The sequence below is a fragment of the Pseudomonas sp. GW821-FHT07G10 genome, assembly GCF_059418545.1.
The window spans coordinates 21,305-76,884 of sequence record NZ_JBWKQB010000020.1 but is presented as its reverse complement, the minus strand read 5'-3'; the positions used below and the strand labels follow the sequence as shown (position 1 = coordinate 76,884).

General features: G+C 58.1%; 57 protein-coding genes, 1 tRNA gene and 5 pseudogenes (1 of these 63 cut by a window edge). 26 read left to right on the top strand and 37 right to left on the bottom strand.

The genetic code is table 11. From position 1 onward, the window contains the following. The 6 genes from atzF to AC07O1_RS20825 all read left to right on the top strand — a co-directional run. Nucleotides 1-1,394 carry the 3' portion of an allophanate hydrolase gene (atzF, locus tag AC07O1_RS20850; protein WP_495089965.1) on the top strand. Its footprint begins 385 nt before the window's first position, so only the last 1,394 of its 1,779 coding nucleotides appear in the window; its start codon lies beyond the left edge, outside the window; the stop codon is at nt 1,392-1,394. 139 nt (nt 1,395-1,533) lie between these two features. Continuing rightward, the gene (locus AC07O1_RS20845) at nt 1,534-3,021 is read left to right on the top strand and encodes a sensor domain-containing diguanylate cyclase (RefSeq protein WP_495089964.1); all 1,488 of its coding nucleotides are present in this window, start codon (nt 1,534-1,536) and stop codon (nt 3,019-3,021) included. Beyond that, on the top strand, nt 3,014-3,232 hold the full coding sequence (locus AC07O1_RS20840) for a cysteine-rich CWC family protein (protein WP_494994515.1): 219 nt from the start codon (nt 3,014-3,016) through the stop codon (nt 3,230-3,232). Before AC07O1_RS20845 ends, AC07O1_RS20840 begins: the two co-directional genes overlap by 8 nt. 33 nt (nt 3,233-3,265) lie before the next feature. Beyond that, a complete protein-coding gene (locus tag AC07O1_RS20835; RefSeq protein ID WP_495089963.1) occupies nt 3,266-3,958 on the top strand; it encodes a pseudouridine synthase in 693 nt (230 codons plus the stop codon). 323 nt (nt 3,959-4,281) lie between these two features. Beyond that, nucleotides 4,282-5,166, top strand: coding sequence for an alpha/beta fold hydrolase (locus tag AC07O1_RS20830; protein WP_495011575.1), 885 nt, complete (start codon nt 4,282-4,284; stop codon nt 5,164-5,166). A gap of 248 nt (nt 5,167-5,414) precedes the next feature. Next, nucleotides 5,415-5,488: transfer RNA gene (locus AC07O1_RS20825), tRNA-Gly, on the top strand. A gap of 164 nt (nt 5,489-5,652) precedes the next feature. On the opposite strand, the pseudogene AC07O1_RS20820 reads toward AC07O1_RS20825, so the two are convergent. Then, nucleotides 5,653-5,736, bottom strand: a pseudogene (locus AC07O1_RS20820) (trans-aconitate 2-methyltransferase); the annotation flags it as partial. A 431-nt stretch (nt 5,737-6,167) separates the two neighbouring features. On the opposite strand from AC07O1_RS20820, the gene AC07O1_RS20815 reads away from it, so the two are divergent. Continuing rightward, on the top strand, nt 6,168-6,722 hold the full coding sequence (locus AC07O1_RS20815; RefSeq protein ID WP_495089962.1) for a magnesium transporter: 555 nt from the start codon (nt 6,168-6,170) through the stop codon (nt 6,720-6,722). Nucleotides 6,723-6,792: 70 nt separating this feature from the next. On the opposite strand, the gene AC07O1_RS20810 is transcribed toward AC07O1_RS20815, so the two are convergent. The 5 genes from AC07O1_RS20810 to AC07O1_RS20790 all read right to left on the bottom strand — a co-directional run bounded on the left by AC07O1_RS20810 (nt 6,793) and on the right by AC07O1_RS20790 (nt 11,877). After that, nucleotides 6,793-7,110 carry a cytochrome C oxidase subunit IV family protein gene (locus tag AC07O1_RS20810; protein ID WP_495089987.1) on the bottom strand — a complete coding sequence of 106 codons (318 nt, stop codon included), beginning with the start codon at nt 7,108-7,110 and terminating at the stop codon, nt 6,793-6,795. A 61-nt stretch (nt 7,111-7,171) separates the two neighbouring features. After that, nucleotides 7,172-7,885, bottom strand: a complete 714-nt coding sequence (locus tag AC07O1_RS20805; RefSeq protein WP_495089961.1) for a heme-copper oxidase subunit III family protein — start codon at nt 7,883-7,885, stop codon at nt 7,172-7,174. 6 nt (nt 7,886-7,891) lie between these two features. Continuing rightward, a complete protein-coding gene (locus AC07O1_RS20800; RefSeq protein ID WP_495089960.1) occupies nt 7,892-8,584 on the bottom strand; it encodes a cytochrome c oxidase subunit 3 in 693 nt (230 codons plus the stop codon). After that, a complete protein-coding gene (ctaD, locus tag AC07O1_RS20795) occupies nt 8,581-10,356 on the bottom strand; it encodes a cytochrome c oxidase subunit I (RefSeq protein WP_495089986.1) in 1,776 nt (591 codons plus the stop codon). The genes AC07O1_RS20800 and ctaD overlap by 4 nt, the downstream gene beginning before the upstream one ends. 42 nt (nt 10,357-10,398) lie before the next feature. Continuing rightward, nucleotides 10,399-11,877 (bottom strand): c-type cytochrome, encoded by a 1,479-nt coding sequence (locus AC07O1_RS20790; protein WP_495089959.1) that lies wholly within the window; start codon nt 11,875-11,877, stop codon nt 10,399-10,401. A gap of 385 nt (nt 11,878-12,262) precedes the next feature. Between AC07O1_RS20790 and AC07O1_RS20785 the strand changes: the two are divergent. Continuing rightward, nucleotides 12,263-12,400, top strand: a pseudogene (locus tag AC07O1_RS20785) (IS5/IS1182 family transposase); the annotation flags it as partial. A 166-nt stretch (nt 12,401-12,566) separates the two neighbouring features. After that, entirely contained in the window at nt 12,567-12,902 is a 336-nt protein-coding gene (locus tag AC07O1_RS20780) for a hypothetical protein (protein ID WP_494994507.1), read from the top strand. A gap of 48 nt (nt 12,903-12,950) precedes the next feature. Here AC07O1_RS20780 and tam read toward each other — a convergent pair whose 3' ends face one another. After that, complete coding sequence (tam, locus tag AC07O1_RS20775) at nt 12,951-13,721, bottom strand: trans-aconitate 2-methyltransferase (protein WP_495089958.1); 771 nt, start codon at nt 13,719-13,721, stop codon at nt 12,951-12,953. 316 nt (nt 13,722-14,037) lie between these two features. Between tam and AC07O1_RS20770 the strand changes: the two genes are divergently transcribed. The 4 genes from AC07O1_RS20770 to AC07O1_RS20755 all read left to right on the top strand — a co-directional run bounded on the left by AC07O1_RS20770 (nt 14,038) and on the right by AC07O1_RS20755 (nt 16,282). Beyond that, nucleotides 14,038-14,217, top strand: a complete 180-nt coding sequence (locus AC07O1_RS20770; protein WP_495089957.1) for a type II toxin-antitoxin system HicA family toxin — start codon at nt 14,038-14,040, stop codon at nt 14,215-14,217. A gap of 36 nt (nt 14,218-14,253) precedes the next feature. Continuing rightward, nucleotides 14,254-14,661 (top strand): type II toxin-antitoxin system HicB family antitoxin, encoded by a 408-nt coding sequence (locus tag AC07O1_RS20765; protein ID WP_494994504.1) that lies wholly within the window; start codon nt 14,254-14,256, stop codon nt 14,659-14,661. Nucleotides 14,662-15,115: 454 nt separating this feature from the next. After that, a complete protein-coding gene (locus tag AC07O1_RS20760) occupies nt 15,116-15,619 on the top strand; it encodes an inclusion body family protein (RefSeq protein ID WP_494994503.1) in 504 nt (167 codons plus the stop codon). 123 nt (nt 15,620-15,742) lie between these two features. Continuing rightward, on the top strand, nt 15,743-16,282 hold the full coding sequence (locus AC07O1_RS20755) for an AidA/PixA family protein (protein WP_495089956.1): 540 nt from the start codon (nt 15,743-15,745) through the stop codon (nt 16,280-16,282). A 227-nt stretch (nt 16,283-16,509) separates the two neighbouring features. Here the strand turns inward: AC07O1_RS20755 and AC07O1_RS20750 are convergent, their stop codons facing one another. From AC07O1_RS20750 to AC07O1_RS20710, 9 genes and pseudogenes are all read right to left on the bottom strand, one after another. Beyond that, complete coding sequence (locus AC07O1_RS20750) at nt 16,510-17,001, bottom strand: DUF4142 domain-containing protein (RefSeq protein ID WP_495089955.1); 492 nt, start codon at nt 16,999-17,001, stop codon at nt 16,510-16,512. Nucleotides 17,002-17,081: 80 nt separating this feature from the next. Next, nucleotides 17,082-17,240: a con-10 family general stress protein gene (locus AC07O1_RS20745; RefSeq protein WP_494994500.1), complete on the bottom strand. Its 159-nt coding sequence runs from the start codon at nt 17,238-17,240 to the stop codon at nt 17,082-17,084. Between the two features lie 175 nt (nt 17,241-17,415). Then, nucleotides 17,416-18,759 (bottom strand): sensor domain-containing protein, encoded by a 1,344-nt coding sequence (locus tag AC07O1_RS20740; protein WP_495089954.1) that lies wholly within the window; start codon nt 18,757-18,759, stop codon nt 17,416-17,418. A 109-nt stretch (nt 18,760-18,868) separates the two neighbouring features. Further along, nucleotides 18,869-19,217: pseudogene (locus AC07O1_RS20735) on the bottom strand (LysE family transporter); the annotation flags it as partial. 181 nt (nt 19,218-19,398) lie between these two features. Beyond that, a pseudogene (locus AC07O1_RS20730) lies at nt 19,399-19,500 on the bottom strand (LysR family transcriptional regulator); the annotation flags it as partial. Nucleotides 19,501-19,515: 15 nt separating this feature from the next. Continuing rightward, entirely contained in the window at nt 19,516-20,856 is a 1,341-nt protein-coding gene (locus AC07O1_RS20725; RefSeq protein ID WP_495089953.1) for an MFS transporter, read from the bottom strand. Between the two features lie 61 nt (nt 20,857-20,917). Next, nucleotides 20,918-21,859, bottom strand: coding sequence for a hydroxymethylglutaryl-CoA lyase (locus tag AC07O1_RS20720; RefSeq protein ID WP_495089952.1), 942 nt, complete (start codon nt 21,857-21,859; stop codon nt 20,918-20,920). Beyond that, entirely contained in the window at nt 21,856-23,049 is a 1,194-nt protein-coding gene (locus tag AC07O1_RS20715) for a CaiB/BaiF CoA transferase family protein (RefSeq protein WP_494994496.1), read from the bottom strand. The genes AC07O1_RS20720 and AC07O1_RS20715 overlap by 4 nt, the downstream gene beginning before the upstream one ends. Nucleotides 23,050-23,205: 156 nt before the next feature. Continuing rightward, nucleotides 23,206-24,117 (bottom strand): LysR family transcriptional regulator, encoded by a 912-nt coding sequence (locus tag AC07O1_RS20710; protein WP_495089951.1) that lies wholly within the window; start codon nt 24,115-24,117, stop codon nt 23,206-23,208. Between the two features lie 156 nt (nt 24,118-24,273). Between AC07O1_RS20710 and AC07O1_RS20705 the strand changes: the two genes are divergently transcribed. Together AC07O1_RS20705 and AC07O1_RS20700 are read left to right on the top strand one after the other, a co-directional pair. Then, nucleotides 24,274-25,455: an MFS transporter gene (locus tag AC07O1_RS20705; RefSeq protein ID WP_495089950.1), complete on the top strand. Its 1,182-nt coding sequence runs from the start codon at nt 24,274-24,276 to the stop codon at nt 25,453-25,455. A gap of 151 nt (nt 25,456-25,606) precedes the next feature. Next, nucleotides 25,607-26,626 carry a DUF4917 family protein gene (locus AC07O1_RS20700; protein ID WP_495011558.1) on the top strand — a complete coding sequence of 340 codons (1,020 nt, stop codon included), beginning with the start codon at nt 25,607-25,609 and terminating at the stop codon, nt 26,624-26,626. A 47-nt stretch (nt 26,627-26,673) separates the two neighbouring features. Here the strand turns inward: AC07O1_RS20700 and AC07O1_RS20695 are convergent, their stop codons facing one another. The 3 genes from AC07O1_RS20695 to AC07O1_RS20685 form a co-directional block, all read right to left on the bottom strand. Then, entirely contained in the window at nt 26,674-27,018 is a 345-nt protein-coding gene (locus AC07O1_RS20695) for a YegP family protein (protein WP_494994493.1), read from the bottom strand. A 168-nt stretch (nt 27,019-27,186) separates the two neighbouring features. Then, entirely contained in the window at nt 27,187-27,492 is a 306-nt protein-coding gene (locus tag AC07O1_RS20690; RefSeq protein ID WP_495011557.1) for a ribbon-helix-helix domain-containing protein, read from the bottom strand. A gap of 12 nt (nt 27,493-27,504) precedes the next feature. Next, a complete protein-coding gene (locus AC07O1_RS20685; RefSeq protein WP_494994491.1) occupies nt 27,505-28,086 on the bottom strand; it encodes a DJ-1/PfpI family protein in 582 nt (193 codons plus the stop codon). Between the two features lie 245 nt (nt 28,087-28,331). Here AC07O1_RS20685 and AC07O1_RS20680 point away from each other — a divergent pair, with 245 nt between their 5' ends. Then, nucleotides 28,332-29,252, top strand: a complete 921-nt coding sequence (locus tag AC07O1_RS20680) for a DMT family transporter (protein ID WP_494994490.1) — start codon at nt 28,332-28,334, stop codon at nt 29,250-29,252. On the opposite strand, the gene AC07O1_RS20675 is transcribed toward AC07O1_RS20680, so the two are convergent. From AC07O1_RS20675 to AC07O1_RS20665, 3 genes are all read right to left on the bottom strand, one after another. Then, nucleotides 29,245-30,462: a class I SAM-dependent methyltransferase gene (locus AC07O1_RS20675; RefSeq protein WP_494994489.1), complete on the bottom strand. Its 1,218-nt coding sequence runs from the start codon at nt 30,460-30,462 to the stop codon at nt 29,245-29,247. The genes AC07O1_RS20680 and AC07O1_RS20675 overlap by 8 nt on opposite strands. Before the next feature lie 129 nt (nt 30,463-30,591). After that, nucleotides 30,592-30,954 carry a hypothetical protein gene (locus AC07O1_RS20670; RefSeq protein ID WP_495024428.1) on the bottom strand — a complete coding sequence of 121 codons (363 nt, stop codon included), beginning with the start codon at nt 30,952-30,954 and terminating at the stop codon, nt 30,592-30,594. Beyond that, a complete protein-coding gene (locus AC07O1_RS20665) occupies nt 30,951-31,235 on the bottom strand; it encodes an Ogr/Delta-like zinc finger protein (protein ID WP_495089949.1) in 285 nt (94 codons plus the stop codon). The genes AC07O1_RS20670 and AC07O1_RS20665 overlap by 4 nt, the downstream gene beginning before the upstream one ends. Before the next feature lie 298 nt (nt 31,236-31,533). On the opposite strand from AC07O1_RS20665, the gene AC07O1_RS20660 reads away from it, so the two are divergent. Then, on the top strand, nt 31,534-31,968 hold the full coding sequence (locus tag AC07O1_RS20660; RefSeq protein WP_495089948.1) for a helix-turn-helix domain-containing protein: 435 nt from the start codon (nt 31,534-31,536) through the stop codon (nt 31,966-31,968). 4 nt (nt 31,969-31,972) lie between these two features. On the opposite strand, the gene AC07O1_RS20655 is transcribed toward AC07O1_RS20660, so the two are convergent. The 4 genes and pseudogenes from AC07O1_RS20655 to AC07O1_RS20640 form a co-directional block, all read right to left on the bottom strand. Then, nucleotides 31,973-32,332, bottom strand: coding sequence for a putative holin (locus AC07O1_RS20655; protein WP_494992763.1), 360 nt, complete (start codon nt 32,330-32,332; stop codon nt 31,973-31,975). Continuing rightward, complete coding sequence (locus AC07O1_RS20650; RefSeq protein ID WP_495089947.1) at nt 32,319-32,621, bottom strand: LuxR C-terminal-related transcriptional regulator; 303 nt, start codon at nt 32,619-32,621, stop codon at nt 32,319-32,321. The genes AC07O1_RS20655 and AC07O1_RS20650 overlap by 14 nt, the downstream gene beginning before the upstream one ends. A gap of 135 nt (nt 32,622-32,756) precedes the next feature. After that, nucleotides 32,757-33,374, bottom strand: coding sequence for a TPM domain-containing protein (locus tag AC07O1_RS20645; RefSeq protein WP_495089946.1), 618 nt, complete (start codon nt 33,372-33,374; stop codon nt 32,757-32,759). 45 nt (nt 33,375-33,419) lie between these two features. Next, nucleotides 33,420-33,633 (bottom strand): annotated as a pseudogene (locus AC07O1_RS20640) (LemA family protein); the annotation flags it as partial. A gap of 225 nt (nt 33,634-33,858) precedes the next feature. On the opposite strand from AC07O1_RS20640, the gene bglX reads away from it, so the two are divergent. Beyond that, a complete protein-coding gene (gene bglX, locus AC07O1_RS20635) occupies nt 33,859-36,150 on the top strand; it encodes a beta-glucosidase BglX (RefSeq protein ID WP_495024696.1) in 2,292 nt (763 codons plus the stop codon). 54 nt (nt 36,151-36,204) lie between these two features. Here bglX and AC07O1_RS20630 read toward each other — a convergent pair whose 3' ends face one another. The 5 genes from AC07O1_RS20630 to AC07O1_RS20610 form a co-directional block, all read right to left on the bottom strand. Then, nucleotides 36,205-37,362: a phospholipase D-like domain-containing protein gene (locus AC07O1_RS20630; protein WP_494992759.1), complete on the bottom strand. Its 1,158-nt coding sequence runs from the start codon at nt 37,360-37,362 to the stop codon at nt 36,205-36,207. Nucleotide 37,363: 1 nt separating this feature from the next. Then, entirely contained in the window at nt 37,364-37,954 is a 591-nt protein-coding gene (locus AC07O1_RS20625) for a YceI family protein (protein ID WP_494992758.1), read from the bottom strand. Between the two features lie 63 nt (nt 37,955-38,017). Then, nucleotides 38,018-38,371 (bottom strand): amidase, encoded by a 354-nt coding sequence (locus tag AC07O1_RS20620; protein WP_494992757.1) that lies wholly within the window; start codon nt 38,369-38,371, stop codon nt 38,018-38,020. Next, nucleotides 38,368-39,465: a serine hydrolase domain-containing protein gene (locus AC07O1_RS20615; protein ID WP_495089945.1), complete on the bottom strand. Its 1,098-nt coding sequence runs from the start codon at nt 39,463-39,465 to the stop codon at nt 38,368-38,370. Before AC07O1_RS20615 ends, AC07O1_RS20620 begins: the two co-directional genes overlap by 4 nt. Before the next feature lie 137 nt (nt 39,466-39,602). Then, nucleotides 39,603-40,478, bottom strand: a complete 876-nt coding sequence (locus tag AC07O1_RS20610; RefSeq protein WP_495089944.1) for an acyl-CoA dehydrogenase middle domain-containing protein — start codon at nt 40,476-40,478, stop codon at nt 39,603-39,605. Between the two features lie 141 nt (nt 40,479-40,619). On the opposite strand from AC07O1_RS20610, the gene olsB reads away from it, so the two are divergent. Together olsB and AC07O1_RS20600 are read left to right on the top strand one after the other, a co-directional pair. Then, on the top strand, nt 40,620-41,375 hold the full coding sequence (gene olsB, locus AC07O1_RS20605) for an L-ornithine N(alpha)-acyltransferase (RefSeq protein ID WP_494992754.1): 756 nt from the start codon (nt 40,620-40,622) through the stop codon (nt 41,373-41,375). Beyond that, on the top strand, nt 41,375-42,169 hold the full coding sequence (locus AC07O1_RS20600) for a lysophospholipid acyltransferase family protein (protein ID WP_495011546.1): 795 nt from the start codon (nt 41,375-41,377) through the stop codon (nt 42,167-42,169). The genes olsB and AC07O1_RS20600 overlap by 1 nt, the downstream gene beginning before the upstream one ends. A gap of 128 nt (nt 42,170-42,297) precedes the next feature. Here the strand turns inward: AC07O1_RS20600 and AC07O1_RS20595 are convergent, their stop codons facing one another. Continuing rightward, entirely contained in the window at nt 42,298-42,882 is a 585-nt protein-coding gene (locus AC07O1_RS20595; RefSeq protein WP_495089943.1) for an acyl carrier protein phosphodiesterase, read from the bottom strand. Between the two features lie 153 nt (nt 42,883-43,035). Between AC07O1_RS20595 and AC07O1_RS20590 the strand changes: the two genes are divergently transcribed. Genes AC07O1_RS20590 through AC07O1_RS20580 form a run of 3 tightly spaced genes read left to right on the top strand, consistent with a single transcriptional unit; the run spans nt 43,036 to nt 45,600 of the window. Further along, a complete protein-coding gene (locus tag AC07O1_RS20590) occupies nt 43,036-43,338 on the top strand; it encodes an ArsR/SmtB family transcription factor (RefSeq protein WP_494992751.1) in 303 nt (100 codons plus the stop codon). 25 nt (nt 43,339-43,363) lie between these two features. Continuing rightward, entirely contained in the window at nt 43,364-44,530 is a 1,167-nt protein-coding gene (locus tag AC07O1_RS20585; protein WP_495089942.1) for an MFS transporter, read from the top strand. Between the two features lie 20 nt (nt 44,531-44,550). After that, complete coding sequence (locus AC07O1_RS20580; RefSeq protein WP_494992749.1) at nt 44,551-45,600, top strand: alkene reductase; 1,050 nt, start codon at nt 44,551-44,553, stop codon at nt 45,598-45,600. A 373-nt stretch (nt 45,601-45,973) separates the two neighbouring features. Here AC07O1_RS20580 and AC07O1_RS20575 read toward each other — a convergent pair whose 3' ends face one another. From AC07O1_RS20575 to emhR, 4 genes are all read right to left on the bottom strand, one after another. Beyond that, entirely contained in the window at nt 45,974-46,603 is a 630-nt protein-coding gene (locus AC07O1_RS20575; protein ID WP_494992748.1) for a CoA transferase subunit B, read from the bottom strand. A 2-nt stretch (nt 46,604-46,605) separates the two neighbouring features. Beyond that, entirely contained in the window at nt 46,606-47,304 is a 699-nt protein-coding gene (locus AC07O1_RS20570) for a CoA transferase subunit A (RefSeq protein WP_495011543.1), read from the bottom strand. Nucleotides 47,305-47,423: 119 nt separating this feature from the next. Next, nucleotides 47,424-48,308 (bottom strand): DMT family transporter, encoded by an 885-nt coding sequence (locus AC07O1_RS20565; protein ID WP_495089941.1) that lies wholly within the window; start codon nt 48,306-48,308, stop codon nt 47,424-47,426. Nucleotides 48,309-48,469: 161 nt separating this feature from the next. After that, nucleotides 48,470-49,102 carry an efflux system transcriptional repressor EmhR gene (emhR, locus tag AC07O1_RS20560; RefSeq protein WP_495089940.1) on the bottom strand — a complete coding sequence of 211 codons (633 nt, stop codon included), beginning with the start codon at nt 49,100-49,102 and terminating at the stop codon, nt 48,470-48,472. 252 nt (nt 49,103-49,354) lie between these two features. Between emhR and emhA the strand changes: the two genes are divergently transcribed. The 3 genes from emhA to AC07O1_RS20545 are packed head-to-tail and all read left to right on the top strand — an operon-like array spanning nt 49,355 to nt 55,137. Next, nucleotides 49,355-50,512, top strand: coding sequence for an efflux RND transporter periplasmic adaptor subunit EmhA (gene emhA / locus AC07O1_RS20555; RefSeq protein WP_495089939.1), 1,158 nt, complete (start codon nt 49,355-49,357; stop codon nt 50,510-50,512). Between the two features lie 3 nt (nt 50,513-50,515). Beyond that, nucleotides 50,516-53,680 carry an efflux RND transporter permease subunit EmhB gene (gene emhB, locus AC07O1_RS20550; RefSeq protein ID WP_494992743.1) on the top strand — a complete coding sequence of 1,055 codons (3,165 nt, stop codon included), beginning with the start codon at nt 50,516-50,518 and terminating at the stop codon, nt 53,678-53,680. Beyond that, nucleotides 53,677-55,137 carry an AdeC/AdeK/OprM family multidrug efflux complex outer membrane factor gene (locus tag AC07O1_RS20545; protein WP_495089938.1) on the top strand — a complete coding sequence of 487 codons (1,461 nt, stop codon included), beginning with the start codon at nt 53,677-53,679 and terminating at the stop codon, nt 55,135-55,137. Before emhB ends, AC07O1_RS20545 begins: the two co-directional genes overlap by 4 nt. 177 nt (nt 55,138-55,314) lie before the next feature. Here the strand turns inward: AC07O1_RS20545 and AC07O1_RS20540 are convergent. Beyond that, nucleotides 55,315-55,580 (bottom strand): hypothetical protein (locus AC07O1_RS20540; RefSeq protein WP_494992741.1); only part of this gene is annotated, 266 nt, incomplete at its 5' end.

Genomic DNA, 55,580 nt, shown 5'->3' with positions numbered 1-55,580 from the left:
GCAGCCGCTCGCCCTACGGCGCTTGCCCCAACAGCGTGTTGCCGGAATACCCGTCGGGAGGTTCCAGCGCCGGCTCTTCATTGGCGGTGGCGCTGGGTGTGGCGAGTTTTGCACTAGGTACCGACACGGCGGGTTCCGGTCGAGTACCCGCTGCTTTGAACAACCTGCTTGGGTTGAAAGCCACCAAAGGCTTGATCTCCACTGCTGGTGTAGTCCCGGCCTGCCGCACTCTGGACTGCGTGACGACCTTTACCGCGACGGCTCGTGAAGCCAGCCGGTTGCTGGCCCTGACCGCGCGGCTCGATCCGCGTGACGAGTACAGCCGCTGCAACCCATTGTGGAACGATGGCTCAGCCTTTGGCACTCCGCGACCGTTGCGCTTCGGCGTGCCGCGAGTTGAAGATCTGCAATTCTTCGGCTGCGAGGAAGGTCCCGCGCTGTTCGAAGACGCCATTGATCGACTCAAAAAACTTGGCGGCGAAGCGGTGCAACTCGACTTGTCACCGTTCCTGGAGGCCGCCCGTTTGCTTTATGAAGGGCCCTGGGTGGCCGAGCGTTACAGCGTGGCCGGCGAGTTGCTGGAACAAAATCCGGAGGCCGTACTGCCGGTGATTCGCGCTGTGCTGGCCAAGGCACCGACAGTCGACGGCGTGCAAACCTTCCGCGCCCAGTATCGCCTGCAGGCCTTGAAAGCCCTGTGCGACAAGGCACTGGAAGACCTCGACTGCGTGCTCACGCCAACCATCGGCCGCCCGGTGACCCTGGCGCAGCTTGCAGCAGAACCGGTACTGCGCAACTCAGAACTCGGTTACTACACCAATTTCATGAACCTGCTGGACTACGCCGCCGTCGCCGTGCCCAGCGGTTTCATGAACAACGGCCTGCCGTGGGGCGTGACGCTGTTCGGTCGGGCATTTACCGACCAGTACTTGCTAAGCGTGGCTGATGCGCTGCAACGTCAGCAAGGCTCGACATCCCCGGCCCCTCCCCATCCTGCCCGTAATGACCGCGCCCGGCTGGTGGTTTGCGGCGCACATCTGGATGGGCTGGCGCTGAACTGGCAACTCAAGCAACGGGGTGGCCGTCTGGTTGAAACCACTCAAAGCGCGCCGCATTACCAACTCCACGCACTGGCCGGCGGCCCACCGTTTCGCCCCGCAATGGTCCGCGTTGCGGAAGGCGGCGTGGCGATTGCGGTAGAAGTCTGGGAATTGCCGAGTAGTGAACTGGGCTCGTTTCTGACCGGGATTCCCGCGCCGCTCGGGTTGGGCAAAGTACAGCTTGCGGATGGACGTTGGGAGAGCGGGTTTATTTGTGAACCGTACGGGTTGGAAGGTGCTACGGATATTAGCCACTCAGGGGGTTGGCGGGCGTATCTGCAAAGCCGCAATTGACCCGATCATGAGCCCCCCACCCTGTAGCAGCTGGCGCAGCCTGCTGCTACAGGGGTTTCAAAAAACCCTACAAATTAAGCAGTTATTTCCGCACAGCGCCATTAGAATGCCCCACCCGGTCTCTGCCAACGGAACTGCCATGCCGCTTCGCTCTGCGCTGTTTTCGCAACGCTCGTTGGTACTCACACTCATCGCGCTACTGGGCTGTGGTTTCCTCGCCACCTCATTGCTCAGCTACTACGCCTCACGGGCGTCGATTCGCGACAATATCGTCAATACCGAGCTACCGCTGACATCCGATACGGTCTACTCGGAAATCCAGAAAGACCTGGTCCGGCCGATCCTGATTTCCTCGATGATGGCCCGCGACACCTTCATGCGTGACTGGGTAGTGGCTGGCGAACGCGAGCCTGAGCAAATGACCCGCTACCTCAACGAAGTCATGACTCACTACGACGCCTACACCGCGTTCTTCGTCTCTGACAGCAGCCTGACCTACTACCACGCCAAAGGTGTGCTGAAAAAAATCAGCACCCAAGAGCCCCGTGATGCCTGGTACTTCCGCGTGCGCGACATGGCCGAACCGTATGAGATCAACGTCGATCCTGACTTGGCCAACCACGACAGCCTGACCTTCTTCATCAACTACAAAGTCTACGATTACAAAGACCAGTTCATCGGCGCTGCCGGCGTTGGTCTGACCGTCGACGCGGTGGTCAAGCTGATCGACAAATACCAGCAGCGTTACCAGCGCAGCGTGTACTTCGTCGACACCTATGGCCGTCTGGTGCTCACCGGTGCCGAGGGTGGGCCCCAAGGTGCGCGGGTCGGGCAGACCCTCAGCGAACTCGACAGCATGAAAGACCTGCTGACCAGACTGCCCAAACCCCACAGCGGCAGTTATGAGTATTCGGCCCAGGGCCAGGGACATTTCCTCAACGTGCGCTTCATCCCGGAGCTGAACTGGTACCTGTTCGTCGATAAACGCGAAGACAGTGCCCTCGGTGAAATCCGCCAGTCGCTGTACCTCAACCTGCTGATCTGCCTGATCATCACGCTGATTATCCTGGCCTTGCTCAACCGCCTGCTGAACCGCTACCAGCGCAAGATCCAAGCCCAGGCTACCCTCGACAGCCTCACCAGCCTGCCGAACCGTCGCGGCTTCGATCTGCTGGCTGTCCAGGCCATGCATGAAGCCCAGCGTGAACCGAAACCGCTGACAGCCTTGCTGCTGGACCTGGACCACTTCAAGCGCTTGAACGACACTTACGGCCACCTCGCCGGTGACCAGGTGCTGAGCGGTTTCGCCCGTGATCTGGTGAGCTGCCTGCGCCAGTCAGACATCGTCTGCCGTTGGGGCGGTGAAGAATTCATCGTGCTGCTCAAAGATACCGACAGCGGCAACGGTCAGATGATCGCCGAGAAAATCCGTCAACAGATCAAGCAACAACGCTATGCCTATGAAGGCCAAGCGCTGCGGATCACCGTCAGCATCGGTCTCTCCACCCTCCAACCCGACGACACGCTGCACAACCTGTTGTCGCGTGCCGACCATGCAATGTACCGTGCGAAACAGACTGGCCGTAATCGAACCTGTGTGGAAAAACCTCTCTCAAGCTATGAATAAACCCAATCTCTGCCCGGCCTGCGGTGCTGGCAACGACTGCACCCTGGCCGATCCGCGCACCGCCGCCCAAGCCTGCTGGTGCTATGGCGTCAGCATCGATCCGGCAGTGCTCCGGGCCCTGCCCGTCGAACTGCGCGACCTATCCTGCCTGTGCCCGCGCTGCGCGCAGGTCGAGGCGCAGCTGCAGGCGGCCACCGGGAAGATCACGTAAGATGCGCGGCCCTTTTCTGATCAGCCGATAGCCATGCGCGTTGACCGTTTCCTCAGCAACCTGCCCCGTTTCAACCGCAAACAAGTGCGCTTGCTACTGGTCGGGCGCAGGATCAAGGTCGACGGGCAAATAGTCAGCGACCCTCACTTTGATGTGCGCGAGTTCAGCCGCGTGGAGTGCGACGATGAAGTGCTGCAAGCCGGTAAACCGCCGCGCTACTTCATGCTGCACAAACCGCCGGGCTGCGTCAGCGCCACCAGCGACCCTGAGCACCCGACCGTGCTCGACCTCATCGATGAGCCGGACAAACACGAGCTGCACATCGCCGGGCGACTGGACTTCAACACCACCGGCCTGATGCTGATCACCAACGACGGCAGCTGGTCGCGACGCCTGACCCAGCCGCAGACCAAACTGGGGAAAATCTATTACGTCGAGACCGAACAAGACATCGGCCCCGAGTATGCGCAGACCTTCGCCCGGGGCCTGTACTTCGCCTTCGAAGATCTCACCACCCAACCGGCCAAACTGGTCGTGCTCGGGCCAAAGAGCGCGCGGCTGAGCATCGTCGAAGGCCGTTACCACCAGGTGAAACGGATGTTCGGCCACTTCAACAATAAAGTCCTGCGCCTGCATCGCGAATGCATGGGGCCACTGGTACTCGACGACGCTCTCGCACCCGGCGAGTATCGCCCGCTGACCGCTGAAGAAATCCAACAAATCTAAAACCCGCCGCCAAGTCACGACCATTCAGCAGAAAGTTGTCGATCAATTTACAAACGGCACTTGCGGGATGGGGATCTCCCTGCTTGAATCAAACCGTCGGCCGAAATGTGACCGATGAGTCACCAACGCATTCTAAGAAACCTTTTGCCGGCAGTGAGCCTTCAGGCTCCGCATTCCCCCGGCAGATCGCCCGCCTATAACAATACCCGTCGACCAGATTTCACCGGATCGACATGGGCAAAAAATTCCAGGCGTATGCCTACCTGTCACAAAGCTCGTGCAATCTCATTGCGCGCATACCCGCTTGCCAGGAGTCTTATGACATGAGGCCAGAAATCGCTGTGCTGGATATACAGGGTCAGTTTCGGGTCTACACGGAGTTCTATCGCGCAGATGCCGCAGAAAAGACCATCATTCTGGTCAACGGCTCAATGGCCACCACTGCGTCCTTTGCCCAGACCGTGAAGAACCTTCATCCGCAATTCAACGTCGTGCTCTACGACCAACCCTACGCGGGCAAGTCCAAAGCCCACAACCTGCACGAGAAAATGCTCACCAAGGAAGTCGAAGGGCTGATCCTCCTGGAGCTGATCGACCACTTCGCCGCCGAACATGTGTTGTCGTTTTCCTGGGGCGGCGCCGCGGCGTTGGTCGCCTTGGCCCATCGTCCACGGCGCATTGAAAGGGCCGTGATCAGTTCGTTCTCCCCAGTGGTCAACGAACCGATGCTTGACTACCTCGAACGTGGTGTCGACTACCTCGGCAGCCTGGACCGCGACCGTGTCGGCAACCTGGTGAACAGCACCATCGGCAAACACCTGCCGTCGTTGTTCAAGCGTTTCAACTACCGGCACGTCAGCAGCCTCGCCGAACACGAATACGGGCAGATGCACTTCCACATCAGTGAAGTGCTCAACAGCGATCGCCTGTGCTATCTCAACGCGGCCAAAAAAATCAACGTACCGATGCTGTTCATGAACGGCGAATGGGACGAATACACCTCCCCCGACGACGCCAAACTGTTCGCCAACCATGTGCAACACAGCACCTTCAGCACCATCCAGGCCGCCGGACACTTTCTCGACATAGAGCATAAAGCCGCCTGCCGAGACAGTCGCCAAGCCCTGATCGACTTTTTGAAACCGGCCCGACACGAAAGCCGACCGCGTTACCACTACGTTCGGGACCATCATGCATTGGCAATGTGAAACTGCGTCAACGCAGGCAACCTCGCTCCCCTAAGAACTCCACATTCTTGTAGGAGCGAGGCCTGCCCGCGAAAGACCGCAAAACGGTCTCTCACTTCATCTGTGCCCCGATCGTCAGCGCTGCCTCCGCCGCCGTCGACGATTGAATGTTGCCCACTGCGTCCCGAAAAAAAACACATAAACGCAGATCCCCCCAAAGAAAAACTTCAAATCCCCGCCCACATCTGGTACAAAGTCAGCCGCTCTGAGCGGGTGTCGTATAATGGCATTACTCCAGCTTCCCAAGCTGATAACGAGGGTTCGATTCCCTTCACCCGCTCCACTTGATTGAGTCCAACGTCAGGCAGCTTTGACGGGGGATGTAGAGACAACAAAAAACCGGCTCAGTCAGCCGGTTTTTTTGTGGGTGCGGTTTAAGTGCTGCTTTCAAGACCCACGTACAGCCCGTGTCGAAAGCGTATGGAAGGACGAGCGCTTCGACCGTTTTTACTGCATCGCCACAATAAACAACCGTGGAAATGGCAACTGCACCCCGCCATCAGCCAACACGGGGTACGCCTGCTCGATCGCCCCGCCAACGAACGTCGACGCTCCGAAAATACGAGTCCCATGAGCGCCAGCTTGAAGCGCTGCGCCAGCAGCTCGGCAAACAGCCCTTGGGCGCGCATCCACGCGCCTGAAGGCTGTCATGCAGCTCGCTGAGGTCACCCCGTCTTTCGACAGTTCTAAACCAGCGTCTGGCCGATTTCAGGACCTGTTTCCGGTCTTGTTGGGCGAACTTTCTGGTGGCGCTGCGAGGCAGAATTCGTCGGGGTGCGCCAGGCCTTATGCTGTTTTTAGATTTTGACACTTACCAGCATGTATGCCATGGAATGCTATACTTCGTTCGAATTGCATGAAGTGTGCAACGTTCCCCACGGGTACAGATACCGACTGCAAATTTCAGTTAACGGCTGCAGGACAGAGGAGGTCTACGGCAAACCCGAGATGGGAGGTGTGGAGTGAATCGATACTATTATATCAGTGACAATTTCGACGATCTAGAAACCGTTGAAAATGAATTGGAAGCCAACGGCATCAATACCGAACAAATTCATGTGCTCAGTGAAAAAGCTTCTGATGTTGAACAACATCACCTCCACGAGGTTAACTCGTTAATGAAACAAGATGCTGTTCACTCTGGCGAGATTGGTGCGGTGGTCGGTGTGCCACTCGCGGCGCTGGTCCTTGGCGGTGCCTATTGGCTGGGTTGGACCGAATCCCCCGCAGGCTGGGTGCCTTTTATCTTCCTTGCCATTGTTGTATTGGGCTTCTGTATCTGGGAAGGTGGTTTTTTTGGTATCCAGGTGCCAAATACTCACTTCCGCAGTTTTAAACAGGTGGTAGAAGAGGGCAAACATATCTTCTTCGTGGATGTTGAGCCGGATCAGGAATCGGTATTGAACCGGGTAATCGAACATTATCCAAGGCTGAAGATCGCCGGCACGGGAGCGGCAGCCCCCCACTGGACAGTAGCCTGGCTGCACAGATGGCATCAGTTCAAGCGAACGATATAACGATATAACGCATAAAGCCATTTATTGCGGATTAGCACCAGGAGGCTTCTTAAGGCCATCCGGAAGTTACTTATTGGCCGAAGAAAATTATCCGGCTGAGGAAAACATAGTCCGCCTCGGTGGCCATCAGTCCGACGAGCACCAGCAAACATAAAGGTGGCACCAATATGGCGTAGACCATGGCCAACCGTTCCCAGGCCATATGCATGAAGACGGAGACAATTAAACCTGCCTTCAACAACATGAGAGTGATAATCAGGGACCACCTAAGGTAGCCCTGGAAGTGAAAATAGTCGACAAGGTACGATAGCGTGCTGAGGACGAATAACAGCCCCCATATTTTAAGGTACAAACTAATTGGATGTTGCTGACCCTGAGCATGCGCCATCATCAGTGCTCCTCTTCAGAACCTGTTCATGATTGTCACGATCATGAACAGTCTCTTAGACCTACCATAAATAGAAGAAAGCAAAAATAAACACCCACACCAAGTCCACGAAGTGCCAGTAAAGCCCGGCTATCTCGACGATCTGATAGTTTCCGGAGCGCTCATAATCTCCCCGCAATACTTTCAGCGCCACAATGCTGAGGTAGATGACGCCGACTGACACATGCAGTCCGTGGAAACCGGTAATCATGAAAAAGCTGGCACCAAATTGCGCCGCCCCCATGGGGTTCCCCCAGGGACGAACCCCTTCTGCGATGAGCTTGCTCCATTCAAATGCCTGCATGCTGACGAAGGTCGCACCCAAGGCTGCGGTCGCCAGCATCAAGGCAGTGGTTTTCGCGCGATCACGGCGATAGGCGAAATTAACTGCCATGGCCATGGTGCCGCTGCTACTGATCAGCACAAAGGTCATGATGGCGATCAGAATAAGCGGGATTTCTCTACCGCCGATCGTCAATGCGAACACTTCACTAGGGTTCGGCCAGGCGCTGGTGATGGTCATGCGTACCGACATGTAGCCGGTTAAAAAACAGGTGAATACAAAAGTATCGCTGAGCAGGAATATCCACATCATCGCCTTGCCCCAGGGGACCTGCCTGAAAGCCTCTCTATCCGAGGACCAGTCGCTGGCGATGCCCTGCCATCCCGGTGCAGGCGGCGAGCCTGGTGGATTGGATGAACTGGACTCGACTGGGGCTGGTGGGTGCGATGCCATGGCTTTTCACCTCAGGCCGCAGAATCTGGCGATGGCTTCATAGGTTGCCGGCGTGCTGGTCAGCAAAGCGAATAGCACGAACCAAAGACCCAGTAAGTAATGCCAATAGATGGCACAGAGCTCTACGCTGGCGCTGAGTTGCGACAACGGTACGTGATGCAGGAATTTAGCGACGGTTCTACTCCAGGCTATCAGCCCGCCCAGCAGGTGGAACCCATGCAGGCCGGTCAACAGGTAGAAGAAACTGTTGGCCGGATTGCTGGCGACAAAGTAGCCCCAGGCGACAAACTGCTGCCAGACCCAGACTTGTCCCGTCAGAAAGGCAACTGCAAATACGCCCCCCAATGCAAAGCCAATGACCGTTGCGTCCAGTCGAGCCTGTCGGGCGGCCATACGCGACCACTGCAGTGCGATGCAACTGAATACCAGAAAAGCCGAATTCAGCCATATCTGCCATAGATTGGCTAACGGCGCCAAGGGCTCCGTCAAGGGTTGCCAGTCGGCCACCTGTGAGCGCTCGATAAAGGCGACCAGGAAGAGAAAGAATAACGAGCTCACCACGGCCAGAAACAAGCGCAGGCCTATTCTTGCGTTTTGGATTCTATCGGCACCCTCGACGGCCTGAATATCCTCAGGATCGCGACTCCAACTGCCGCCGGGATCAGCGCTGTCGGCGTTTTTCAATAGCAGTCTGTTCATGTTTTAACGTCCGCTATCCTGGTTCCGGCACTGAGTTGCCGCATCTGCTCCAGCTCCTCGGCGGAGACTGTTTGCGGAACGAAATCCTGCTCTATCCCCGGCACACTGTAGTCATAGGCCCAGCGATGCACGACCGGCAGCTTCGCTCCCCAGTTACCGTGTATCGGCGGGGTGTTCGGCGTTTGCCATTCCAGACTGGCCGCGCCCCAGGGATTACTGCCTGCAGGCTTGCCTTTAAATACACTCCAGGCCAGGTTGAACAGGAACAGCAGTTGGGAAACGCCGACGGTCAATGCGACCACCGTAATGAAGGCATTCAAATCTTGCGCAGACTGCGGGATGAACGCGTAGTTGTCATAGGCATAGTAGCGGCGTGGCATGCCCTGGAAACCCAGGTAGTGCATGGGGAAGAAGATCGCGTAGGTGCCCAGAAATGTAATCCAGAAATGCAGCTTGCCCAGGGTGTCGTTGGTCATGCGCCCGGTTACTTTCGGGAACCAATGATAAATGCCGCCGAACACCACCAGTACCGGTGCGACACCCATGACCATATGAAAGTGGGCTACGACGAAATAGGTGTCCGAGAGCGGAATGTCCACGATCACATTGCCGAGAAACAACCCGGTCAGACCGCCGACCAGGAAGGTGACGATAAAGGCCAGGGCAAACAGCATCGGCACGGTCAGATGGATGTCGCCCCGCCACAGGGTCAGAATCCAATTGTAGACTTTCAGTGCGGTCGGCACCGCGATGATCAAGGTGGTGGTGGCAAAGAAAAAGCCAAAGTAGGGGTTCATTCCACTGACATACATATGGTGCGCCCAGACCACAAAGCTGAGTACGCCAATCGCGATAATGGCCCACACCATCATTCGGTAGCCGAAGATACTCTTACGCGCATGCGTGCTGATCAAGTCGGAGACCAGACCAAACGCGGGGAGAGCAACGATGTAGACTTCCGGGTGGCCGAAGAACCAGAATAGATGCTGGAATAATATTGGGCTGCCACCTTGGTGATTGAGCTGCTGCCCCAGCGAGATGATCGCCGGTATAAAGAAGCTGGTGCCCAACAGTTTGTCAAACAGCGTCATGACCGCACTCACAAACAACGCCGGGAAGGCTAGCAAGGCCATAATCGAGGCCATGAAGATTCCCCATACGGAGAGCGGCATGCGAAACAATGTCATGCCGTGCGTGCGCGCCTGCAACACAGTGGTTACGTAGTTCAACCCGCCCATGGTGGTTGCGACAATAAAAATCGTCAGTGAGACGAGCATCAGTACGATGCCCCACTCGGTCCCCGGTGTCCCCTTGGTAATGGACTGTGGCGGATAGAGCGTCCAGCCCGCACCAGTGGGGCCGCCAGGGACAAAGAAACTGGCGAGCAACACCAGTACCGCCAGCAGGTAGGTCCAGTAACTCAGCATGTTGACGTAGGGGAAGACCATGTCGCGGGCCCCCACCATCAGCGGGATCAGATAGTTGCCGAAGCCACCCAGAAACAAGGCCGTCAGCAAGTAAATGACCATGATCATGCCGTGCATGGTCATCGCCTGATAGTAAGTACTGGCGTCCATGAACCCCAAACTACCGGGGAAGCCTATCTGCAAGCGCATCAAATCGGACAACACCACGGCGATGAGCCCCACGAATATAGCCGTCAAGGAATACTGAATGGCGATGACCTTGTGGTCCTGACTCCAGATATATTTGGTCAGGAAACTTTTGGGTTCGTGCAGTGCTTCTGTTTCGGCTTGCTCCGCATAGGCCATCACGTCATCCTCCTGCTGAAGTTTCGGTGTATTGCTGGCTGCTTACGGCGACTTTCCTGGCTGCGCCTTGCTCGCATCAGCGTCGGCATTCGCTTTGGATTTGATAAAAGCGATCAGTGCGCTCAACTCCTTATCACTCGGCGTAAAGGTAGGCATGATGGGTGCGTAGCCCTTGACGATTTTGGCGTTAGGCTTAAGAACCGATTCTTTTATATAGTCCTCATCGACCTTTATCCTCGTATCGTCGTCAAGGGTTTCTGTCTTGCCATACAGGCCCTGCCAGCTGGGGCCGACGCCCTTACTGCCATCGACGCTGTGGCAGGCCAGACAGCCGAGCGACTCGGCCAGCCGCTGTCCCTGCGCCGCCAGGTCGTCACCTGGGCCCGACGCTTCGCTGGCAGAAAGTTCATCGCCCTGGCGCGCAGTACCCAGTGATTTGATCAGGGCGACGAGAGCACCCAGTTCATCGTCACTGAGAGTATAGGCCACCATGACTGGCGGGTAGCCCTGTACCCGTCGGGCCTTCGGATCGAGGATCGCCGCTTTCAGGTAGGCCTCATCGACCAGCACACTGGTGCCATCGGCAAGCTGCTCAGTGCGGCCGTACAGCCCCTTCCATCCCGGGCCGAGACTGGCACTGCCATCCTGGCTATGGCAGGCACTGCAGCCGTGCTTTTCGACCAACAGGCGGCCTTTTTCCAGCACGCTGTCCCGACTGGGCTTGGCAGCTGTCGCTAATGTCTGCGCAAAAGTCGGTTGGCTGCTCAGCCATTGATCGAAGGCGTCCTGTTCATCGACGATCATATGGCCGCGCATGTTGTAATGCCCTACGCCACAATATTCAGCGCAAAGGATTTCATATTTCCCGGTTTTAGTCGGCGTAAACCAAAAGTACGACACCATCCCTGGCACCATATCCATCTTGCTGCGCATTTGCGGTACATCGAAATCGTGCAGCACATCTTTAGAGCGCAGTAAAACTTTTACCGGCTTATTGAGCGGAAGGTGAACTTCATTGCTTCTTATAAGCACATCGTCCTGCCCGGCAGGATCCATGGGATCAAGGCCGAAGGGGTTGGTGGAATCAACAAACTTGATATCCGATTTGCCCAGCTTCCCGTCCTGGCCGGGAAAACGAAAGGACCACTGCCACTGCTGGGCGACCACTTCAAGTTCATAAGCTTTTTTCGGCACCCGGACGAAATCACTGTAAACAACCAGCCCTGGCGCCAACATCACGGCAATACCTACCGAGGTAACGATAATTAACCATAACTCCACCTTTTTATTTCCTGGCTGGTAGGCCGCCTTGGCACCCTCCTTGTGACGATAACGCATCAAGGCTACCGCCATAAATACCGTGATGGCGATGAAAAATATTCCGCTCATGACCAGGGTGATGAACTGGGTGGTGTCTATTGACCCCCAGTTGGAAGCTGCTGGTGTCGCCTGCCAAGGCGCTAGTATGTTGAACAGCACTGATGCAACAACGATTAGAATCAAGATAATTGCTATTGCCATTTTCTCTTCATCCTATTCCTGTTACTCGCTGGTTATGCAAAAGCATCGCCACTCAACAGCATCGTCAAATTAATATCAATCTGACGCCCAAGCAGGATAGACAAGCACCACCCATCCTGGCGGCAAAGTCAGCAAGAAGTATAGTGCATGAACGGAACAAGCGCTTTTTCTGAAAAACCCGACGCCCAGACATTCCAATTCCAACATTAAGTTAATCATTTAAACCTATTCGCTACCTATAACTGTAGATACTCGGCATCACGTCTCCCGAGACTAATTTTGGCGTAGCGACTTGTTTCCGATCAGTCAAAATGATTAGGGAAACGCTGAAAAAGACTTTCCAAACTTGATGAAATACGCCTATCCCGTCACACGAGCTTTTCCGATGAAGCAAATAACCTTCGCCGACCCCGAGTATGCCGGTAAGCGTAAGCAGACCCGCAAAGAACGGTTCCTGATCGAGATGGATCGGGTAGTGCCGTGCAAAGGCTTGACCGCCCTGATCGAGCCTCACTACCCCAAGCGAGACCCGGTTGCCAGCTATACTCAATTTCTGATTACGGACGGCAGAGATCGGCCAGAAGCGGCCCAAAAAACCAACCCTGTCCATGCGTAGTGATCGGCTAAGTGATGGCATTGAGAAGAAGCAAGAGCTACAGAGTCCAGCAGTCCATAACGGAGGTTTCGTCATGAGTACCTTGACGATCGAAGGCTGGTGCAAAATCAGCGGCGACCAAAAGTCCACCCCGGTGGGGGACATTCATTTTTACGTCGATGGCCCTCTCCACGTGCGTCTGGAGCAGGCCGAAGAACACCTGCAGAAGACCCATGAGCCTGAAGCCATGGTCGATGTCGATATGAACTCGCTGGACTTGATCATGCCGGAGGGATACGGCCCCTTGTCCGATTGCCAAATGCGTGTCTATTTGCACCACGAACGTGGTCAGTTCCATTTGGTCGGGCATCGAGCGAGCGATGGCAGCTTGATCTATTCCAACGCGGTTTTGGTTGATCAGCTGCTTTAGAAGCTACTACGTGCTTCTCAGCATCGGTTTTTCTCTGTGGGGGTGTTTTTACCGCGTTGCCACAATAAACAATCGTGGAAACGGCAACAGCACCCCGCCATCGGCCAACAGGGGGTACGCCTGTTCGATCGCCGCGGTATAGCGCCGCAGGTACTCCTCCCGCTCCGCCTCGTCGAGCGGATCAAGAAAGGGTCGCAAGCCACTGCCCTTGAACCACTCCACCACCGCAGCGGCGCCGCCTGCAAGAGGGTGATGGTAGGTGGTGCGCCACACATCCACCCGGGCACAGCTTGAACTCAACAAATCGTAGTAGCCGTTTGCATCAGCCATCGCCGTTCGTTGGCCAGCAGCCCCGGCGAGTTTGTCGGCCCACGGGCCTTGGGCAGCCGTTTCGCGCATCAGCCGGTGGGCGGGTTCATTGAGATTATCTGGCATCTGAATGGCCAGACTGCCGCCCGGAGCGAGCCGCGCTACAAGAGACGGCAGCAGGGTCGTATGGTCAGGCACCCATTGAAGGACAGCGTTGGCCAGAATCACATCAAATGGGCCGGGCTCATCCCACCCTTCGATGGCCACCGTGTCGAACTGAACATCCGGTAAACGCTTGCGGGCGGCTTCGATCATGTCGAGCGAACTGTCCAGCCCTCGGACCGCAGCGTTCGGAAAGCGCGCCGCCAGCAGTTCTGTCGAATTACCGGGGCCGCACCCGATATCGATGACGGAACGGGCTTGCGTCGTGGGTACGGCGGCCAGCAGATCATGTACCGGACGCGTGCGTTCATCTTCAAAGACAACATATTGCCTGGCAGACCAGCTCATTGCGCGCTCCTGTCGGTTCGGTTCTTTGTCTTGATGGGTAGACCACTCTTCAGCTTAAAGCACGATACATCGACAAGCGTGCTTTGCTCCTGTGCTCGCCAAGGTATGCCGTGGCTGACATTCGGGCAATCACTGCCAAGCCCCCGAAAAGATTCAGAAACACATCAAGCTCAGGCAATCCGCACTCTCGCGCCTCACCTTTCTACACTTCAGCCCTTGACGCTTATCGGCACCCATCAGTTTTTTCGGTGGTTATAGTGTTGATAAGAAAATCTCAGTAGGTATAGTAACCACCTACACACCACAGGGAGGTGTTGTGAATAGCCTGTTTTTGATAAGCCAAATCGTCGCTGACGGTTGGTATCTGGTAAGGGTCAGAGGTAGTCATCACCACTTCAAGCATCCGACGAAGCCCGGCCTGGTAACGATCCCTCATCCAAAAAAAGATTTACTGAAAAAGACGGCCACCAGCATTTTGAAGCAGGCTCTGCTCTGATGAACCGGTACACACCGTCCGTGGAGAACAACGAACATGCTTTACCCAATTGCGATTTCAATGGGCGATGAAGAACACGCCTGGGGTGTAGAAGTGCCGGATATTCCTGGCTGCTTTTCGGCCGGTGATGATCTGGACGATGCCATGGCCATGGCTCGGGAAGCCATCGAAGGCCACTTCGAAATTCTAGCAGAGGACGGCGCCCCGATCCCTCCCGCCAACAAAGTCACCGTTCATGCCGCCAATCCGCAATACGCGGGTTGCACTTGGGCTGTGGTTGATATCGATGTGACCAAGTACCTTGGCAAAGCCCAAAAACTCAACATCACCCTGCCCGGCTATCTGCTGACCCGTATCGACGAATACGTGCTCCATCACCCGGAAGAGAAAAGCCGCTCGGGGTTTCTGGCCTCGGCAGCGCTGAAGGTGTTGCAGCAGGGTTGAACGTCTCGGAAAGAAGGTGCGGCCCGAACTTTTGCAAGAGCAGTAGCGGCCGATGATGATGTTGGCGGGGGTGCAGCGGTAAGAACTGCTCAATCGCCCGCGTCACCAGCTCCTGTGTTGATCGTGGGTGGACGCGAGGTTGAGGCGCTCGCGCATATTTCAACAAAACAAAACTGGCCTGGATCGCCGGTTTTTTATCGCCAATCGTTCACAACAACTACCGTTCGTCGACCTTATAGCCGGCTGTTTTGACAGCTCGACTTTCGGATCTATCATCCAATCGCGGCCTGCTGGAAGGAACCCGGACCGTTACATTCAAGGCAAGGAGCCAGGCCAGCTCGTACCCTGTGACAGGTGGGTTCCGCTAGTAGTGTGAAGTTACAACAGCCGTAGGACAGTCACTGTTGTCGTGTCTGGCAGATGCCAGGCAACCACTATGAAAAAGAGCTTTACGATGTCTAGAGTCACGGATGTGTTGGTCTCCATCGATACTGAAACCATTCTGAAAAACTACCCGAACATCAGTAAAAACCCCGACGCCCCTACAATGATCGACGTCAACCATGTGTACATGGTGACCAACCAGAACAATGTGGTCAGTGGTCAGGCTGGCGGCGAGCTCAATTTGAAAGCCCAGGTCGGTGACCTGATTCGCTGGCGCGAAACCAGCCTGTCGCAGAGCTTTGAAACCGCGGTGATTTTCTACAAGTTCATCGGCAACGTGGGCAATGAGCTGATCTCGACGCCCACGCCGCGCAAGGCTACCGCCTGTGTTGCAGTTCCCAATACCAGCAATCCATCCGTGCCCAGCTGCCAGAAAGTCGATAACCATTACTGGTCTTCGGAAACCCTGTCCACCGGCAGCGTGACGTACCACTTCAATTTCCTGATCGTGGATCGCGACTGCAGGATCGTTGGCTGCTGCTCATGGGATCCGTTCATTACCATCCGTAACTGACGTGGCCGGCCCCTTGGCGACAAGGGGCTTTCCGATTTCGTTACCGCCCCCACTGGAACTGGATGTCGTGCTTGAGCCGGGGGCGGCTGTCACAACCCGTCTACATCATGAAAGGAATCCGTGATGTCCACAGACAACCTCGTCTCTACTTCAGAAAAAACCGAACTCGCCAACAATGTGTTGCTCATCGTCGACACTGAAACCTTGCTGTCACGTTATCCGCAACCCAGTCTTGAGCCGGATACTCCAACGCTGATTGACGACGGATTCATCTTTTTCGCGGGTAGCACTCAAGTAGAAAAAACCGTCAAAAATGACAGCCTTATTACTCTGACTGCGACCAACGGCAATACCTTCCGCATTCGCGGCCGCACCGTAAGTCTGCGGGCTGAACACAGCGTGGTGTTTTACGACATTGCGGTGGGTGACGCAGGTGTCCTTTCGCCCCCGCAGCTAATCGTCCACAGTGGCCTGACCTTGCCCGCGCCCAACCCTGCAGACCCGATTCAGCCGGTCAGCCAAGAGGCTGATGACCATTACTGGCAATGCAAACAACTGGCCTGCGGTGTGGAGAAGTGCGAGTTGAGTTTTATGGTGGTGAACCCGAGTTGCGAAGCGGTGGGTTATTTCAGCTGGATGGTTGAGTTGAAGGTGATCAGTTGAAAGCTCTCAAATAAAAAAACCGGCTCAGAGGCCAATGCCAGTCATTTAAGCACTGGATGCTCAAAACGATCGTCCGAACGCGGCCCGAACCTGAGGCAGCTCCTAGACCGCCCAGGTATACGCAAAACCTGTAGGAGCAACTGTCTCGATTGGCTCGCTTGGCATCGACAACAGAACGCACAACGGCGCTTCAATCAGCCGTCCGTTCGGGCGGGCTGAAGGCTGGATTACAGCGCCTTGGCCATTTTCAGGTGATTTTCCAGTTTGGGCAGGGTTTCTTCGGCGAAGGCTTTTAGCTCTGGCACCTCAGAAGTCTGAGCTACCAGTTGAAGCTGCTCGATGGCCGCTTCAGTGGTTTTCACCTGGCTGGCGGCATAGGCCGCGTCGAAGGTGGCGCCGTCCTGTATGTCGGGCATCAGAGTCTTGGCCTTGCTCGCTACCTCTTCTCTGTCTGCGACGGGCAACTCGAGCTTCCTGGCGATTTTGGCCAGATACTGGTTGGCGGTGGTGCGGTCGTCGATGACCTGAATCGTGTAGTCCTTGATCACTTGGGAGGTGGTTTTCTGGTGGGCCAAGCGGCTGACTTCAATGTCGGCGATGCCTTTGGCCGAGACGTCGTTGACGAATTCGACAGGCGATTGTGCAAAGACACTACTGGCGCCAAGCCCCAGCAGCACGGCGAAACTGGCGGTGCGTAATCGGGTAGTCATCCGGCTCATGTGCCGCTCCCTCGTTAAAATGAAAACTCAAGCGGGAGCTTGCGCCCCCGCCTCTCAATCGTTGACTGGATGCGGCCGCTTCAATGGCTTTGCTGCCCGCCTCTACGACCGGCTTTGGCTTTTCCAGGGTCTTTATCGACGCTCATGGTGGTGGTTTTCCCACCTTTACGGCCGGCTTCGGAGGCCTTGGTGCGATCGTTGGCGGTGGTCCCCGAGTTCGGGTTTCTTGAGGTAGGCATGATTCTCTTCCTCTTGGTGAATGATTGCGGCGAGCGATGCCCGCATAGGATCTGAATTTTTATGGCCACAAAGGTTTAGAAAAGTTGTGTCTTTACCGACGAACGGTGCCGGGGAAAAATGCGAAAGCCCGATCAGTGATCGGGCTTTCGCGTTAAAGAATTCCAGTCCTGGGTGCTAGGCGAGTACTCGCTGCGCTCGCTTGACCGCATACATCGCCTCATCGGCATGTTTGAACAGCTGCGTTTCTTCACTGCCGTGTTCGGGATACAGCGCGATGCCGATGCTCGGCAGGATGCTCAGGCTGTGGCCGTCCAGGCGTAACGGCTGGTTAAGGACGTAACGGATTTTATCGGACACGGTGCCGGCATCTTCCGGTTCCTGAATGCTGTCGAGCAGAACTACGAACTCATCACCGCCAATGCGCGCCACGGAGTCGGTTTCACGCACACAGCCTTTGAGCCGATTGGCGACGGCTTGCAGCAGCAGGTCGCCGACAGCGTGGCCGTAGGTGTCGTTGACCTGTTTGAAGTGGTCCAGATCGACATACAGCAGCGCCATTCGTCCCGTCTCTTTTCTGGCCCGCGCCAGCGCCGCTTTCACCCGTTCGCGGAGCAATTCCCGGTTGGGTAGCTGGGTCAACTGGTCGTACTGCGCCATGTACTGCAGCCGGGCATGCAGTTGCTTGCGCTCGATGGCCGCCGCCACTTGTGCGCACACGTATTGCAGCAGCTCTTTGTCTTGCTCGGTGTAGCGCTCGCCACCGGGTGTGCTTTTTACGATCAGCGCGCCGATGGTGCCCTTCTGTGAGCTGAGCGGCACCCCGAGCCAGCAAGGGGAATCCTGCCCCCTGCTGAGGTCGCGAAACTCGGGCAGCGGGCCATAATCGTCGGGAGTCAACAGGATCGGCTGACCGCTGCGAATCACCTCGGCGCACAGACTGCCGGTCGCCGTTCCTGTCTGCTCCGGGCACTTTTCGTGGTCGTCGACATGGTAGGGAAAACTGATTTGCCCGCACTGTTCGTCGTACAGCGCCACGGAGAAGTTCAGCGCTGGCAGCCATTCGCCGATGATCCGGTGGATACGCTCGAACAGTGCCAGCAAATCCTCGGCAGCATGAGCAGCCTCAGAGATCGCATAAAGCGCCGCCTGTTTGGATTCAGCCTGTTTACGCTCGGTGATGTCATGGGCCACGGCAATACGCAGTTGATCGACTTCGGACCAGCGCGCCGACCACATGATGTGCGCTATTTGCCCGTCCTTGCGCAAATAGCGGTTCTCGAAGTTGGGCTTGGGCTGGCCGTTCATGATTTCCCGGGCAGCTTGCAAGGTCCGGGCACGGTCGGCGGGATGAACCATGTCGATCATCGGCTGGCCGATCAGTTCATCAGGCGTATAGCCAAAAATACGCTCACAGGCGGCGCTGACGAACACGAAGCGACCCTGGGCATCGACCGCACATACGGCGTCCAACAACAGGTCAATGTAGCTCGCCAGCGGCGCGGAGTTCTGGGTGGTCATCAGTAATCGATACTGTCCTGAAATTTAAAGCACTGAGTACCAATCCCTCGATCCGATCAACGGCTGTCGCCGATGAACTCTTTTTGCTGCCGCAGCCCTGCGATCAGCCTCAAGCCTTGTTCGCCAACAATCCTGGCACTGCATGCAGCAAGGCATTGACGGCAAAGCCGATGAACATCACCCCGCAAATCCGGGTGATCGCCAGCTCATGCCGTTGGTACACCGTACGCACCTGCCGCGCGCCGACAACTGCGATGAGAATAGCGTATGCAGCGATCCCGCCAACGAAACTCAAGAAGATTAGCCAGGGCAGCATCGACCAGTTCAACAACTCGGGGTGTCGCAACAGCCGCCGGATAGGCTTTGGGGTTGGTCAGACCAGACATGATGCCGTGCCGGAACGGTTGCCGCGCAGGCCCTTGAGGCGTTTGGGCGCCACTGCGACGGGCGCGAATGGCCCCGGGGTGATGCCGTAGATGAAACCGCAAGCAAGTACGGCCAAGAGCAACGAGGATGTCATCAAGGGTTTCTCATCAAGGGCAATCCCCCCCAATCGGCGGGCGAACGGGCCGAAGTTTATCGCAGCAAGATGGACTGCGGGATACCGTCCGGCAAGCGCTCATAAATCCGCAAAAAAATTCAGCCCCGCCCTACCACTTTCTCAATCTGCCCATTCAACCAGTTCAATGCCTGATCACCGCCGCGGCGATTATGCCAGGCGCGGACGAAGGTGAATGAGGGGGTCTTTCAGGGTCTTCAATCCTCCTGAAGCTTGTCCAGCGTGCGCAGTTTCTGCGGCAATCCCCACAACAGCAGTGCAGCAGCGATGAGCGCGGCAACGCCGATGACGTACAGCGCGGGTGTGGTGCTGCCGGTCAGGTCCTTGATCCGCCCGACCATGACCGGGCTGACGATACCGCCGAACTGTCCGAGGGTGTTGATCACCGCGATCCCGCCCGCCGCACCGGCGCCTGCACCGGCCAGCAGTTTCGGCGGCAGGGTCCAGAAGGTCGGGATCGAGGCGATGATGCCCGCGCCCAACAAGCTCAGAGCGACAATCAGGAACGTGGTGTGGTCGGCAAAGATTCCCGCACAGAAGAACCCCACCGCGCCGAGCGCTACCAACCCGCTGACGAACTTGCGCCGCTCGCCGGTGGCATCGGACAAGCGCCCGATCACTACCATGCTGATGGCGCCACACACATAAGGGATGGCCGTCAGCAAACCGATTATCACCGGGCTCTGGGTGCCGGCGCTGCGGATCAATTGCGGCGCCCAGAAGTTCAGGCCATAGGACGCGATCTGGATCAGGAAGTAGATCAGGCCCAAGGTCAGAAAGCCCGGAATACGCAACGCCGCCAGCAATGAACTGCCGCCCTTGTGCGGCTCATGTTGGGCAACGCGGCTCGAGAGCAGGGTTTTCTCTGCCGGGGTCAGCCAGTGAGCGTCTTCGATGCGATCCTTGAGCAGGGTCAGCACCATGCAACCAAGTCCGATGCACGGCAAACCACCCAGCAGGAACAACCAGTGCCAGCCCCGCATGTGCATGACACCGTCCAGATGCTCCAGTACCAGGCCGGAGAACGGCGCCCCCACCAACCCGGCAAAAGCCGAGGCCAGAAACAGCATCGAGGTGATGCGCCCGCGGTAGTGTTGCGGGAACCACAGCGTCAGGTAATACAGCACGCCAGGTGCGAAACCGGCTTCCATCGCACCGATGACGAAGCGCAAGGCATAGAACTGCCATTCGCTGCTGACGAAGACCATGGCGGCAGTGGCCAGCCCCCAGGACATCATTATCCGCGCAATCCAGCGGCGGGCACCGACCTTGTAGAGCATCATGTTGCTCGGCACTTCGAAGATCACGTAACCGACCACAAACAGCCCGGCACCCAAGCCATAGGCGGTGTCGCTCAGGCTCAAATCAGCCTGCAACTGGAACTTGGCGAAGCTGATGTTGATGCGGTCGAAAAACGCAAACAGGTAGCAGACCATGATCAACGGCATCAGTCGCCAGGCGACTTTGCTGACCAGGTTTTTTTCGGCATCGTGTGTAGCGGCCGGGCTCGCGCCCGCCTCCAGGACATTAAGGCTCATCGTGTTTCTCCAGGCGGACTTCCCTTGGGTGTCCGATTGTTTTTGTTGTCTGGTTCAGGTGCTAAAGCGTTGCCAGGTAATCCGGCGCCGGATGCAGGTCACAGTTGCGTCCGGCTTTGGCCACCTGGCCCGGCAATTCATGGCCAAGCAGCGCCGGCAAGCGTCGGGACATCTGTAACAGGTGCGGTAGATCGATACCGGTATGGATACCCATTTCATCGCACAGGTTGACCAGGTCTTCGGTGCAAATATTCCCCGATGCACCCGGCGCAAATGGACAACCGCCGAGCCCGCCCAGCGCCGCATCAAAACGGCGAGCGCCGGCCTCATAGGCGGCCAGCACGTTGCACAAGCCAAGACCGCGGGTGTTGTGGAAATGCAGGGTCAGATCGGCCGCCGGCAGGCGCTGCAATACCCGCTGCAGCAACCGCTCGACCTGTCGCGGATTGGCCATGCCGGTAGTGTCGGCCAGGGTGATGCCTTGCATGCCCAGTTCCAGATACGCGTCGACGATCTGCAGCACACGGTCTTCATCGACCTTGCCTTCGAACGGGCAACCGAAGGTGGTGGCGATACTCGCGTTGAGCCTCACCGATGAACCGCTGACGAACTCGATCACCTCGCCGAACGCTGCCAACGAGCGCTCGCAACTCATGCGCATGTTCGCCAGGTTGTGGGTCTGGCTGGCGGACATCACCAGGTTCAGCTCATCGGCCGCAGACTCCAGCGCCCGTTGCGCGCCTTTGAGGTTGGGGATCAGCGCGACGTAGATCACACCCGGCTGCCGGGTAATGCCCTGGAATACTTGCTCACCGTCGCGCAGGGCTGGAATGGCTTTGGGCGAAACGAATGAACCGGCTTCGATCCGGCTGAAACCAGCCAGTGACAGCTGATTGATCAGCGCTATTTTGTCGGCAGTTTCGACCCAGGTCGGCTCGATCTGCAAGCCGTCTCGGGGGGAGACCTCCTGAACGATCAAGGTCTCGCAGAGGTCGCGAATCATTGCACCACCCCTTCGGCTTTCAGTCGTTCTATGTCCAGACCCGAGAGGCCCAGCTCAGCCAGAATCCCGTCGGTATGCTGACCCAGACTCGGCCCCGACCAGTTCACACTGCCCGGCGTCTCGGACAACTTGGGTACGATACCGGGCATCTTCACCGTGGCGCCGCCGGGCAGTTGTGCACTGAGCAGCATGTCCCGCGCCTGATAGTGCGGGTCGGCAACGATGTCGGCCACCGAGTAGATGCGTCCGGCGGGAACTTCGGCCTCCTGCAATATGGCCAGCACTTGCTCGATCGGCAGGCTGCTGGTCCAGTGTGTGATCGCAGCATCGAGCAATCCACTCTTGGCGGCGCGCCCATCGTTATGGGCAAACTCCGGTGCTTCGGCCAGGTCGATACGGCCAATAACTTCCATCAAACGCTTGTAGATCGGGTCGCTATTGCCGGCGATCACCACGTAGGCGCCGTCGGCGGTCAAGTAGGTGTTCGACGGTGCAATACCCGGCAAGGCACCGCCGCTACGCTCGCGGACGTGGCCGAGCATGTCGTATTCCGGCACCAGGCTTTCCATCAGATTGAACACGCTTTCGGCCAGGGACACATCGACCACCTGCCCTTCGCCCTGCCCGGTCTTGACCCGCAACAACGACATCAAAGCACCGATTACGGCATGCAGCGACGCCAGCGAATCACCGAGACTGACACCGACCCGCGCCGGCGGCGAACCCGGGGTGCCGGTGGTGTAGCGAATGCCGCCCATGGCCTCGCCGATGGCGCCAAAACCGGGGCGGTCGCGATACGGGCCGGTCTGGCCATAACCGGAAATGCGTACCAGCGTCAGGTTCGGATTGAGGGCATGCAGCACGTCCCAGCCCAGCCCGAGTTTTTCCAGGGCACCGGGGCGCAGGTTTTCGATCAATACGTCGGCGCTGCTGGCGAGTTGCTTGACCAGTTCAATGCCTTCGGGGGATTTCAGATTCAGGGCCAGGGATTTTTTGTTCCGCGATTGCAGGTACCACCACAGGGACGTGCCTTCGTGCAGCTTTCGCCACTTGCGAAGCGGGTCGCCCTGGCCGATGGATTCGATCTTGATCACCTCGGCACCGAACTCGGCCAGCACGCGTGCGGCGAACGGCGCGGCAATCAGTGTGCCGATCTCGATTACCTTGATGCCACTCAGAGGGGCAGTCATGGGGGTACCTCTTATTCTTGGAATGTGTGCCAAGGCTAGAGGAGCGATGCCACTGGAATCCAACCTTCAGTTGGCAACGAGCGTTCGCGAAACGCGAAGGGTTGATCGGAAGAGGTCAGAAAGATCGTTCCCACGCTCTGCGTGGGAACGATCAACTCAGCCTTGCTCCCCGCGCAAACACTCAAACAACAACTGGCTCACCGGCGAAAGCGCCGCTTCATCGCGCACCACCAGAATCAGCATGCGTTCGGACCACTCGTCACTGAGCGGTACCGCGTGCAAGCCCAGTGCCCGACCAAACAGTTCATAGGCACGCAGCGGCAAAATGCCGATACCCATGTTGGCCTGGACCATACGGCACATGGCATCAAACCCGGGCACATGAATCCGCAGGCGCAGCACTTTGCCCGCCTTGCGCGCTGCCGCATGAGTGCGCATGTTGATCGAACTGGCGGCGTGCAGACCGACATAATCGCTGTCCAGCGTGTCGGCAAATGCCAATTCGTGCTCAATGGCCAACGGATGATCCGGGCGCATCAGCACCACCAGTTTGTCACGCCGGTAAGGCGCGCTGTGCAGGCCTTTGATATCGCTGTCACTGGAACAGATGCCGAGGTCCGCCACGCCATCCAGCACCCCCTGAATCACCCCGTTACTGGGGCGTTCTTCGAGATCGGTTTTGACTTGCGGATGACGTTCGGAAAAATCCCGCAGGTCTTCGGGCAAGAACTCGATGATCGCCGAGAGATTGGCCAGCATCCGCACATAACCGCGCACGCCATGGCTGTGCTCACCGAGTTCGAGGCCCATTTTCTCAAGGTTGAACAGCATCTGCCGCGCATGGTGCAGCAGGGTTTCACCGGCCGCCGTCAGGCTCATGCCCTTGGCCTGGCGCACGAACAAACTGATACCCAGCGCCTCCTCCAGTTCCATCAAGCGCTTGCTCGCCGCCGACACCGCAATCGCCTCACGAGCGGCGGCACGGGTCAACGTACCCTCTTCGTGGACGGCAACGAACAATTGCAGTGTGACCAGATCCACACGACGTATCAGGCTTTTTTGCAGCATCGAAGGCTCGGCAATATCGGCTCAGGCGGAGACCGCAGCATATCGCTCTTTTTGATCCCCAAGGGACTGACAATGTTCAAAGCACTCTGTGAACTGCAGGTGGTTTGCTACAGAATCACGGCCGGGATCTCCGCTACTGAATAGACAAGGAATTCAATGAAAAGCAGAACCACCTTACTGATCACCTGCTGCACGGTGTTTATGGCTCAGTTGGGCATGAGTATTTACTTACCAGCTCTGCCTGAGATTGCCCGGGAGCTGTCCGCCGGCGCCTCACAGGTTTCATGGGGTATGGCGGCGTATCTGATCGGTATGGCGATGCCCATGTTGTTCTGGGGTAGCCTTGGTGAGCGTGTTGGCCGTAAGCCCGTGTTGCTCGCGGCGCTGGGCATTTATGCGGTGGGTAATATCTTCCTGCCTGTGGGCACGACCATCGAGTCGTTTCTTGCGTTGCGTCTGGTCCAGGGTATTGGCGCCAGCGGCATTTCGGTCATGGCACGGGTACTGATACGCGACAGTTTCAGCGGTAACCTGTTGGCCAAGGCACTCTCCTGGATATCGATTTCCTTTGTCATTGCCTTGGGCATCGGCCAATACCTGGGTTCGGTATTGCAAGCAGTTTTCGGCTGGCAGGCCATCTCCCATGTGCTGGGCGGCGCGAGTCTGTTGATGGGATGGGTTGTGTCGCGAATTGCTTTTCCTGCGTTACCCAAGCGAGAACACAAGTACTCAAGCTGGCAAAGCTATTCGCGCATTCTCTACCATCGGGCTTTTCTGCTTCCGGCGCTCGCCGGTGGCCTCGGTTATGGGGTGATCATCGCCTTCAACACTGGAGCGCCACTGATACTGCAAGGTCCATTCAACTGGTCAGCCATTGAATACGGGCTCTTGGGATGGCCGATCAGCGCCGCCTATTTTCTCGGCGCAGTGGCGGTCAATAAGTTCGTGCTGCGCACAGGTCAGTGGAGATTGATGAGTTGGGGAGTGGCGCTGATAGTGGCGGGCAGTGCGACCATGCTTTTCGGCAGTCTGCCCGGGACCACGCTGGCCGTATTGTTCTGGCTGCCCTACTGTTTCGCGGCGTTCGGCCAATCTCTGAATTACCCCATCAGCCTGTCCCTGGCCAACGACGGCTCGCCCGTCAGTGGTGCCTATGCCATGGCCTTGAGCGGCTTTATCCACCAACTCATGGCGGCCCTTGTCGGTGCAATTGCCAGCCTGCTGGTGAGCCAACAGGCCTGGCCATTGGCGCTGTTGTGCACGCTGCTGGCCCTGGGCGCGATGTTCTGCGTGCGGCTCATTCCCCGCCCGCAACTCAACGAACAAAGCGTCGTATGACGCACCGCGTTTACTGCTGAACCGCTAATACCGATTCAATGGGCGCCTACAGGATCGACGGATCTGTCGAGCGGTATGTTGAGCTGGCTCAACACCCGGTCGTGATAAAGTCTGCGCCCTGCACACCTTCAGCCTTGAGACGACGAACGCGATGATGGATTTCCAGGAATTTGATGCCGAACTTGAAGACTGGAATGCGTTGCGCGCAACCACCTCGTTCACCGGCCTGCTGGTAGGTAACGGCGCAAGCCGCGCGGTGTGGGACGACTTCGGCTATGACTCGTTGTTCGAGAACGCCCGAACCGTCGAAGAAAAACCCCTGAGCCAGTCCGAGCTGAGTGTCTTCGAGGCCATGGGCACGCGCATTTTCGAGCAGGTACTGAGCGCCTTGAAGACCACCAGTCGGGTCAACAAGGCACTGGCCATCAGCTCGGCGTCGCCGCGCAATCGCTATTACGCGATCAAGGAAGCACTGATCAACACCGTGCATGCGGTGCACATTCCCTGGCGCCTGATGCAGGCCTCGAGCCTGGCGAAGATCAATCAAGAGCTGGGCAGCTACCCAACGGTATTCACCACCAATTACGACCTGCTCAACTATTGGGCGATCATGCATGATTCACCGGTCATCACGGACCTGTTTCAAGGCGCTGACTCAAGCTTCGATTTGAGCAATTCCCGGACTGATTCGGCGCGCATTCTCTACCTGCATGGAGGCCTGCATCTGGTGAGAAATTCGGACGGCACCGCACGCAAGCTGACCTCGACTGCAGGCACCCTGCTGGGCAGTTTCGCCATCAACAACACCATCAAGACCCTGGATGATGTGCCGCTGTTCATCAGCGAAGGCACCACCCAGGACAAGCTCAAGACCATCCGCAGTTCGGACTACCTGTCCTTCTGCTACGAACAGTTGCTGACCCATGAGGGCGCCCTGTGCATCTTCGGCCACAGCCTCGGCGAACAAGACAGCCATATCGTCCACGCCTTGCGCCAGGCGAAACTCAAGACCATCGCCGTCTCGATCTACCCGCGCAGTAAGGCGTTCATCCAGCATCAGAAGCGCCATTACACAACGTTGTTCGAGGGCATGGATGTGACGCTGCGGTTTTTTGATTCCAAGAGCCATGGGCTGGGCAGTCCACAGCTGTCGGTGCCGGTCGAACGCTAAAAACGCCGATTGTTCCCACGCCCGCGTGGGAACAATCGGCGATCAGGTCAAAGCACTGGCAGGGTTTTGTCCTTCACCACTGTGCTCGGCCCGTTGGCCTTGACGCTGGCAATGCCTTTGTCGCGCGCTGCATCGGAGGAGTAGGCCTCACCGCTACCGATGATCTGGTGGTTGGCGGCCGTGAGATTGAAATACGGATGACCATCCTTGGTGGCTTTTTTCTCGTAGCGTTCCGCAAGCGGGCTATTAGCCTGAACCGAGGCGATGCCACTCTCGGCTGCACTATGGGTGGTGTACAGCTCACTGGTAAGAATGATTTCGGCGTTGGCCGCTTTAAGGACAAAGCGGAACTGACCATTACTGCTTTTGCTCAACTCGTACCATCCAGACATGACGCTACTCCTGTCGACTGATAAGGATTGCTGCGCATCAGAGTAAAGACCGCGCCCAGTGTTTCGCCAATATCGCCGCGGACTTCCTGGAAGGTTATTCTGACCAAGCGTTTGGTCGCCTGATACATGCGCATCGCAATGAGGCCAGGGGCTATCCAAAAACCGGCTCTACTTCACCGCCGTGCGTACCATGCTCAACACGGGTGTCACCGTGCGCCGCTGAGCCAGATACCGCGTGCAACTGACCCGCAGGAACGAGGCGAAATTCACCACTTCACCGCGGTAGTCCATCACCTCTTCATACAGTTTGGCGATCAGTTGATTGGTGCTCATGCCATCGACCTCGGCGATTTCGCCGAGGATGTCCCAGAACTGGTTTTCCAGGCGCAAGGTGGTCACCACCCCGCAAATGCGCAGCGAGCGGGAGCGTGATTCGTAGAGAATCGGATCGGCTTTGACGTAGAGCTCGCACATACGATCTGTCTCCTACAAGGTGATCCTGGTGCCCAGCAAGCCGAGGAAACCCGCCAGCCAGCCCGGATGCGCCGGCCAGGCCGGGGCCGTCACCAGATTGCCCTGAACATGACCTTCCGTCACCGGAATATCGATAAACGTACCGCCGGCCAGGCGCACTTCCGGGGCACAGGCCGGGTAAGCGCTGCACTCGCGGCCTTCAAGAATGCCCGCCGCCGCCAGCAATTGCGCGCCATGGCAGACTGCTGCAATCGGTTTGCCGGCCTTATCGAAGGCTTGCACCAACTGCAGGACCTTTTCGTTCAAGCGCAGGTATTCCGGGGCACGGCCACCGGGCACCAGCAGCGCGTCGTAATCCGCCGCATCGACCTTGGCGAAGTCGAAGTTCAGCGCAAACAGATGCCCCGGCTTTTCGCTGTAGGTCTGATCGCCTTCGAAATCGTGGATTGCCGTACGTACGGTTTGCCCGGCGGTTTTATCAGGACACACCGCATGCACGGTGTGGCCGACCATCAGCAGCGCCTGAAACGGCACCATCACTTCGTAGTCTTCGACGTAATCGCCGACCAGCATCAGAATTTTTTTAGCGGCCATGGAAATGACTCCTCTCGCAGAAACACATGGGCAACAAGAGTATTCAAAGTAGTCCTTAATCAGCTCAGCAGGTAATAACCAGCTACTACGCACAAGCAAAAGGCTTTTTGTGGCGAGGGGCTGTGGTTTTCCAGGTAGCAATGCTGAACTGTACGGATAACTCTGCGCCCAGCTGTAAGAGCGTAAACCCGGGGTTTATGGCTAGATGAAAGCCTCTTCCGCCACTCTCGATTCTGGTTCCCGTTATGTCTTCGCGCGAAAACACCGGCATGGCCCTGGGCCTGCTCGGCGTCATCATCTTCAGCCTGACCCTGCCGTTCACACGGATCGTTGTGCAGGAAATCCACCCACTGCTCAACGGCCTCGGTCGTGCGTTGTTTGCAGCGATTCCGGCGGCGCTGTTGTTGCTCTGGCGTCGGGAAAAATGGCCAACCTGGAAACAGATCAAAGGCCTGAGCCTGGTGATCGCCGGAGTGATTCTGGGGTTCCCGGTGCTGTCGGCCTGGGCGATGCAAACGTTGCCGGCGTCCCATGGCGCGCTAGTCAATGGTTTACAGCCGCTCTGCGTGGCGCTGTATGCCGCGTGGTTGTCCCATGAGCGGCCGTCAAAAGCCTTCTGGGCCTGTGCGGCGCTGGGTAGCTTGCTGGTTTTGAGTTACGCCTTGATCAGCGGTGCCGGCAGTATTCAGGCGGGTGATTTGCTGATGCTCGCAGCGATTGCTGTCGGTGGGTTGGGCTATGCCGAAGGTGGCCGGTTGGCCAAGGAGATGGGGGGCTGGCAGGTGATCTGCTGGGCCTTGGTGCTGTCGACGCCGCTGCTGATCGGGCCGGTGACCTACCTTGCGTTGCAACATCAGGGAGAAATTTCCAGCAAGACCTGGTGGGCGTTCGGTTATGTGTCGATGTTCTCGCAGTTCATTGGCTTTTTCGCCTGGTACGCCGGGCTGGCCATGGGCGGCATTGCGCGGGTCAGTCAGATCCAGCTGCTGCAGATTTTCTTCACCATCGCCTTTTCGGCGCTGTTCTTCGGCGAGCACATCGAACCGATTACCTGGCTGTTCGCCGTGGGTGTGATCGTCACCGTGATGCTCGGACGCAAGACCAGCGTGCGCCCGGCTCAGCCAGGCACATTGCCGTCAGGGATTACGCTCAAGTCCTTTAAATAAGAAGCCCGTCGGCCTGCAACAGCGTTTCCAGGCAGTGTTCGCTGATGTTGTAGAAGGCTTTGAGCTCCTGAATCCTCACCAGCAGCTGAGCCGGGTCGACCGGCTCGGCACGCTTGACCGCCAGAATCATCTTGTTCTTGTTGGTGTGCTCCAGCGAGATGAACTCGAAGACCTTGGTCTCGTAACCACAGGCTTCGAGGAACAACGCCCGCAGACTGTCGGTGACCATCTCGGCCTGCTGCCCCATGTGCAACCCGTATTGCAGCATCGGCTTGAGCAACGCCGGGCTCTGGATTTGCAAGCGGATCTGCTTATGGCAGCACGGCGAGCACATGATGATCGCCGCACCGGAGCGGATGCCCATGTGGATGGCGTAATCGGTGGCGATGTCGCAGGCGTGCAGCGCGATCATCACGTCGATCGCGGTTGGGGCAAACGTGCGCACATCACCGTGCTGGAAGGTCAGCCCGGGATGCTCCAGCCGCGCCGCGGCGTTGTTGCACAAGGTCACCATGTCCTCGCGCAACTCGACGCCGGTCACCAGCCCTTCGGCCTGCAAGGTGTTGCGCAGGTAGTCATGGATGGCGAAGGTCAGATAGCCCTTGCCCGAACCGAAGTCCGCGACCCGCACCGGCTGATCCAGCGCCAGTGGTGAGGACGTCAGGGCATGGCTGAACACCTCGATGAACTTGTTGATCTGCTTCCACTTGCGCGACATCGCCGGGATCAGCTCGTGCTGCTTGTTGGTCACGCCCAGGTCAGCCAGGAATGGTCGGCTCAACTCCAGGAAACGGTTCTTCTCGCGATTGTGCTCCGCAGACGGCACTTCACGCTGCTGTTGAGTTTTGCCCCTGAACAGCGAACTTTTGCCCTTTTTACTGTATTCGAGCTGCACCTCGTCGGTCAGCGACAGCAAGTGTGCGTTCTTGAACGACTCCGGCAACAGGTCGGCAATCGCTGCCACACCGTCGGCCAACGAGAAATTCCTGGTGATGTCGCGAGTCTTGTAGCGGTAGACGAAGGACAGGCACGGCTGTTCCTTCACGGTCAGTTGCTTGATGATCAACCGTTGCAGATCCACCTCGGCACCGACGTACTTGGCCAGTACCAGTTTGATAAAAGAATTCTGCGCGAGACTTGTGTCCAGCAGATTCAAGAACTGCGCGTGATGATCCGGCACGAGGCTGGCGGGAGTTGCGGTGACTGACATGTAAAAAGCGCCTCGGGCGGTGCAGATCGGGAATTGGAGCGTATTTTAGGGGGGATGGGGTTTGAGGGCACGGAGTTATTTTCAGACGGGCCCGGATCGCGCAATCCAGACCCCGAATACAACAGGCCACTAGGGATCAACCAGTCGCAGCCGACGACTGGCCGGGGAATTGATGATGTGCTTGACGATCAGCCCCACCGGCACCGCCCAGGTGAGGCCGCTGGCCGGGTCAGTGACCACAGCCACGGTTTCCGAGCTGGCGGCGATATCCAGACGTCGGCGGTCATTGATGGATTTCAGCGTTCCATAGGCATGGCTAACCAGTTTTTCCGCCAGATGCATCGGCACGTTCAATCCCTGCAAGTGTTTCACCGCACGGCAGAACAGCACTTGATCGTCGGTGAGGTCATCGCGCTCATGACGGGTCAAAAATGCCTGGGCCGTGGCCAACAGCTCCGCATTCAGCTCCAGGCTCTCGCCAATGCCGCTCATGCTGACGACCCCATTTCTTTTTCCGCCGGCGGCCTGCTCACCTCCACGGGCCTTGCTGCCCGACGCAGATCGGGCCCTGCGCACGGCAACCTGACGGCCGGGTTGGGCATTCCGCTCGGGGAAAGCTCATGGGTCATCTCGAACTCTGCCCGAACTGACCAGCCGCATGCCTCCGACGTACATTGCAGGTACGCCACACGCAGGAAAATATGTCTGCCTTCGCTGGTTCGAATGCGCATCCGATTCAAACAGTGCGGGCAAACCATTTTGTAGGTACTCATACGTGACTCTCGTTCGTTAGTTGGTGGCAATCAACTGGATCAAACGCAATACTATTTAAAGCATTGACCGATCCAGCCCGGCCCTGCGGATAACGTTCGCCAGACAAAAGGAAATGAAACTGGCAGGCGCGTAGTTGGTATGCGTAACGGCTGCGGGAAATTTCCCTGATACTATTAGGAAGTTTCAACATTAAGTTCGTCTGATTCATAGTTGATGGTTGATTACACATATAAAAACATACTCATTACGCATAAATTAGGCACTCAAAACGAATAAGTCAAAAGGAAGAGGCTCAAATTGCGTAGCAAAAAATCACAAGCTGTTCTCACTCGATTAAAACTGATCACCGGCACGAGCACCGATGCAGCTTTATCTTCAGCGTTGAAAATCAGCCCTCAAACCCTCAGCAGCTGGAAAGGACGTGACAGCACGCCATACGCAATATGCATAGACATCGCACAAACTCGCGGCATTTCCCTTGACTGGCTGTTGCTTGGCGAAGGGCCGATACAGCGGCACGTGGAAACCAACGCCACTGACGTTTCTCAAGAAGGCACCACGCGGGAAAATACAATTCTCGCGTTGTGGCGGCAGTTGAACGAAGACGATCAGTCCGCCATACAGAGTGCACTGGAAGAGAAAAGGCGTCTGCGGGATCTGGAACTCAAACTTGCAGAAATCACTTCTACCCTGTCGACTCTCCAATACTCGCTCGACTCGCAAAAGTCATAGAGGTTCACTTCCCCCCTTTAAGACGCCGGATAATCTCTCCGAGATTGGCGCCGTCAACCCACTGCATCGCTTTGATGCTGATCGGTATGACCATCAATGCGCACAGGAATGCAGCGACACCACTGGTCAGGAAAGGGGCGAGTGGCAACGTCACCGGGGTGAACAGGTAGCCGACGCCAGCGGACAACAACAATGAACCTATACGCTGCCAAGCCTTGAGGTTTTTCCGGGTGGTGGTGACTAACCAGGCCCCAAGGGCCGCTCCAAACAGTGCTTCGCCATCGATCGGCGGCAGTGTCGCTGCAACGCCCAACCCAAGTAACAGTCCGCTGATGCTGCTGTAGGTCGAATCAGTCATGCTCATGGGCCTCTCGTTCGATGCTTCCCATGGAGATAATCCCCAGTTCGATGGCCTTGAGCACTGCCGCGCTGCGCGAGCTGACCGCGAACTTGCGGCGAATATTGGAGAAATGAAAGTTGATCGTGGCTTCTGAGCAACTCTGAATCCGTGCGATTTCCCAAGAGGTTTTCCCTTGAAAACTCCATTGCAGAACTTGCGTTTCTTTAGGCGTCAGCCTGACAGGAGTGTTTTTATCGGCCCCATAAGGCAGACCACGGCAGACGACGGGATCATCCGCTTGACGGTATGACATGATGCAAATTCCCTCTATAGCCGAACGCCTGTGTGCAGAGCGTTCATCAATAGAGAGAGATATTGGATACACGCCTGGCCCCCGGCAACGCACCGAGGTTGTAGCGCCGCAAGGGACAAATCCGGGGGCAGAGGCCTACCTGAGAATCACCAACCTATTTGGCAATTCATTGCGCACATGGGTCACCGGCACATGCACCTTGAGCAGTTCACCGCAGGCTTCGATACAGGTGATGAACCCCTGCAAGGTCTGGCCCTGTTTCACTTGCTGGGTAAAGACGGCGACGATGGCATCCCAGCATTTGTTGTCCAGGCGTTTGGAAATGCCCTCGTCCACCAGGATTTCGACATAACGCTCCGCCTCGCAAACAAAAATCAGCATGCCGGTGCTGCCGACGGTGTGATGCAGGTTCTGTTCGAGGAACTGCCGACGCGCCAGGTTCGAGGCGCGCCAATGGCGTACCGAGCGCGGGATCAAGTGGGTGGTAATCCTGGGGATCCGGAACAGCAGGCAGAGAATGATAAAGCTGACCCACTGCACCAGCAGCAACGTATGCATGTTCATCCAGCCGGACAGGTAGTGCACGACGCCCGGCACGATCAGCGCCAGCAGGCTGGCCCAGAGCAGCGGAATATAGGCATAGTCGTCGGCCCGGGCAGCGAGAACGGTGACCAGTTCGGCATCGGTGTATTGCTCGACCCGCGCAATCGCTTCGGCGACCTTGCGCTGTTCGTATTCACTCAGTAACGCCATGTCTTCGAATACTCATTCATTATTTTTAGTACCGCGAGGATGAAGTCGCGCCACGCTGATGCGGTTTTCGGTGCCTTCAATTTGCGATTGCAGGGCCAGAAAGTTCTGGTTGGCCTTTGAGGTCCGGATAGCGCTCGGAAACCGCCATCAAACGGCTGAGGGCGCCGCTCAACTGGTCCTGAGCCTGCTGGAACTGCTTGAATTTTTCCGGGTCGTCCAGAATGCTGGCTTCGACCTGGATCGAGGTGACACGCCCTTGCACAACCCTATGGAATGGAACTAGCGACCCTTTACATCGAGCTCTTGGGGCATAATCTACTGCCACCACTGGATTGCATCGAGCCAATCAGCTAAAAGATGCCCTGCGCGAAAAAGCGTTCAGAAGTGTGCTGCATTTATCCGAACAACAATAGTCGCTCCCTAAATTTTGGCTATCCAGCGCGTTTCAACTGCGACTGCTTATAAGCCAGCGAGAATAATATTCATGAAGAAGTTGTGTTTGCTGGGCCTTGTTATCAGTCTGGCCAGTCACTCTGTATTGGCCGACACAAATCCCGCACCCATTGAGAACAAGGACGCCTTCATCGCCAACCTGATGAAGCAAATGACCCTCGATGAAAAGATCGGCCAGTTGCGCCTGATCAGCATCGGCCCGGAAATGCCCCGCGAGATGATCCGCAAGGAAATCGCTGCCGGGCGCATCGGCGGCACGTTCAACTCGATTACCCGTCCGGAAAACCGTCCGATGCAGGACGCGGCGATGCGCAGCCGGCTGAAGATCCCGATGTTCTTCGCCTATGACGTGATCCACGGTCACCGGACGATCTTCCCGATCAGCCTGGCCCTGGCCTCGAGCTGGGACATGGACGCGATTGGCCTGAGCGGGCGCATCGCCGCCAAAGAAGCCAGTGCCGACAGTCTCGACATTACCTTCGCGCCGATGGTCGACATCTCCCGCGACCCACGCTGGGGCCGCACCTCAGAAGGTTTCGGTGAAGACACCTACCTGGTGTCGCGCATTGCCAAAGTCATGGTCAAGGCCTTCCAGGGCGCTAGCCCGAGCGCAGCGGACAGCATCATGGCCAGCGTCAAACACTTTGCCTTGTACGGCGCGGTCGAGGGCGGTCGCGACTACAACACCGTGGACATGAGCCCGGTCAAGATGTACCAGGACTACCTGCCACCCTACCGCGCGGCCATCGATGCCGGCGCCGGCGGAGTGATGGTCGCCCTGAACTCGATCAACGGCGTCCCCGCCACCGCCAATATGTGGCTGATGCAGGACCTGTTGCGCAAAGAGTGGGGCTTCAAGGGCCTGGCGGTCAGCGACCACGGGGCGATTTTCGAGCTGATCAAACATGGCGTCGCCCGCGACGGTCGCCAAGCCGCGAAGCTGGCGATCAAGGCCGGCATCGACATGAGCATGAACGACACGTTGTATGGCCAGGAACTGCCGGGGCTGCTGAAGTCCGGAGAGATTGCCCAGAGCGATATCGATAACGCGGTGCGTGAAGTGTTGGCCGCCAAGTACGACATGGGCCTGTTCAAAGACCCGTACCTGCGTATCGGCAAGGCCGAAGACGATCCGGCCGACACCAATGCCGAAAGCCGCCTGCACCGCAGCGAAGCCCGCGACGTGGCCCGCCGCAGCCTGGTGCTGCTGAAAAATCAGGGTGAAACCCTGCCGCTGAAAAAGACCGCCAAAATCGCACTGGTCGGCCCGCTCGCCAAAGCGCCGATCGACATGATGGGCAGTTGGGCCGCCGCTGGCGTGCCGGCCCAGTCAGTGACCCTGTTCGACGGCATGACCCGCGCGCTTGGCAATCAATCGACGCTGATCTACGCCCGTGGCGCCAACATCACGTCTGACCAGAAGGTCGTCGGTTACCTGAACTTCCTCAACTTCGATGCCCCGGAAGTGGTCGACGATCCGCGCTCGGCAGCGGTAATGATCGATGAAGCGGTCAAAGCCGCGCAGCAGGCCGATGTGGTTGTGGCTGCGGTCGGCGAGTCCCGCGGCATGTCCCACGAGTCTTCGAGCCGCACCGACCTGAACATCCCGGCCAGCCAGCGCGAGCTGATCAAGGCCCTCAAAGCCACCGGCAAACCGCTGGTGCTGGTGTTGATGAACGGCCGCCCGCTGACCATTCTCGATGAGAAGGAACAGGCCGATGCGATCCTCGAAACCTGGTTCGCCGGCACCGAGGGCGGCAATGCGATTGCCGACGTGCTGTTCGGCGACTACAACCCGTCCGGCAAGTTGCCGATCAGCTTCCCGCGTTCGGTGGGGCAGATCCCGACTTACTACAACCACCTGAGCATCGGCCGTCCGTTCACTCCCGGCAAGCCAGGCAACTACACCTCACAGTACTTCGACGACATCACCGGCCCCCTGTACCCGTTCGGTTACGGTTTGAGCTACACCGACTTCAGCCTGTCCGATATGGCGCTGTCGGCCACTACCTTGAACAAGACCGGCAAGCTCGACGCCAGTGTGAAAGTTAAAAACACCGGCAAGCGCGATGGCGAAACCGTGGTGCAGCTGTATATCCAGGATGTCACCGGCTCGATGATCCGTCCGGTCAAGGAGCTGAAGAACTTCCAGAAAGTGATGCTCAAGGCTGGCGAAGAGAAAGTCGTGCACTTCAGCATCGAAGAGAACGACTTGAAGTTCTACAACACCCAGCTGAAATTCGCGGCCGAGCCAGGCAAATTCAACGTGCAGATCGGCCTGGATTCCCAGGACGTAAAAGAACAGAGTTTCGAGTTGTTGTAAAACCGCGACAGGCCTTGGATCGTTCCCACGCTCCGCGTGGGAACGATCATGTGGTCACCCCCGCCGATCCAGCAGATTCACGACCAAGCGATCCACCCAACCCCAAACTCGCTGTTTGACCCGTCGCCACAACGGCCGGTTTCTCCACGCCTCAAGGCTGACAGCCTGGCTCTGGGCAAAGTCCGCCTCAAAACTCGCCGCCACCGCACGCGTCAGCTCAAGATCGAGCGCCTCCAGATTGGCTTCCAGATTGAAACGCAAAGTCCAGTGATCGAAGTTGCACGAACCGATGCTCACCCAGTCGTCGATCAAGACCATTTTCAGGTGCAGGAAGCACGGCTGATACTCGAAGATCTTCACGCCAGCCCTGAGCAGACGCGGGTAGTAGCGATGCCCGGCGTAACGCACTGAGGGGTGATCGGTTCGCGGCCCGGTGAGCAGCAGGCGCACATCGATACCGCGCGCTGCGGCTCTGCGCAACGAGCGGCGAACTTTCCAGGTCGGCAGGAAGTACGGCGTCGCCAGCCAGATGCGGCGCTGCCCGCTGTTCAAGGCGCGTACCAGCGATTGCAGGATGTCCCGATGCTGACGGGCGTCGGCATAAGCCACCCGCCCCATGCCCGGAGCGATCGCCGGCACACGGGGCAGCCGTTGCAGGCCGAAGTTCGAGGCAGGTTTCCAGGCCCGGCGATGACGGTTGGCGACCCATTGACGGTCGAACAGCATCTGCCAGTCGAGCACCAACGGGCCGACGATTTCCACCATTACCTCATGCCATTCGCTGGTGTCCTCGCCCGGGGTCCAGAACTCATCGGTGACACCCGTGCCACCCACCACTGCCAGGCTTTGATCGACCAACAGCAGCTTGCGGTGATCGCGGTAAAAATTGCGCACCCAGTGTCGCCAGCTCAACCGATTGTAGAAACATAGCTCGACACCGGCCTCCATCAATCGGCTGCGCAAACTCAAGGTGAAGGCCAGACTCCCGTAGTCATCGAACAGGCAGCGCACGCGAACGCCACGTTCGGCCGCCTGCACCAGCGACTGGACCATGGCTTCGGCGCAGGCTCCGGCCTCCACCAGGTACAACTCAAGCTCCACCTGGCGCTCGGCCCGCGCAATCGCCACCAACATGCGCGGGAAGAAACCCGGCCCGTCGATCAGCAGTTCGAAGCGATTGCCTTCGCGCCAGGGGAATACCGCGCCGCTCATGTCAGCGCGCCGCGAAAATCAGCACCGCACCCACCGGCACCGAGAGACTGATCGCCGACAAATCGGCAGCTTTGCGCAATGTAATCAGGCCCGGTGCCAAATCGAAGTCTTCGGCATTGAGCACCAGCGGCTCAAGGGTGACCACCTGAAAACGCCGGTCATCAAGCCTTGTGGCCAGCAGTTCGGCGTTGTAGCTCTGCTCCTTGCCGTGAAGCTTTACGGTCAGCGGTAACCGTAGTTCGAGCTGCGCACCGGGGGCGAGGTCTTTGATGGGCAGCAGATTGATTTGCGCGGTGATCAGCGCCTGCGGGAATGTCTTGATCTCGAACAGATCCTTGCGCATGCGCTCATCGCGTAGCGCATTCGCGCTATTGACCGACTCCAGCTCGACCTGTACTTGCGTCATGCCCGTGTCATCAACCTTGCCGTGCAGCGCCAGAAAGCGCTGAACTTCAGAGATATGGGCGTTCCTGGTGGTGACAAAGGACAGTCGTGAAGACTCGCCATCCAGATACCAGTCGGCGTGAGCAGGCAGGGCCGCGCAGGCCGTCAGCAGCAAAGTGCACAGTTTGAGTAACGAAGCGTTGGGCATAACAACTCATGGGCAAATAAACCTGAGTTGAACCTTAACCATACTCGCCGAACTTGCAAACTTTCATGAGCCCGGCAACCGATCAGCCTGTGGCAGCAACCGGCAACCCTGGCGCGTGCCTATCCAGCCAGCGGTGTGGGTTCGGCCCATGCCGCTGGCCGTCACACGCTTGCTCGCCGCATCATCAAAAAAACCGCTGATGGGCAAATATTGCTTCACATAGGCAGTGCAATACTGGGTCGGATTGTTCATCACATAGCGACAGGAGCAGTACTCCTTGGCGGTGTAAGCGCCAAGGATGTCGGGGAACGCCTGCAATGCCTCCCGTTCCTGCCAGCCCCAGCCGAGCGACGCCAGAACCAGCAAAATCAGCACACTGCTGAACGGTCTGCGCCGGACAAACCCGCGACGGCTCATGGCAACACCTGTGGGGTAAAAGCGGCCAACGCACGTTTGAGCAATTCGTTGTGCTGGTAACTGCCATCGCGATCATCAGCATAACGCACGATCACCAGGTTCTCGCTGGGGATGACATACAGCGCCTGCCCCCAATGGCCCAGTGCGGCAAAGGTATCGGCCGGAGCATCCGTCCAGGGTTTGCCTGCACCCTCCACCGCGCGATTGAGCCACCACTGGCCACCGGGAACAACGTCGTCCTGCTTCGCTTGATAGTGTGCAAAAGGCTGGCGATTGAACTCGACCCACTCCTTGGGCAACAACTGCCGATCGCGCCAACGACCGTCGCGCTGCATCAACAGACCGACCCGTGCCAGATCACGCGCGGTGAGGTAGCAATAGGATGAGGCGACAAAAGTACCGCTGGCGTCGGTTTCCCAAATAGCGTTGCGAATGCCCAAGGGTTCGAACAACCCGGTCCACGGATAGTCCGGATACTTCGCGCCGAGCAGCTTTTTCAGTGTGGCGGACAACAGATTGCTGTCACCACTGGAGTAGCGAAACACCTGCCCAGCCGCACTGAGCTCAGCACGTTCGGCAGTGAACGCCGCCATATCGCTGCGACCCCGGGTGTACAGCATGGCCACCACCGATGACTTCAACGGGGCGTATTCATAGTCTTCCTGCCAATCCAGGCCAGACGCCCAGTGCAACAGGTCGGCCATGGAAATCGCCGGATGCTTTTGCAGCGGCGGATAGAATTTCGCCGCAGGGTCCTGCAACGCAAAACGTCCCTCGCCATAAGCCACGCCCAACACGGTGGCCATCAGGCTTTTGCTGATGGACCAAGTGAGATGCGGCGTATCGACGGTGGTCGGCCCGGCATAGCGTTCGTAAATCAGCTGACCGTCGCGGATTACCAGCAAGGCATCGGTGCGGATGCCTTTATGGGTAGTGTCGTCGCGAGTCTCAAAGGCGTAATCCTCCAGGGCTTTAAGCGCCGGACCGGTGACCTGAGGGCCTTGGGACCATTGTTCGGCAGGCCAGTTTTCGGCAACAGCCTGATGGTTCACAAATAGCAACAGCGCGAGGAGCAGGATCAAGCCTTTGGGCATGGCAGGCACTCAGGGGATGAACCTGCTGAGCCTAGTCGAGATAGATGACAGTTTTGAAGGTCAATACCGAGGACCCTTGGCTGCAAAAAAAACCGTAGCAACTGGCGAAGCCTGCTGCTACGAGGAGCGGGGCCTTTTCAACCCGCCAACGCCTTGGCCAGCCGTTTGGCCCGCGCCACAGTGGCCAGGTCCAGCAGCGCCCGATCACGGTTCCACAGCTCAGCCCACTCCGGCGGGCCATCGTTGAACGCTTCGTTCAGCTCAGGCTTGAGCGAATCAAACTGTGCGAACAAACCACCCAGCAAGATATGCCCGGCATTTGAACCCGGGTTGTGCCGACTGACTTCGGCACACCCGGCCAGCAGCGCCAACAACCGCAATTGCAGGCTCTGCGGCCAGTCGCTGTCGTGACCGACGCCATACAACCAGGCGCTCATGGCACTGAGCACATAGATGTCTTCCAGGGTACGGAACGGTTTGACGTAGGCGTCCCAACCGTCCCCGGCGAGCAATTCGCACTGGGCATAGTCGAGAAACAGACGGCCGTGGCTGATGTCCGGCATCAACGCGATGGCCGGTAATTTTTCCAGACGTACACCGGGCTCTCCGGGGTAAACCACCGCCAGACTCAAACGCGGTGGTTCATCCGGCTCTTCGCAGCGCGCGGCAATCAATAGCCAGTCCGCGGCATCGCCGGCCGTGACGAAATCCTTACGCCCGCTCAGTCGCAGGCCATCGAGACGGGTCTGCATGTCTGACGGTCGCAGGCTGCGCTGCTCGGTCGCGCACAAGGCACCCAGGCTCGGCGGCGCACTGGGCCAAAGCATGCGCAACGCTGCCTGGTAGCCCACCAGAAACGCCAGCCCCGGCGTTGCCATCAATCGACCACCGCGCACCGCCAGCTCGAACGGCGTCACGTTGCCCAACTTGTGTAACAAAGCCGCATAGCCTTCAGCCAGATCCGGACCGGCGGGCAACCGGGTGCAGCGGCTCAACAGGGCTTGCCAAGGCATAAGAGGTTCCTCAAAGGGCTGTCATACAAGCATCACCAAAGCTTCATGGCGATGACACCGGGGCTACATAGCCTGACTTTGCACAACAAAGTCGATCGGCTGCAACCCAAGATGGGTCAGTAGCCCGTAAGGAGATTCGCAATGACTCAGATCGCCCGCATCAGCGACACCGGCAATGAACGCCGCCTGCAAGCCGAACGCCTGATCGGTACCGAGGCATTGCAGGAAGCCCAGGCCTTGCGCTTTAACGTTTTCAGCGGCGAATTCAACGCCAGGTTAAAAGGAGCCGAGTTCGGTCTGGACATGGATGACTATGATGTTCACTGCGCCCACATCGGTGTACGTGACCTGAACACCGGCCGTCTGGTTGCCACCACTCGCTTGCTCGACCATCAGGCCGCCAGCAGTCTGGGGCGCTTCTACAGCGAAGAAGAATTCAGCCTGCACGGCCTGGTGCACCTCAAAGGCCCGATCCTGGAAATCGGCCGCACCTGCGTTGATCCGGCGTATCGCAACGGCGGTACCATCGCCGTGCTCTGGGGCGAACTGGCCGAAGTGCTCAACCAGGGCGGTTACAGCTACCTGATGGGTTGCGCCAGCATCCCGATGCAGGACGGCGGGATTCAGGCCCAGGCGATCATGCAACGGCTGCGCGAACGCTACCTGAGCACCGAACACTTGCGCGCCGAACCGAAGAAACCGCTGCCGCCCCTCGACATCCCGTCCAACGTAATCGCCGAAATGCCGCCACTGCTCAAGGCTTACATGCGCCTTGGGGCGAAAATCTGCGGCGAACCCTGCTGGGACGAAGACTTCCAGGTCGCTGACGTATTCATCCTGCTCAAGCGTGACGAGTTGTGCCCGCGTTACGCACGGCACTTCAAGGCGGCAGTCTGATGAGCCGGTTGCGGGTGTACGCACGGATTGCGCGGGTGTTGCTGGTGGTCGCGCTAGGTTTGAGCATGGCCAGCCTGTTCGGCTTTTTCGAGCGCATGGGCATCGCCAACTCCATGGTCCGGCGTCAGCGCTGGTCACGGTTTTTCATGGCGCGGCTGAGTAATGCCCTGCCCTTCCGTGTGACCGTTCAGGGGGAACTGCCGCAGCAACCAATGCTATGGGTCAGCAACCATGTGTCATGGACCGACATTCCGTTGCTCGGCATGCTGACTCCGCTGTCCTTTCTGTCCAAGGCTGAAGTGCGTACCTGGCCGGTCGCCGGCTGGTTGGCGGCGAAGGCTGGCAGTCTGTTTATCCGTCGCGGCTCGGGCGACAGCCAGTTGATCCGCAAACAGATGAGCCGTCATCTGGAGCAAGAACATCCGCTGCTGATATTCCCGGAAGGCACCACCACCGACGGCCGTTCGCTGCGCACCTTCCATGGCCGCTTGCTGTCTGCCGCCATCGACGCCGACGTGGCCTTGCAACCGGTGGCCATTCGGTATTTACGTGATGGACAGATCGATCCATTGGCACCCTTCATTGGCGACGATGACCTGCTGTCACACCTGATGCGCTTGTTTGCCAATGATCAGGGCGAGGTGGAAATCCACCTGCTCAAACCGATTGCCTGTCACGGTCAGGAACGTGCGGCATTGGCCTTTCAGGCGCAGCAAGCGGTGCAAAAAGCATTGTTTGGTGAGGTCGCTCAACCTGCAGAACCGCGCCGTACCGGTGACCTGATCGCTGCCTGACCCCCGCGTCTGTAGGAACCGAGCTTGCTCGCGATGGGATCGCCACGGTGTATCAGCCCAACCGAGGTGTCCGCATCGCGAGCAAACGAACGTCGCCCGCCCCTTCCCACACTAGATCATCGCTGCGTTCAAGAATGTATTCGCAATTGTTCTTGTGAGAACGCCTGCAACTCTGGATAGAACACCCGAAAATCCTCACTCAACGGCTCATACAACTTTTCCAGTTCCTGCATGGCGCCAGCCAGTTCCTCGGGGCGCGACAAGCGCCGCGAGATACCCCGGAGCACTTGCTCCAGCACCGCAAAATCACGATACGAACCCAGCCAGTCATGGGCCACCATGTGCGGCGCAATATCCGCCAGGCGCCCCGGCAACCGGGGTTCAGCGGCCAGCACCCGATAAACGTCTGCAGTGAAACTGTCCAGCGGACGGTCGGTATACAGCTGCCAGTCCCGCGCCAGGCAATGGTCGAAGAACACGTCCAGCACGATTCCAGCGTAACGCCGCCGCGTCAGCGAAAACCGCGATAGCGACTGGCCGACCAGCGGGTGGCGATCGGTGAACATATCGATATGCCGATGCAGCGCAATGGCCGCCTCGATATCCGGATCGAACTGCCCTTGCAGCCGGCCTTTGACGAAATCGCCATACAGGCTGCCGAGCAGTTGACCCGGGCGCTGACCGCCAAGGTGTAGGTGTGCGAGATAGTTCATAGAGCGCAGCTTAGCACCAGGCGCCGATATCGTTATAACCCGATATATCGATTTACGCTGATCTCAGACCAAAGTCATATTTGTATATCGCGAAATAACGATTTAAAGTTCGCTCCATCGCGATATAACGTTTTACCCACCCCGAGCACTGCCATGACCATCGACCTCGACGAAATAATAAAAGCCCTGGCGCACCCAGTACGGCGAGACATTCTCAACTGGCTGAAAGACCCGAAAGCTCAGTTCCCCGATCAAATCCACCATCACGAGTACGGCATCTGTGCCGGACAAATCGATCAACGCTGCGGCCTGTCGCAGTCGACCGTGTCCGCTCACTTGGCGACCTTGCAGCGTGCGGGGCTGATCACCAGCCAGAAGGCCGGTCAGTGGCACTTCTTCAAACGCAACGAGGATGTGATTCAGGAATTCCTGCGCACCATCAGCAAAGAGCTCTGACCCGGCACTTTTAAAAGGATTAAACATGCCCCTCTCGCTACTCATCCTGGCCCTGAGTGCCTTCGCCATCGGCACCACCGAGTTCGTCATCATGGGCTTGCTGCCCGATGTGGCGGCCGACCTCGGGGTGTCGATTCCCGGCGCCGGCTGGCTGGTGACCGGCTACGCCCTGGGCGTGGCCATCGGTGCGCCGTTCATGGCGCTGGCCACCGCCAAACTGCCACGCAAGGCCGCACTGGTAGCGTTGATGGGCATCTTCATCGTCGGCAACCTGCTCTGTGCCCTGGCCAGTGACTACAACGTGCTGATGTTCGCCCGGGTCGTGACGGCCCTGTGTCACGGAGCCTTCTTCGGCATCGGTTCGGTGGTGGCTGCCGGCCTGGTACCCGCCAACAAACGCGCCTCGGCCGTGGCCTTGATGTTCACCGGCCTGACCCTGGCCAATGTGTTGGGCGTACCGCTGGGCACTGCTCTGGGTCAGGAAGCCGGCTGGCGTTCGACCTTCTGGGCAGTGACGGTTATCGGTGTGATCGCGCTGATCGGCCTGATCCGTTTCCTGCCAGCCAGACGCGATGAAGAAAAACTCGATATGCGCTCGGAGCTGGCCGCCCTGAAAGGTGCCGGGATCTGGTTGTCGCTGAGCATGACCGCGCTGTTTGCGGCGTCGATGTTCACCCTCTTCACCTACGTTGCACCGCTGTTGGGTGACGTCACCGGTGTTTCGCCCAAGGGCGTGACCTGGACCCTGCTGTTGATTGGTCTCGGGTTGACCGTGGGTAACATCATCGGCGGCAAGCTGGCGGACAAACGCCTGGCGGCCACGCTGATCAGGGTCTTCATCTCGATGGCGGTGGTCTCGAGCGTGTTGAGCTGGACCAGCGTCGCGCTGATCCCGACCGAAATCACCCTGTTCTTCTGGGCCTGCGCCTCGTTCGCCGCCGTTCCGGCCCTGCAAGTGAACGTAGTGACCTTCGGCAAGGCCGCACCGAACCTGGTGTCGACCCTCAATATTGGCGCCTTCAACATCGGCAACGCCCTCGGCGCCTGGGTCGGCGGCAGCGTCATTGCCCACGGTTTCGGCCTGACCAGCGTGCCCTTGGCCGCTGCTGCGCTGGCGGTCCTCGCACTGCTGGTGACCCTGATTACTTTTCGTCAGAGCGGCAATGCCGAGCTGGCCCCAGCTACCAACTGATCATTAAGAGGGTTGTATCCATGGCAACTATTTTCGATCCAATCAAACTCGGCGACCTCGAACTGCCGAACCGCATCATCATGGCACCGCTGACTCGCTGCCGGGCCGATGAAGGCCGTGTGCCGAACGCGCTGATGGCTGAATACTATGTTCAGCGCGCCTCCGCCGGCTTGATCCTCAGCGAGGCCACTTCGGTCACGCCAATGGGCGTCGGCTACCCTGACACCCCGGGCATCTGGTCCAACGATCAAGTGCGCGGCTGGAGCAACGTGACCAAGGCCATTCACGGCGCTGGCGGGCGGATTTTCCTGCAGCTGTGGCACGTCGGGCGAGTTTCCCACCCCTCTTACCTGAATGGCGAAACACCGGTCGCCCCGAGCGCCATTCAGCCCAAAGGCCATGTCAGCCTGGTTCGTCCGCTGTCCGACTACCCGACGCCACGCGCACTGGAAACCGCTGAAATCGCCGACATCGTCGACGCCTACCGCGTGGGCGCCGAGAACGCCAAAGCCGCCGGTTTCGACGGTGTGGAAATCCACGGTGCCAACGGTTATCTGCTCGATCAATTCCTGCAAAGCAGCACCAACCAGCGCACCGACAACTACGGTGGCTCGCTGGAAAACCGTGCACGGCTGATGCTCGAAGTGACTGACGCAGTAATCGAAGTATGGGGCGCTGGCCGCGTCGGCATGCACCTGGCGCCACGGGCCGACTCCCACGACATGGGCGACGAAAACCCGTCAGAGACCTTCAGCTACGTCGCTCGGGAACTGGGCAAACGTGGCATCGCCTTCATCTGCTCGCGCGAGAAAGAAGGCGTCGACAGCCTCGGCCCGCAGCTCAAAGAAGCGTTCGGCGGCCCATACATCGCCAACGAACGCTTCACCAAAGACAGCGCCAATGCCTGGCTGGCCAGCGGCAAGGCCGATGCGATCGCCTTCGGCGTACCGTTCATCGCCAACCCGGACCTGCCAGCGCGCCTGAAAGCCGATGCCGAACTGAACCAGGCGCATCCTGAAACCTTCTACGGCAAAGGCCCGGTCGGCTACATCGACTACCCAGTGCTGTAAACAAAGCGCCTTAATCGGCATAGGGAGCGGTCTATGAAGGCCGCCCCCTATGATCGTTCCCACGCTCTGCGTCCGCTGTTGGGACGCGGAGCGTCCCGGGCTGCATTCCCACGCGGAGCGTGGGAACGATCATTTCAGCCGCTACCGGTCTTTTTGCAGGCACATTCCGGGAAAGGGGAGAGCAGCCCCCCAAACGCAAAAAGCCCCGACTCGAAAGAGCCGGGGCTTTTTGTTGGCAAAGCAATTTGCCTGGAATGTACTCGCCCCCCCCTGTAGGAGCGAGGCTTGCCCGCGAAGGGAGCAATGCGGTCTGCCTGACCTACCGCGTTATCGTTCATCGCTGGCAAGCCAGGCTCCTACAAAGAGCCGTCGATCAAGCGCTGATCGGGCACCCGGTCGCCGCTTGCAGTTCTTCCAGGCTCACACCCGCCGCCAGCTCCACCAGTTTCAGGCCCTGCCCGGTCACATCCAGCACCGCCAGATCAGTAATGATCCGGTCCACCACCCCGACGCCGGTCAGCGGCAAGTCGCAGCGTTTGAGCAGTTTGTGGCTACCGCCCTTGGCGGTGTGCTCCATCAATATCACCACGCGCTTGACCCCAGCCACCAGGTCCATGGCGCCGCCCATGCCTTTGACCATTTTGCCAGGGATCATCCAGTTGGCCAGATCACCGTGTTCCGACACCTGCATGGCACCGAGAATCGACAGATTGATGTGGCCGCCACGGATCATCGCGAAGGAGTCGGCACTGTTGAAAAAGCTGCTGCCAGGCAAGGTGGTGATGGTCTGCTTGCCGGCATTGATCAGGTCAGGATCGACTTCATCTTCAAGCGGAAACGGACCGATGCCGAGCAAACCGTTTTCGCTCTGCAGCCAGACGTCCATGCCTTCGGGAATATAGTTGGCCACCAGCGTCGGCAAACCGATACCGAGGTTCACGTAGAAACCGTCCTGCAATTCTTGAGCGGCGCGCTGCGCCATTTCTTCACGAGTCCAGGCCATGATCAGGCGCTCCGCACAGTGCGTTGTTCGATGCGTTTTTCAGGGGTGGCGTTGAGCACCAGACGCTGCACGTAGATCCCCGGCAAGTGGATCTGGTCGGCATCCAGTTCGCCTGTCTCAACAATCTCTTCCACTTCGACAACACAGACTTTCGCCGCCATGGCGGCCAGCGGGTTGAAATTGCGGGCGGTCTTGTTGAACAGCAGATTGCCCGACTTGTCGGCCTTCCAGGCTTTGACCAACGCCAGGTCGGCACGCAGCGAACGCTCCATCACGTACCACTCGCCATCGAACTCACGGGTTTCCTTGCCTTCGGCCACCAGAGTGCCATAACCGGTCTTGGTGAAAAACGCCGGTATGCCCGCACCACCAGCGCGGAGCTTTTCCGCCAGAGTCCCTTGCGGGGTGAACTCCAGTTCCAGCTCGCCGGCCAGGTACTGCCGCTCGAACTCTTTGTTCTCGCCGACGTACGAGGAAATCATCTTGCGGATCTGCCGGGTGGTCAGCAGTTGACCCAATCCGAAACCATCGACCCCGGCGTTGTTGCTGATCACCGTCAGCCCGCTCTTGCCGGTGTCACGCAAGGCGGCGATCAAGGCTTCAGGGATACCGCACAACCCAAAACCACCTACCGCAAGGGTCATGCCGTCTTCGACGAGACCTTGCAGGGCGGATTCTGCACTCGAGTAAATCTTGTTCACAGGTTTTTCCTCGAATTCACCACGACCCGCAGGCATGCGGACGCGGCCTGTTTGCTCTGGTCGGGAGGAGCCAGGACCATCAGCGACCACCCCTCCCCCGATTCGGCTGCCTCGTCAGCTTAGCCCTTGCGCTGCCCCCAGGCCACGGCAAGACCGCTCAGGCAAATCACTGCAATCCCGATGATGCCGAAGATGTCCGGCGTATGGTCAAAGATCAGGTAGCCATACATTCCGGCAAACAGAATCTGCCCGTAGCTGAACGGCGCGAGCATCGCCGGGGCCGCATGGCGAAAGGCCTGGGTCAGCAACATATGGCCAAGCATGCCGCAGGTCCCCAGACCGATCATGAACAGAGCGTGAACCAGCGTTGGCGTGCTCCAGAAAAATGGCAGCAGCGCGCTCATGATCAACGAGTTGAGAATACCGGTAAGGAAGTTGCTGGTAGTCGGGCTGTCGATGCCGCTGAGTTTGCGGGTCAGCAGTTGATAGAAGCCAAAACACAGCGCCGAGCACAGCGGCAGGAAAATCGCCGGCGTGAACAGTGCCCCGCCCGGCCGCACCACGATCAGCACCCCGACAAAACCGGCCAGCACCGCCAGCCATTGGCTGCGCGAGACCTGCTCACCCAGCAACGGGACGGACAATGCGGTAACCAATAAAGGCGCGAGAAAGTTGACCGAAGTGGCTTCCGCCAACGGGATATAGCGCAAACCTGTGGTGAAGAACAGGCTGGTGCCAATCAGGCACAGGGCGCGGAGCAACTGCAAACCCGGGCGTTTGGTGCGCACCACTGCCGAAAAACCAGTGCGCGGCACGAAGATCACCAGCATCAACAGCGTGTGCACCACATAACGTGCCCACACCACCATGACGATGGGGTAAAACACCGACAAGTACTTGGCCAGCGAGTCGTGACTTGCAAACAGCAAAACCGCCAGGCAAATCAGTGCGATGCCTCTGATCGGCTGCTCAGCTCCTTTGAACAACGGGGCGTTTACACTCATTCACACACTCGCACAATTTTCCTACAAAATACGTAGCTCGCTATCTATCAAGATATAACCAGCACGTATATAAAAGCACCCCATCGAAACAAGGCAAACGCAGGATCGATCTTCGCTCGCCTTAGGTGTTGACACAACTGGTCTCAATTACGCATTTTGTCTTAATTGCGCAAGCTCGGACTCCAGCGCAGCATGTCCAACCCGGTATCGACCCAACGCTCGGCTTCTGTGTGCAGTTCAAAACCGTCAGGAGCCAGAAGCCACTTGTAAAGGATGCCGTTGATGAATGCATGCATGCTGATCGCTGCGCGGGCGGTATCCAGATTCTCGGGAAGCTGCCCACGATTCACCGCATTACGCAACGCCAGGCCGATACGCACATTGCAATCCAGGCTGGCGACGCGGCGCTGCTGACGCAGATCGCACATTTCATCGGTGAATTCGCACTTATGAAACAGAATCTCATTAATGCGTCGGGTCTTCGAGTCCAGGGCAACTTGATGAAACAAATGAATCAGCAGCTTGCGCATGCAACCCAACGGGTCGAGCTCCTCTTCATTTTCACTGGCCTTGGCCATCTCATCCAACGGCTCATGCAAGGTGTCGAGCATGGCCTGAAGCAGATCCGCCTTGTTACTGAAATGCCAATAAATGGCCCCGCGCGTGACGCCAGCCAGCGCCGCGATATCCGCCAGCGTGGTACGCGCAACACCACGCTCATAAAAGGCTTTCTCTGCCGCTTCGAGTATCTGGCTACGGGTTTCCTGAGCTTCCTCTTTGGTACGACGGACCATGGCAGTACAACCTCAATCAGGGTGCCTCAGACGGCACCGGACCTTAATCTGAGCTTAATGGCGGGCGGCGATTGTCATGCCTTCCCCAACCTACAATTCGTGCCTTGTAACAGCCCGGGTACACGCCCCGGTATTTACAAACAACCATGAACGTAAGTATATTGATTAGCAAGCTACTTATCTACCCAGCGCACATTTTTTACCTTTCCACTTTTCTTGTGCGCATTTCGCGCGCCTGACCCGAGGATTTTCATGCAATTCAAGCCAGTTGTTACCGCTCTGGTCACTGCCGTCGCCTTGGCATCGCTGCTTGGCGGATGCAAAAAGGAAGAGGCGGCACCTGCCCCACAAGTCCCTCAGGTCGGCGTAGTGACCCTTCAACCCCAGGCATTCACCCTGACCTCCGAACTTCCTGGCCGTACCACGGCCTACCGCATGGCGGAAGTCCGCCCTCAGGTCAACGGCATCATTCTCAAGCGTCTGTTCAAGGAAGGCGGCGACGTCAAAGCCGGCCAACAGCTGTACCAAATCGATCCGTCGGTCTATGAAGCCACCCAGAAAAGCGCCGAAGCGAACCTGCAGTCGACCAAGTCGATTTCTGATCGCTACAAACAACTGGTCAGCGAGCAAGCCGTAAGCCGTCAGGAATACGACACTGCCGTGGCCAATCGTTTGCAATCGGAAGCAAGTCTGCAAAACGCACAGATCAACCTGCGTTACACCAAAGTGCTAGCGCCACTCTCCGGCCGTATCGGCCGCTCTTCGGTCACCGAAGGTGCACTGGTCAACAGCGGCCAGACCACCGCCATGGCGGTGATTCAGCAACTCGACCCGATCTACGTCGACGTCACTCAGTCGTCGGTCGAGTTGCTTGAGCTGCGCCGCGAACTGGAAAGCGGTCGCCTGCAAAAGGCCGGCGAGAATGCGGCCATGGTCAAGCTGACCCTGGAAGACGGCAGCCAATACAAACCGGAAGGCAAACTGGAGTTCTCCGAAGTCTCGGTCGACGAAACAACCGGTTCCGTGACCCTGCGCGCGGTATTCCCGAACCCCGACCACACTCTGCTGCCGGGCATGTTTGTCCATGCGCAGTTGCAGACTGGCGTGAACGCTGCGGCGATTCTCGCTCCGCAACAAGGCGTGACCCGCGACCTGAAAGGCACTCCCACCGCTCTGGTGGTTGGCCCGGACAACAAAGTCGAGCTGCGTCAGCTCAAGGCCAGTCGGACAGTCGGTAGTCAATGGCTGATCGAGGATGGCTTGAAGGCGGGTGATCGGCTGATTACCGAAGGCCTGCAATTCGTCAAACCTGGCGTTGAGGTCAAGGCCAGCGAAGCGACCAACGTTGCGGCGAAAAACCCGACCACTGCGCAGGCAACAAACAAAGCTGCAGGCGGCAAAGGGGAGTAAACCATGTCGAAATTTTTTATCGACCGTCCGATTTTCGCCTGGGTAATTGCCCTGGTGATCATGTTGGTCGGGGCTCTATCGATCCTCAAATTGCCGATCAACCAGTACCCGAGCATCGCGCCACCGGCGATCGCCATCTCCGTTGCCTACCCAGGCGCTTCTGCACAAACCGTGCAGGACACCGTGGTTCAGGTCATTGAGCAGCAGCTCAACGGTATCGACAACCTGCGTTATGTGTCTTCGGAAAGTAACTCCGACGGCAGCATGACCATTACCGCGACCTTCGAACAGGGCACCAACTCCGATACCGCGCAGGTTCAGGTCCAGAACAAACTGAACCTGGCCACTCCGCTGCTGCCGCAAGAAGTGCAGCAGCAGGGTATCCGTGTCACCAAGGCAGTGAAGAACTTCCTGCTGGTCATCGGTGTGGTCTCGCAAGACGGCAGCATGTCCAAGGACGACTTGTCCAACTACATCGTCTCCAACATGCAGGACCCGATCTCCCGGACCGCGGGTGTCGGTGACTTCCAGGTGTTCGGTGCCCAGTACGCGATGCGTATCTGGCTAGACCCGGCCAAGCTGAACAACTTCAACATGACGCCGGTGGACGTGAAGACCGCTATCGCTGCGCAGAACGTCCAGGTGTCGTCCGGGCAACTCGGTGGCTTGCCAGCCGTTTCTGGCCAGCAACTGAACGCAACCATTATCGGCAAGACTCGCCTGCAAACGGCCGAGCAGTTCAAATCCATCTTGCTGAAGGTCAACAAAGACGGCTCGCAAGTGCGTCTGGGTGACGTGGCCGATGTCGGCCTTGGTGGTGAGAACTACAGCATCAGCGCCCAGTTCAACGGCAGGCCGGCCTCCGGTCTGGCGGTCAAGCTGGCCAACGGTGCCAACGCTCTCGACACCGCAAAGGCCTTGCGCAAGACCATCAGCGACCTGGAACCCTTCTTCCCTGAAGGGATGAAAGTGGTGTTCCCGTACGACACCACTCCAGTGGTGACCGAGTCGATCAAGGGTGTGGTTGAAACCCTGGTCGAAGCGATCGTGCTGGTGTTCCTGGTGATGTTCCTGTTCCTGCAGAACTTCCGCGCTACCGTTATCACCACGATGACTGTGCCGGTTGTGTTGCTGGGTACCTTCGGGATCCTCGCGGCCTTTGGTTTCAGCATCAACACCCTGACCATGTTCGGTATGGTGTTGGCCATCGGCTTGCTGGTGGACGACGCCATCGTCGTGGTGGAAAACGTCGAGCGGGTAATGAGCGAGGAAGGACTGTCGCCCAAGGAAGCCACCAAGAAGTCCATGGGGCAGATCCAGGGCGCACTGGTCGGTATTGCGCTGGTGCTATCGGCAGTACTGCTGCCCATGGCGTTCTTCAGTGGCTCGACCGGGGTGATCTACAAACAGTTCTCGATCACTATCGTTTCAGCCATGGCGCTGTCGGTAATGGTCGCCCTGATCTTCACCCCGGCGCTGTGCGCAACCATGCTCAAGGCCATTCCAAAAGGTGAGCACGGCGCACCTAAGCGTGGTTTCTTCGGCTGGTTCAACCGCAACTTCGACCGTAGCGTTAAAAGCTACGAGCGCGGTGTCGGCAACATCCTCAGAAACAAGGCTCCGTATCTGCTGGCTTACGTGATCATCGTGATCGGTATGGTCTGGTTGTTCGCCCGTATCCCTACTGCGTTCCTGCCGGAAGAAGACCAGGGCGTACTTTTCGCTCAGGTGCAGACCCCGGCCGGCTCCAGTTCCGGACGAACTCAGGTGGTGGTCGACGAGATGCGCGAATTCCTGCTGCGCCCAAGCGCGCAAGGCGGTGAAGGCGACGCAGTCAACTCGGTGTTTACCGTGACTGGCTTCAACTTCGCCGGCCGTGGCCAGAGCTCGGGTATGGCATTCATCATGCTCAAGCCATGGGGCGAACGCTCTGCGGAAAACAGCGTGTTCAAGCTGGCTGCCCGGGCTCAGCAGCACTTCTTCACCTTCCGTGACGCGATGGTGTTTGCCTTCGCGCCACCGGCAGTATTGGAGCTGGGTAACGCCACCGGTTTCGACGTGTTCTTGCAGGATCGCGCCGGTATCGGTCACGACAAACTGATGGCTGCACGTAACCAGTTCCTGGGTATGGCAGCGCAAAGCAAGGTACTGTCGCAGGTGCGCCCGAACGGCCTGAACGATGAACCGCAGTACCAACTGACCATCGACGATGAACGCGCCAGCGCCTTGGGCGTGACGCTGTCAGACATCAACAGCACCCTGTCGATCGGACTGGGCAGTAGTTATGTCAACGACTTCATCGACCGCGGTCGGGTGAAGAAGGTCTACATCCAGGGTCAGCCCGGTGCCCGCATGAGCCCCGAAGACCTGAAGAAATGGTATGTGCGCAACAGCGCCGGCACCATGGTCCCGTTCTCGGCCTTTGCCAAGGGTGAATGGATCTACGGCTCGCCAAAGCTGGCCCGTTACAACGGCGTCGAAGCCATGGAAATCCTCGGTGCCCCGGCGCCCGGCTACAGTACTGGTGAAGCCATGGCCGAAGTCGAAGCCCTGGCCAAGAAGCTGCCGGCCGGTGTCGGTATTTCCTGGACTGGCCTGTCCTACGAGGAGCGTCTGTCCGGCTCGCAGGCGCCGGCGCTGTATGCGCTGTCTCTGCTGATGGTCTTCCTCTGCCTGGCAGCACTGTACGAAAGCTGGTCGATTCCGATCGCGGTCATGCTGGTGGTTCCGCTGGGGATTATCGGTGCCCTGCTCGCCACGAGCTTGCGTGGCCTGTCCAACGACGTGTACTTCCAGGTGGGCTTGTTGACGACCATCGGCCTGGCATCGAAAAACGCCATTCTGATCGTCGAGTTTGCCAAGGAATTGCATCATCAGGGACGTAGTCTGACCGATGCGGCCATTGAAGCCTGCCGGATGCGTCTGCGGCCGATCATCATGACTTCGCTGGCATTCGTGCTCGGCGTGGTACCACTGGCAATCTCCACAGGCGCAGGTTCGGGCAGCCAGCATGCAATCGGTACCGGGGTAATTGGCGGCATGATCACCGCCACTGTTCTGGCGATCTTCTGGGTGCCGTTGTTCTTCGTCACAGTGTCCTCCTTAGGCCGCAGAGAAAACGTGGACGAACTGGACACCATTGAAACTCAAACCGAGGCTAGCCAATGAGCAAGTCGCTACTTTCCCTGGCAATTACCGCGTTCGTGCTCGGTGGTTGCTCGCTGATACCCGATTATCAGCAGCCAGAAGCACCGGTCGCGGCGCAATGGCCGCAAGGTCCAGCCTACAGCCCTACGGAGGCCGCCAACGTGGCGGCCGCTGAACAAGGCTGGCGGCAGTTTTTCCATGACCCGGCACTGCAACAGCTTATTCAGACCGCACTGGTGAACAACCGCGATCTGCGCGTTGCGGCCCTGAACATCGACGCCTTTGCGGCTCAATACCGCATCCAGCGCGCCGACTTGTTCCCGGCCGTCTCGGCGACCGGCAGCGGTAGCCGTCAACGTACTCCGGCGCGCCTGTCGCAAACCGGCGCAGAACACATCACCAGCCAGTATTCGGCGACTCTGGGCGTCAGCGCCTATGAGCTGGATTTGTTTGGACGCGTTCGCAGCTTGAGCGAACAAGCCTTGCAAACCTATTTCTCCAGTGAAGAGGCCCGTCGCAGTACTCAGATCAGCCTGGTGGCCAGCGTGGCCAACGCCTACCTGACCTGGCAAGCCGACAAGGAACTGCTGAAGCTGACCGAGACCACCCTGGGTACATACGAGGAGAGCTACAGACTTACTGCGCGCAGCAACGAAGTCGGTGTGGCCTCGGCCCTCGACCTGAGCCAGTCGCAGACCTCCGTAGAGAACGCACGAGTGCAATTGGCGCGTTATACCCGCCTGGTAGCACAGGACGAAAACAGCCTGGCGCTGTTGCTGGGCACCGGGGTTCCGGCCAACCTGCCAGGCGGTCAGCCGCTGGCTGGCGACCTGCTGAGTGAAGTACCCGCCGGTCTGCCTTCTGACCTGTTGCAGCGTCGCCCGGACATCCTTGCAGCCGAACACAAGCTCAAGGCTGCCAACGCCAACATTGGCGCGGCACGGGCAGCGTTCTTCCCGAGCATCAGCCTGACCGCCAACGCCGGCACGCTGAGCCCGGATCTGTCCGGTCTGTTCAAAGGTGGTTCGGGGACCTGGTTGTTCCAGCCGCAAATCAATCTGCCGATCTTCAATGCCGGCAGCCTGAAAGCGAGCCTGGATAACTCTAAAATCCAGAAAGACATCACCGTGGCACAGTACGAAAAGTCCATCCAGACCGCCTTCCAGGAAGTCTCCGATGGCCTGGCCGCACGCCAGACCTTCAACCAACAGTTGCAGGCCCAGCGTGATCTGGTCAGTGCCAACCAGGCTTACTACCGTTTGGCCGAGCGTCGCTACCGGATCGGTATCGACAGCAACCTGACCTTCCTCGATGCCCAGCGCCAGTTGTACAGCGCGCAGCAAGCATTGATCACTGACCGTCTTTCGCAGCTGGTCAGCGAGGTCAATCTGTACAAGGCCCTCGGTGGCGGCTGGAACGAACAAACCGCGCAGAACGAGCCGATCAAGGAAGAGGCGCCGAAGCTCAAGCTGCTCTGAAAGCCTGAGTAAGGATCGCTGAGCGCTCCTTGATGAGTAAAAAATCCGGAGCCCGATAAGGGCTCCGGATTTTTTTTGCCTGTTCCACAGGATTCGAGCGTTAACTCTCGTAGCAGCTGACGAGCTTGCGAGGCTGCGTTCGACTGCGAAGCGGTCGTAAATCAGACAACACGCTCTTCAGGTAAACCGCGCGCACAGGTTTTGCGAGGACTTCGTCCTCGAACGCAGCCTCGCAAGCTCGGCAGCTGCTACGGCGCCCGGACAAGCACTCACAGCGTGTTTGAGATCGTTGACGAGGCATTCACTGCCGAATCGTGTGGAGCCTGCCTGGCACACCGCACAGGAGCGTTTACCGGCATCCCACACAATGCCAAACCCTTTCATAAAAAGCGCACAAAAAAAAACGCCCCAAGCCGTGAGGCTTGGGGCGCTTTTCATGTTTT

Bases quoted from the DNA above. Each gene is read 5' to 3' on its own strand.
- AC07O1_RS20805 (WP_495089961.1), bottom strand. From the start codon at position 7,885: ATGGCATCGCACCCACCAGCCCCAGTCGAGTCCAGTTCATCCAATCCA.
- AC07O1_RS20615 (WP_495089945.1), bottom strand. From the start codon at position 39,465: ATGCCCAAAGGCTTGATCCTGCTCCTCGCGCTGTTGCTATTTGTGAAC.
- emhA (WP_495089939.1), top strand. From the start codon at position 49,355: ATGCAATTCAAGCCAGTTGTTACCGCTCTGGTCACTGCCGTCGCCTTG.
- AC07O1_RS20610 (WP_495089944.1), bottom strand. From the start codon at position 40,478: ATGCCTTGGCAAGCCCTGTTGAGCCGCTGCACCCGGTTGCCCGCCGGT.
- AC07O1_RS20645 (WP_495089946.1), bottom strand. From the start codon at position 33,374: ATGGCGTTACTGAGTGAATACGAACAGCGCAAGGTCGCCGAAGCGATT.
- AC07O1_RS20710 (WP_495089951.1), bottom strand. From the start codon at position 24,117: ATGCTGCAAAAAAGCCTGATACGTCGTGTGGATCTGGTCACACTGCAA.
- emhR (WP_495089940.1), bottom strand. From the start codon at position 49,102: ATGGTCCGTCGTACCAAAGAGGAAGCTCAGGAAACCCGTAGCCAGATA.
- AC07O1_RS20630 (WP_494992759.1), bottom strand. From the start codon at position 37,362: ATGAGCGGCGCGGTATTCCCCTGGCGCGAAGGCAATCGCTTCGAACTG.
- tam (WP_495089958.1), bottom strand. From the start codon at position 13,721: ATGAGCTGGTCTGCCAGGCAATATGTTGTCTTTGAAGATGAACGCACG.
- AC07O1_RS20620 (WP_494992757.1), bottom strand. From the start codon at position 38,371: ATGAGCCGTCGCGGGTTTGTCCGGCGCAGACCGTTCAGCAGTGTGCTG.
- AC07O1_RS20655 (WP_494992763.1), bottom strand. From the start codon at position 32,332: ATGAGCATGACTGATTCGACCTACAGCAGCATCAGCGGACTGTTACTT.
- AC07O1_RS20740 (WP_495089954.1), bottom strand. From the start codon at position 18,759: ATGACCACCCAGAACTCCGCGCCGCTGGCGAGCTACATTGACCTGTTG.
- olsB (WP_494992754.1), top strand. From the start codon at position 40,620: ATGACTCAGATCGCCCGCATCAGCGACACCGGCAATGAACGCCGCCTG.
- AC07O1_RS20625 (WP_494992758.1), bottom strand. From the start codon at position 37,954: ATGCCCAACGCTTCGTTACTCAAACTGTGCACTTTGCTGCTGACGGCC.
- emhB (WP_494992743.1), top strand. From the start codon at position 50,516: ATGTCGAAATTTTTTATCGACCGTCCGATTTTCGCCTGGGTAATTGCC.
- AC07O1_RS20765 (WP_494994504.1), top strand. From the start codon at position 14,254: ATGCTTTACCCAATTGCGATTTCAATGGGCGATGAAGAACACGCCTGG.
- AC07O1_RS20675 (WP_494994489.1), bottom strand. From the start codon at position 30,462: ATGTCAGTCACCGCAACTCCCGCCAGCCTCGTGCCGGATCATCACGCG.
- AC07O1_RS20830 (WP_495011575.1), top strand. From the start codon at position 4,282: ATGAGGCCAGAAATCGCTGTGCTGGATATACAGGGTCAGTTTCGGGTC.
- AC07O1_RS20800 (WP_495089960.1), bottom strand. From the start codon at position 8,584: ATGAACAGACTGCTATTGAAAAACGCCGACAGCGCTGATCCCGGCGGC.
- AC07O1_RS20575 (WP_494992748.1), bottom strand. From the start codon at position 46,603: ATGGCCTGGACTCGTGAAGAAATGGCGCAGCGCGCCGCTCAAGAATTG.
- AC07O1_RS20790 (WP_495089959.1), bottom strand. From the start codon at position 11,877: ATGGCAATAGCAATTATCTTGATTCTAATCGTTGTTGCATCAGTGCTG.
- AC07O1_RS20670 (WP_495024428.1), bottom strand. From the start codon at position 30,954: ATGAGCGGCATTGGCGAGAGCCTGGAGCTGAATGCGGAGCTGTTGGCC.
- AC07O1_RS20695 (WP_494994493.1), bottom strand. From the start codon at position 27,018: ATGTCTGGATGGTACGAGTTGAGCAAAAGCAGTAATGGTCAGTTCCGC.
- AC07O1_RS20840 (WP_494994515.1), top strand. From the start codon at position 3,014: ATGAATAAACCCAATCTCTGCCCGGCCTGCGGTGCTGGCAACGACTGC.
- AC07O1_RS20780 (WP_494994507.1), top strand. From the start codon at position 12,567: ATGAGTACCTTGACGATCGAAGGCTGGTGCAAAATCAGCGGCGACCAA.
- AC07O1_RS20715 (WP_494994496.1), bottom strand. From the start codon at position 23,049: ATGACTGCCCCTCTGAGTGGCATCAAGGTAATCGAGATCGGCACACTG.
- AC07O1_RS20545 (WP_495089938.1), top strand. From the start codon at position 53,677: ATGAGCAAGTCGCTACTTTCCCTGGCAATTACCGCGTTCGTGCTCGGT.
- AC07O1_RS20565 (WP_495089941.1), bottom strand. From the start codon at position 48,308: ATGAGTGTAAACGCCCCGTTGTTCAAAGGAGCTGAGCAGCCGATCAGA.
- AC07O1_RS20705 (WP_495089950.1), top strand. From the start codon at position 24,274: ATGAAAAGCAGAACCACCTTACTGATCACCTGCTGCACGGTGTTTATG.
- AC07O1_RS20720 (WP_495089952.1), bottom strand. From the start codon at position 21,859: ATGATTCGCGACCTCTGCGAGACCTTGATCGTTCAGGAGGTCTCCCCC.
- AC07O1_RS20755 (WP_495089956.1), top strand. From the start codon at position 15,743: ATGTCCACAGACAACCTCGTCTCTACTTCAGAAAAAACCGAACTCGCC.
- AC07O1_RS20650 (WP_495089947.1), bottom strand. From the start codon at position 32,621: ATGTCATACCGTCAAGCGGATGATCCCGTCGTCTGCCGTGGTCTGCCT.
- AC07O1_RS20760 (WP_494994503.1), top strand. From the start codon at position 15,116: ATGTCTAGAGTCACGGATGTGTTGGTCTCCATCGATACTGAAACCATT.
- AC07O1_RS20835 (WP_495089963.1), top strand. From the start codon at position 3,266: ATGCGCGTTGACCGTTTCCTCAGCAACCTGCCCCGTTTCAACCGCAAA.
- AC07O1_RS20600 (WP_495011546.1), top strand. From the start codon at position 41,375: ATGAGCCGGTTGCGGGTGTACGCACGGATTGCGCGGGTGTTGCTGGTG.
- AC07O1_RS20810 (WP_495089987.1), bottom strand. From the start codon at position 7,110: ATGGCGCATGCTCAGGGTCAGCAACATCCAATTAGTTTGTACCTTAAA.
- AC07O1_RS20745 (WP_494994500.1), bottom strand. From the start codon at position 17,240: ATGCCTACCTCAAGAAACCCGAACTCGGGGACCACCGCCAACGATCGC.
- AC07O1_RS20595 (WP_495089943.1), bottom strand. From the start codon at position 42,882: ATGAACTATCTCGCACACCTACACCTTGGCGGTCAGCGCCCGGGTCAA.
- AC07O1_RS20690 (WP_495011557.1), bottom strand. From the start codon at position 27,492: ATGTGCGAGCTCTACGTCAAAGCCGATCCGATTCTCTACGAATCACGC.
- AC07O1_RS20685 (WP_494994491.1), bottom strand. From the start codon at position 28,086: ATGGCCGCTAAAAAAATTCTGATGCTGGTCGGCGATTACGTCGAAGAC.
- AC07O1_RS20585 (WP_495089942.1), top strand. From the start codon at position 43,364: ATGCCCCTCTCGCTACTCATCCTGGCCCTGAGTGCCTTCGCCATCGGC.
- AC07O1_RS20580 (WP_494992749.1), top strand. From the start codon at position 44,551: ATGGCAACTATTTTCGATCCAATCAAACTCGGCGACCTCGAACTGCCG.
- bglX (WP_495024696.1), top strand. From the start codon at position 33,859: ATGAAGAAGTTGTGTTTGCTGGGCCTTGTTATCAGTCTGGCCAGTCAC.
- AC07O1_RS20590 (WP_494992751.1), top strand. From the start codon at position 43,036: ATGACCATCGACCTCGACGAAATAATAAAAGCCCTGGCGCACCCAGTA.
- AC07O1_RS20680 (WP_494994490.1), top strand. From the start codon at position 28,332: ATGTCTTCGCGCGAAAACACCGGCATGGCCCTGGGCCTGCTCGGCGTC.
- ctaD (WP_495089986.1), bottom strand. From the start codon at position 10,356: ATGGCCTATGCGGAGCAAGCCGAAACAGAAGCACTGCACGAACCCAAA.
- AC07O1_RS20845 (WP_495089964.1), top strand. From the start codon at position 1,534: ATGCCGCTTCGCTCTGCGCTGTTTTCGCAACGCTCGTTGGTACTCACA.
- AC07O1_RS20700 (WP_495011558.1), top strand. From the start codon at position 25,607: ATGATGGATTTCCAGGAATTTGATGCCGAACTTGAAGACTGGAATGCG.
- AC07O1_RS20725 (WP_495089953.1), bottom strand. From the start codon at position 20,856: ATGAGCCTTAATGTCCTGGAGGCGGGCGCGAGCCCGGCCGCTACACAC.
- AC07O1_RS20665 (WP_495089949.1), bottom strand. From the start codon at position 31,235: ATGAGTACCTACAAAATGGTTTGCCCGCACTGTTTGAATCGGATGCGC.
- AC07O1_RS20750 (WP_495089955.1), bottom strand. From the start codon at position 17,001: ATGAGCCGGATGACTACCCGATTACGCACCGCCAGTTTCGCCGTGCTG.